This window comes from Nonomuraea sp. NPDC050733, assembly GCF_040654215.1.
Lineage (GTDB): Bacteria > Actinomycetota > Actinomycetes > Streptosporangiales > Streptosporangiaceae > Nonomuraea.
In genome coordinates this window covers 1-56,585 of record NZ_JBFAHO010000036.1, presented here as the reverse complement: position 1 = coordinate 56,585, position 56,585 = coordinate 1, and the positions used below count along the sequence as shown (strand labels likewise).

The window sequence follows — 56,585 nt, the reverse complement described above, 5'->3', positions numbered from 1 at the left end:
GCCCGTCTTCTCCACCACGATGCCGCGCCGCTCCAGGTAGGCGGCCACGACGCGGGCCGGGATGCCCCATTCGAGCGTGCCCGTGGCGGCGTCGGCGCCCGGGCAGGTGATCGTGACCTTGACCGGGTCGAGCAGGCAGTAGCCCTCCGACATCCCGTCGAACCCGTGCCATGCGGCGCCCGCCTCCAGGGTCCAGCACCGGGGCTCCGAGCACAGCAGCGCCGGGTCGGCGTCGGCGAAGGAGACGGTCCGGCCGGTGCTCGGGTCGGTGACCGCCGGGGGCTGCCAGACGCCGAAGAACCAGTCGGGCCGCAGCTCGTCCTCGCGGATGCGGGCGGCCAGTCGTTCCATCGCCTGCCGGAACCGGACCGCCTCGACGATCGCCTCCCCGGTGAGGAACGGCCCCGACGGGCCGTCCATCATCGCCGCCGCGACGTCCAGCGAGGCGATCATCGGGTAGAGCGGGGACGTGGAGGCGTGCATGAGGTAGGTCTCGTTGAACGCGTCGTAGTGGACCGGCGCCCGCTCGGCGGGGCGGACGTGCAGCATCGCCGCCTGCGACAGCGCCGCCAGCAGCTTGTGCGTCGACTGGGTGGCGAACACGGTGGGGCGGTCCGGGCCCGGCAGGGTGCGCTCGTCGATCGCCATGCCGTACCGGCCGGCGTAGAGGGGGTTGAACCGGGCGTAGGCGAACCACGCCTCGTCGAAGTGCAGCCGCGGCACGCTGGCGCCGAGCAGCTCGCCGACCCGCACCGCGTCGTAGCACACCCCGTCGTAGGTGGAGTTCGTGATCACCGCGTACGACGGCTCGGCGGCGGCGAGGGGGTGGGCGGCCAGCCGCTCGCGGACCGCGCCCGCCTCCAGCGCGGCGGGCGGGATCGGGCCCGCCAGGCCGAGCCCGTTGCGCTCGGGCACGAGATAGACCGGCCGGGCGCCGCTGATCGCCAGCGCGTGCTGGACCGACTTGTGGCAGTTGCGGTCCACCAGGACGGTGTCGTCGCGGGCGATCGCGTGGTGACCGACGATGCGGTTGGCCGTGGAGTTGCCGTTGACGACGAAGAAGGTGCGGTCGGCGCCGAAGATGCGGGCGGCGTTGCGCTCGGCCTCGCCGATGGGGCCGGTGTGGTCGAGGGGCGATCCCAGCTCGGTGACGGAGATGGACAGGTCGGTGCGCAGCAGCCGCTCGCCGTAGAAGTCGAAGAACGCCCGCCCGACCGGGGACTTGAGGAAGGCCACGCCGCCGGCGTGCGCCGGGGTGTGCCAGGAGTAGCGGTGGTGGTCCTGGAGGCGGCGCAGGGCGCCGAAGAACGGCGGGAGGATCTTCTCGGCGTACTGGTCGGCGGCGTGGGCGATGCGCCCGGCGATGAACTGCGGGGTGTCCTCCAGCGGGAAGACGTAGCCCTGGATGACCTCGTACACCCACAGCGGGAGCTCCTGCTGCTGGGTCATCAGGAAGACGGGCAGGCCGCGGAACCGGCGGCCCACCGCGCCCAGCAGCTCCTCGGCCCCCGGCGCGTCCCACGCCGCCAGCACCGCCGTCAGTGACGCGTCGGACCCGACCACCGCCAGGGCGTCGCCGGGCCGGTGCGTCCAGCGCACCTGGAGCCCAAGCTCGTCCATCGCCGCGCACACGCGGCGGATCTGCTCGGCGAGCGCCGAGTCGGCGTCGGGACGTTCGGTGACGGCGGCCAGAACCGTTCGCTCCATGCGGCGCTCCATGATCGGGGGGAAGGGGCGGTAAGGCGAACCCCAAGCCATGGTAACGCCATGCTGTCGAATGGCAACTTTGTGTCACGACGGCGTGTGCCTGTCTGTGACGTCCTTCGCCCGCACCGTGTGCAGCGGCGCGCCGGGGCTGTGGTACCGGCCGCCGCGGCGGATGGAGGACGACCTGCCGGACGCGGTGGCGGGCGCCGAGATCGCCGACGATCTCGACGGCGTGCGGGAGCATGCGGACAGGGAGATCGCCCTGAGCGCCGGCCGCCCCACGGCGGCCCGAGGGTGAGGTGCGGCCGCGTGGACGGCCGGCCGGCGGATCAGGGCTCGGGGATGAACCCGTACACCCCCAGGCGGGGGAACACCCGCGACGGGACGTTCATCTGCAGAGAGCCCACCAACCGGATGGCGATGATGGCGGGCACGAGGTTGGCCATCACGAGCACCAGCGAGGTCAGCGCGCGGCCGAGCATCTCGGCCACGACCCGCGCCGCGGGGATGAACGACAGCAGGGCGTGGGCGGCGAGCAGGGCAACCGTGGAGGCGGAGATCCAGAACACCGCCTTGTGCAGGGCGTTGAGCTGCTCGATGAGGCCGCCGACGTGCTCGGAGACGTGCTTGGCGTAGTCGGCGAGATCATTGCCGCCGTAGATCACCCCGAGGATGCGCTTGTCGGCGGCGCTCATCGCCGCCCCGTCCCAGACGGCCGTCGCCGCCTCCTTGATGGCGGGGAGGTCGCTGCCGAACAGTTGGCGGCACATGCGGTGGATCTCGTCCCAGGCGTTGGCGACCCGGTCGAGCGCCTCGTCCGACGGGATGACGAGCATCTCCCACACCGCGGCCGCGGTGATCGCCGCCAGCGAGAAGCGTCTGGCCTGCGTCAGCACACTGGTGGTCGAGCGGCTCAGCACCCCCGACTGTGACGGGTAGGCACGCCAGCCCCTGCCGTCGTGGTAGAGGTTCCAGCTCTTCGGGTCGCCCGGGAGCGCGCGCCGTGCGGCCTCGCCGGACTCCTCGGTCGCGTGACTGAGCGTGTAGAGGGCGCTGGACTGCCTGCCGGCTCGGCGCTTCTCGCGGGACAGCGTCCTCCACGCCGGGTTGTTCTTCAGCGCGTAGGCGTCGAATCCCGCACCGACGAGCCCCGCGCCCAGCAGGGCCTTCGGCAGCCACGCTCCGTCCGACGTGGACGAGGAGTCGTAGTGCGCGCGCGCCACCTCCGGCTGCTCGCGAAAGCGGCCCGCGGCGTCGGGAGCCCATCCCATCGCGCGGAGCAGGTCGCGCAGCCGGACGGACTCGGCTCCGGCGTACGTCCGGTCCGTCGCGGCCGCCCGCTCCGCGATGGCCTCGCCCTCCTTGACGCCGTAGTCGATCTCCTCCAGCCAGCTCGTGAGCTGCTCCGCGTACCCGCGCCGCTGCATCTCCGCGGCCCACCCCAGGGCGCCGGTGGGGAGCGCGCAGTCGCTTTCGATGATCCGGCGGATCGCTCTCAGGCACTCGGCGACCTCGTTCATGTCGAACGCGGTGCGGGTCAGCGCTCCATGGGTGTAGGCGTATCCGCTCGGCTGGGACACGGGCATTCTCCTGCCTCTTCGACGGGCGACCGGGATTGGATCTTATCGACAGGGTGACGCGCGTCACGCCGGTCCGGGCGCCAGGCATGGAGCCGGCCCCGGCCGTGGAGCGACCGGGGCCGGCGGAGCCCGATGTCAGTCGGCGCAGATGGCGAAGACGCTGATGCCGACGTCGTTGTAGCCGTCCTGGCGGCCGATGCCGATCCAGCCGCGGCCGTCATCGGTGGGGAACGACCCGACCAGGATCGCCCGGTTGCCGCGCGCCTCGGCGCCGCCGCCGAGGACCTTCTTGGCGCCGGGGCAGTAGAGCGTGCGGCGCTGGAAGTTGGGGACGTTGGCGTTGGGCAGGGTGACGAGCTGGTAGCCGGGAGGCAGAGCCGACTGATGGGCGGCCGCGGCGACCGGAGCGGGTGCCGCGCTGGCGGCGGCGGTCGTCGTGAGGCACGCCACCGCCGCGAGGACGGTGAGGGGGAGGGCCAGGAACCTCTTCGACTGCATCGTTCTCCTTCTGTCCTGTCCCCTGACGGGCACGACTCCGGGCAGCACACGGCACGCCGGCGAATGCGGTGCTGGCGGTGGTGAAGTGATCGCAGGGGGCAAAGGGGCTGACACGTTGAGTATCCAGTCAGTCACGCGCCGTGTCCATAAGCACCTGTGTTCGGATGCCGCCCTGGCTCCGTTGGGTTCAGCGGTCCACGTGCAGCCGGCCGAAGTCGACCAGCGGGGTGCCGCCGGCGAAGTTACGGTCCACCTCGGCCCGCTCGGCCGTGCTCGGGTACGCGTTCGTGCAGCTCACCGGGGCACTGGAGCCGGACATCAGGTCGGAGCAGAGGCCGGTGCGCCGGTCGGGCAGCCCCAGGATGTGACCGATCTCGTGGGCGGCGATGCGCACCGCGTCGTAGCCCTGCGACGTGGCCTGCCGGCCCATCCAGATGGTGCCCCGGCCCAGGCTGGTGGGCAGGGTGCGGGGCCAGCCGTTGTCGGCGACGACGACGAAGCCGGCGGGGGTTCCGGCGATGAGGCGGACATTCGTGACGCTCGAGTTCCAGATCTGGGCGGCCCGGTCCACCGCGCCGCGGAACTCGGCGGCCCCGCTCGCGTCGTACCGGAGGACCCTGACGAGAGCCGCGGCCTGCGCGGGCGAGGTGGCGAGCAGGAACGCGGCGGTGAGGACGAGAGAGCGCGAGACGGAGGGGTCTGGGCATCGTGGCTCCTCGGACTGGGGGTGCTGTCACGGTAGGCGCCACGACGCCGTCCGGGGACAAGCCATCTTGCCCCTATTGCGGTTGTATGGGGCCGGCGAGCCCCGGTCAGCCTTCGGCGGCCTCGTCCTCGGGCGCGTAGGCGTTCACGATGGCGTCCAGGAGGCCGGGGAAGCGGGCGTCGAGGTCGTCCAGGCGCAGTGCGGTCCAGCGGCGGTTGCCGTCCTCGCGCTGGCGGATGAGCCCGGCTTCGCGGAGCACCCGGAAGTGGTGGGTGAGCGTCGACGGCGCCACGTCCACCGGGAAGGTGCCGCAGGCCCGCTCGGGCGCGGCGCGCAGGGTCCGCACGATCGTCATGCGGGTGGGGTCGGCCAGCGCGTGCAGGATGTCGAGCACGTCGAACGCGTCGGCGTCCGGGTGGGCCAGGGCTGGGCGGCGGCTGTTCGATCGGGGCATGTCGTCTCTCTCTTTCGACAAACGTCGTACAAGCATGGTACGACTTTCGTTGTACGACGAACATCGAAAGAGAGTGGGCCGGAATGCGTGCCTTGGTGATGACCGCGCCGTCGGCGGGATCGGACCGCACGGAGGTTCAGGAGATCGGCGAACCACGGCCGGGCGAGGGAGAGGTGAGCATCAACGTCGCCTGGGCCGGGGTCAACTTCATGGACGTGATGGCCCGCCGCGGCGATCCCGGCTACGCGCCGGCCTGGCCGTACGTGCCCGGACTCGAGGTGGCCGGCACCGTCCGGGAGGTCGGCGCGGGCGTCGGCGGCCTGGTGGCGGGGCAGCGGGTGGTCGCGTTCACACCGGGAGGCGGCCTGGCCGAGGTGGCGATCGCGCCGGCGGCGCTGACCGTGCCGGTGCCGGAGGAGATCCCGCTGCCGACGGCGGCGGGCACGCCGATGGTGTTCACCTCCGCGCTGCTGCTGCTGACCGATGCCGCGCGGTTCACCCCCGGAGAGAGCGTGCTGGTGCACTCGGCGGGAGGGGGCGTGGGGGGCGCTCTGGCGCAGCTGGTCCCCGCGCTGGGCGGCGGCACGCTCATCGGCACCGTCGGCCGGCCGGACAAGGTCGATGCCACCCGGCGGAGCGGCTACGACATCGTCCTCCCCCGCGGCGCCGAGCTCGCCGGGGCCGTACGCGCCGCCGTCGGCGGGAACGGCGTGGACGTCGTCCTGGACCCGCTGGGCACCAGCCTGCTCGACGTCGACCTGGCGATCACGTCACCGGGCGGGCGGATCGTCATCTTCGGCAACGCGGGCGGCGGGCAGCCCGCTCCCCTGCCGGCGGCGGGGCGGCTCATCGGCGGCAACGTCGCGATCGGCGGCTTCAGCATCACGAGCCTGAGCCGGTCGGCTCCCGAACGGGTGGCCGCGGGCCTGCGACGCGTTCTGGACCTGGTCGGAGCCGGCCGGCTCGATGTCGCGGTCACGCGGGTCGGCTCGCTGGCCGACGTGCCCGCCGTGCACCAGCTGCTCGCCGACGGCCGCGGCAACGGCAAGTACGTGGTGCGGGTGGCGGCCGTGGACTAGCGCGCGCGGGTCACGTCGCCTGCCGTGCCACCGGGCCCCGCGACGTCTGCCCGCCCGCCCGCCACTCCGGCGCGAGCACCGACCAGACCTCGATGTCCTGCCGCTTCCCCCGGTACAGGAAGCTCTCCCGCAGGACCCCGTCCTTGGTCATCCCCAGCCGCCGGGCCACGGCGATGCTGGCCTCGTTCGCCGCCGAGACGTGCCACTCCACGCGATGGACGCCCCGCGCCTCGACGGCCCAGTCGATGAGCACGCGCGCGGCCCGCGTCACCAGGCCCCTGCCCACGGCCGACGGCTCCAGCCAGCAGCCCACCTCGGCGGTGCCCTGCGCGACGTCCATGGTCCGGAAGAGCACTCCGCCGACCAGCTTCCCGTCCGTCCAGATGCCGTAGATCCGCCCGGCGTCGGCCGCGGCCTTGTCCGCGTACGCCTGGAGGAACCGGCGAGCCGACTCCAGGTCCGTGACCATGTCGCCCAGCGCCACGTGCTGCCCGACGAACTCCCGCCCCCGGTCCATGTGGGCCAGGAACTCCTCGGCCAGCCACGGCTCCAGCGGCCGCAACTCCGCGCCGTCGTCACCCAGCGATGTCGCGAACATCGATCCCCTCCACACTCCGAACCCGTACATATGCGGATGGATCTTCTCACGGCCGGGTCGCCTCCCGACTCAGCCGGGGAAGGCGCCCCGGGCCTCTCGGCGCACCTCGAGATGCGGAGAGCTCCGCAGGTCGCGCTGGAGCTCCTCCCACGGCCCCCTCCCCCGCGCCGGACACGGCCGGCACGGGATCAGGCGCTCTCCCCCATGCTGCGCTCGTTCCAGTTCGCCAGCTCCACCAGCAGCCCGTCCGCGGCGCCGCCGAACATCTCGCCCAGCACCTGGGGCCTGTCGACGATGACGACGCTGTCGAGCAGGGTGGCGCGCAACCTGGCGGCTCGCGGGTCGCCGGCGCCGTCGGGGTCGAACGCGGTCGCGGCGAGGAACAGGCCGCCGACGCCCGTGGAGGCCGCGGCGTCGGCGGCCGCGGTGCCCGTCACGCTGGAGGCGTCGTCGGGGACGGCCGGCAGGGCGGGCCGGCCGTCGCGGGCCAGGAGCGTCAGCGGGCGCGCCGGCGTGGTCTCCGGGACGCGGCCCTCGGGTACGTGTGTCTCCCCTGTGACGAGCCGCACCTGGTCGCGGGGGTAGCCCCATGGCCGGCCCGCGGCCTCGTCGCCCAGGCCGGCGCGGGCGAACAGGCCGCCCTCGGCGTCCAGGACCAGATCACCCGGTTGCCACTGCTCGCCCTCGATCGGGTGGTGCGCGTCGCTCATACGGGCACGTTAACCATCACCACCGACAATTAACGTCAGGAAGACCGTCAGCCGATGAACGAAGATCCGGTGGCCTCGCCCGCCCGGCGGAGAAATGTCGGAGCCGCCCGGCACGATGAGCGCATGATCGACGCTCCCCCCCACACCGAGCTCTCGGACCAGGCCGCCTACGCCGCGTCCGTGCAGCTCGCCGCCGACGCCGCAGCGGCCTACTACGGCCAGGGTGACTCCTCGCTCGACGACGACGCCTACGACCAGCTGGTGCGCGGCATCGCCGCGTACGAGCGCGAGCATCCCGAGCACGTGCTGCCGTCCTCGCCCACGGGCAAGGTGGCCGGCGGCGCGGTCACCGGCGACGTGCCCCACACGGTGCCGATGTTGAGCCTGGACAACGTGTTCGGCCCCGAGGAGCTGGCCGACTGGGCGGCCTCGCTGGAGCGCAGGCTCGGCCGGGAGGTGACCTCCTGGAGCGTGGAGCCCAAGCTCGACGGCCTGGCCATCTCCGCCCGCTACCGCGGCGGCCGGCTGGTCCAGCTGGTCACCCGCGGCGACGGCACCGCCGGTGAGGACGTGTCCCACGCCATCGGCACCGTCGTCGGCCTGCCCGGCCGGCTGGCCGACGCCGTCACGGTGGAGCTGCGCGGCGAAGTCATGATGACCACCGAGCAGTTCGAGCAGGCGTGCGCCAAGCGTCAGGCGCACGACGGCAGCACGTTCGCCAACCCGCGCAGCGCCGCCGCCGGCACCCTGCGCGCCCAGGACCGGCCGTACACGTGCGAGCTCACGTTCTTCGCCTACGGCGCGCTGCCCGATCCCGGCGACGACTCGGAGCAGGCGGTGCGGCTGCGTGAGCTGCCGCACAGCGAGATCATGGCGTGGGTCGCCGGGCAGGGTGTGCGGACCACCGCCGACACACCCGTCGCCGGGGTCGTCGCCGTCACCCTGGACGAGGTTCAGGCGCGCGTGGAGCACATCGCCGCCGAGCGGGCCGAGCTGCCGTTCGGCATCGACGGCATCGTGATCAAGTGCGATCTGGCGGGCGACCAGCGGCAGGCGGGGTTCAGCTCGCGGGCGCCCCGCTGGGCGATCGCCTACAAGCTCCCCGCCGTCGAGAAGATCACCAAGCTGGTGGGCGTGGAGTGGAACACCGGCCGCACCGGAGTCATCGCCCCCCGCGCGGTGCTGGAGCCGGTCGAGCTGGACGGCAGCGTCGTCACCTACGCCACCCTGCACAACGTCGCCGACATCACCCGGCGCGGCCTCATGCTCGGTGACAGCGTCGTCGTCTACAAGGCCGGCGACGTGATCCCCCGGGTCGAGTCCCCGGTCGTGCACCTGCGCACCGGCGCCGAGCGGCCGATCGTCTTCCCCGAGGTGTGCCCGTCCTGCGGTGACGCCATCGACAGGTCCCAGGAGCGGTGGCGATGCGTGCGCGGCCGCGCCTGCCGCGCGATCGCCTCGATCGGCTACGCCGTCGGCCGCGACCAGCTCGACATCGAAGGCCTGGCTGAGAGCCGGATCCAGCAGATGCTCGACGCTGGGCTCATCACCGACTTCGCCGACCTGTTCTTCGTGACCCGTGAGCAGCTGCTCACGCTGGAGCGCATGGGCGAGGTCAGCGCCACCAAGCTGCTGGCCGCGATCGAGACGGCCAGGAGCCGCCCGCTGAGCCGCGTCTTCTGCGCGCTGGGCGTGCGCGGCACTGGCCGCTCGATGAGCCGCCGGATCGCGCGGCACTTCGCCACGATGGAGGCCATCCGGGCGGCCGATACTGAGGCGATCCAGCGAGTGGACGGTCTCGGGCCCGAAAAGGCTCCAGTCATCGTGGCCGAGCTGACCGAACTGGCACCTCTGATCGACAAGCTGGCCAAGGCCGGCGTCAACATGGTCGAGCCGGGAGCCGCTCCCAGCGGAGAGCAGGAGCCGGCGACGGCCAGGGCGCTGCCGCTGACCGGGCAGAGCGTGGTGGTGACCGGGACGATGTCGGGACCGCTGGGTGAGCTGTCGCGCAACCAGATGAACGAGGTGATCGAGCGCGCCGGCGGTAAGGCGTCCTCCAGCGTGTCAGCCAAGACCTCGCTGCTGGTGGCGGGAGCCAAGGCCGGAAGCAAGCTCACCAAGGCCCAGGCGTTGGGGATCCCGGTCCTCACCCCTGAGGAGTTCGCCGCGATGGTGGCCGATGCTTTCTCCGACGGCTCACCGCACGCTGTCGACATCCTCGACGAGTCGCGGCCGATGGAAGACTAGGCCATGACCGTCATCGCCTGCGTGCGCGGGGACGCCACCGCTCCACTTAACCAGCCCACCCCTGCTGTGATCTTGACGTGTTCCTGACCGTCGTTCAAGGACGTCGCCGCTACATTAACCAGCCATGATCACTTTGTGTGTTCGGTTCGTGACCATGTCCGGTGGGGTTGCCCGGTGAACCGGTTGAGGGTCGTGATCGACGACCTGAGGGTTCAAGAGGTGCGTCGGCGGGATGGCCGTTCCGGGTACACGATCGTCGGGTCGGACGGCATCGTCCACGAAGCGGCAGATGGGCTTCTCCGGCTGCTTGAGGTGGGTACGGCGAAGACCTACGCGTATCTATTGGTCGATCACCTTCGGTGGCTTCGACAGGAAGGACTCTCGCCGGAGACGGTGGCGTTCCGGGACGTCTGCCGTTACATGGGCGCGGTGGGCGCGGAGTTTGCGGGTCCGTTCGGCTCGCCGTGGCGGGTGAATAAGAAGCCCTATCGACAGAGCACGCTGGACACGGCAGCCGCCGCTTTGAAGCGGTTCTACCTGTTCCAGGCCTCGACGTTGGGGATAAACAAGGATCTCGGCGCGGTGCTGAGTGGGTCCCGGTTGCCGACGAAGGCCGATCGGCAGAGAGCATTCCTCGGGCACGTGCTCCAGGAGATGCCGGCCAACCCGCTCCGGCCGAAACGCCGCGTGAAGCGTCACCCCAAGATGACTCCGGACGGCGCCCGGCAGGCACTGGTAGAGGAGTTCGACACCGCCCGGGACAGGATGGTGGTGACCTGGCTGGCTGATGGAGGGTTCCGCATCGGAGAGCTGACCAGTCTCCACCTGGTTGATCTGCACCTCCGAGAGGACGCGCTCTGCCGCGAGTGCCGGGCGGCGCACATCCACATCTGCCACCGGGAGGGCAACCCGAACGGTTCGCGCGTCAAGACGAAACACGACTGGTTCTTCGAGGACGGCGCATCCGCGGCGGGACCATCCGCAGAGCGAGCCCGGCGATGGTGAGCACCTACTTCGAGTACATGACGTCGGAATACCCGGAAGACGCCACCCACGGAATGCTCCTGGTCAACCTCACCGGACCGACGGCCGGGCTGCCCTGGACCTGTGATTCGGCCCGGAAGCTGCTGCGGCGCGCGGGCAAGCGTCTGGAGCTGGGGCGGATCACGCCGCACCAGTTCAGGCACGACTTCGGAACCGGTGCGCTGCGGGCCAGCGGTGGCAACTCGCTGGTGGCCCGGGCGGATGGGCCTCGGCGACCACCGTCGAGGAGGTCTACGGACACGCCGACATCGACGACCCGGTGATGACCAGGGCGCTCAACTCGGTCTGGGGCGAGACACCGTGAGCCCGGCAGCCCTCGGCCTCGCCGATCAGCAGGCCGATCGAGTCGGCAGGACCGCCTCGAGATCCTCCAGGCGTTGATCAACGGACCGGCGTTCGATCCCCTCTTCCGCAGCGACGTCATCACCCTTCCGGCGGATCACGCGGTCTATGAATGGGCCTGCAGCGTGCTGGAGTGCGAACGACCGCGGGTCAACCAGCAGATCGATCTCTGCGGAGCCCACCGGGACGAGTGGACGATCTTCTCCTCGGAGAACCCCGGAGACGAGGCCAGAGCGGCCTTCCGACGACTGGCCACGCCGTTGCCCCGCGCTGAGGGCTACGAGCCCCCTCCTTGTAGGGTCTGCCCCGGTCGGCCCGCCTTCGCCAACGAGCATCAGCTCTGCACACGACACATGCGCCGCTGGCGCCACCACCTCCGGTACGGAGGCACAGAGGAGGACTTCGACACCTGGGCCGCGGAACAGGACGCGTTGCCGCCCTACGGCAACTGCGGGACCACAGCCTGCGAACGCATGGCAACGACCCCTCTCGGGCTCTGCCGTTTCCACGACAGGTCGTATCGCGAGCAGGGCCAGCCGGGCGGCGCTCGGCTCCCTGACCTCTGGGAGCGCTACTACGAGAGACAGGGCCAGCCTGTTCCGGTCCTCACCGACGACATACGGGAGTTCCAGCGATGGTGCGCCCAGCAGGGACCTCCCCCGAACCCGAACCAGATCAACCTGGTCGGGCTTCGCCCGTTGGTCAAAGCCGAGCTCCAGTGGGGCTTGGAGGCACACACCCGGATAGCCGAACCCCCAGGCCGCCGCCCGGCATCTGCTATCGGTCACCGAACCATGAAGGTGGTCAAGCTCGATGCCATGGACGCCATCGAACTCAGCGAGATGCTCGAGTTCATCAAGGACTGGCTCACCACCGACGACCAAGCCAAGGCCAGATTCGCACAGTTCGTCGGGTGCCCCGGTTATGACGCCGCCGACCTCTGCGCAGACGCCGACCGCTTCGTCTTTCTGCTCGGCGGCAACGACGGCGAGTACCTCTTCAGCCAGGACTAACGTCACCGACCCTGAAGCACCGCTCGAAGCTTCTCGATCTCCGAAAGCCACTCTGCCGAGCTGCCGCTTTCATCTTGACATCGGCGCGTTTTTGCAGGCCCGCCCACCACTTCCGCCCGCACACCGGACAGCGCGATCGCGGCCGCGGACGCTGAACCTCCCGGGCGGTCGGTCCCCGGCCGACGCCCTGGGCCACGAGCTCGTCCACCGCCGCGGCATATTCGGCGCTGGAGCGCCGCAGCTCACGCCACTGCTGCGCCCGGCATGCAGGCGAGCAATACCGCCGCGACGACCGCGACTCCTCCGGCAGCAGGAGGCCGCAGTTCGTGCATGCCCGAACCGCCGCGTGCTGGCCCACGTCACCGATTGACGCAAGCTGGCGAGTTGATCGCCGCACCGCATTGAGTATGAACAGCGGTAGATGATCAACTGACGCGAAAATGTTGGTGAGAGCTGACAGCGTCCTCTCCGCCGGATGCTGGTCCAAGATGGGCGCGTGGCTGATCGTCAAGGTGCGATGAGCTTTCAGCCTGCCGGAAGGCTCCATCGAGGAGACTGGGTCAGAGACCAACAATCACGTTACGGCTTCCCTTATGGTGATCTTTCATGAAGGTCCTCGTTGTGCTCCTCTTACTGCTCGTGGGATGTGGTGCCGACGAGCAGATGCCCGCCCCGCAAGTGGAGAATGCAGCGGCCACCTGGCGGCTGACGCATACAGGGCGGGGAGTAGGAGTCTATGGACCGATAGCCGCGACGGGCCCGAACGAAGCTTGGGCGATGGTCCAACGCGAGCCTGCGGCACCCATCTCCCTCCTGCGGTGGGATGGCGCATCCTGGCGACCTGCCGTACTACCCAAGGGCATGAGCAGGAATTTCGGGACGCTTGCCACCTCACCAGCTGGGGATGATCTGTGGCTGTTCGATGCGTTCGATGCGAACGGTCCCTGGCAACTGGTCGAGGGCCGGTGGGTGGCACGACCGTGGCGAAGCGGATACGCGGCGGCCTCGGTCGCCATCACGAGCCGCAATGAGGTGTGGGTCGCCGAGACCGGCGATCCGGATGACTACGCGGGGGCCGCCCTCAGCCGCTGGGATGGTGCCTCGTGGCGGAGAGTGCGCAAGCCGGATTCGTTCGGCGACCTCGACCTGGTGGAGGACGTCGCCGCGGCCGATTACGGCGAGATGTGGGCGCTCATCAGGGACAGCTGGGGCTACGGCGAACTCCGGGTGGTACGCCGGGATGGCTCCCGCTGGGCGCCGTTGCCCTCGCCTTCGCCCCTCCTTTCATTGCCGCAGCGCGGGCCCGGGTGGTGTGCAAACCCGTCGCAACCCGCGCTCAACCTCGAGAAACTGGCTGCCAGCGCCAGGAACGAAGTGTGGGCCCTGGGCAGCGTCGCCCCCTGCGGAGGGGGCCCGAGCGTGCGCAAGGTGGTCCTGCACTGGAACGGCGCAAGCTGGCTGGAAGCGAACCCGCCGTTCGACTCGATGGCACTCTCCGAGATCCGGGCCGACAAGGTGAGCGGCGTGTGGATCGCGGCGAACCCCGATCGCGGCCCATCGTACGTCCTCAACTTCCGAGGAGGCCGTTGGACCAGATCCGCCCTTCCTCGGGGACGCATCGGGCGCATCGTGCCGATACCCGGCACGACCGGATTATTGATCCTGGCCCAGGAGGCCAAGGACACATTTCTGATCTATGAGCTCAGGTAACGGCCGGCATGCGCGCAAGGCGCCAACGAGGAAGGCAGTGCCTACCCTCCGTCTCCCGCACGGGTGGAGACAGGCCGAGTGAGTTGATACCAGCCTGCGGTGGCCATCTCAGCCCGCGAGTCACACCAAGCCCGTCAGCTTGAACATCAGGGCTCAAGGCCCCGGCCAACCCGTTCGACCATCTCCTGACCGTTCCGGGGATGACACGCGAGCGCATCAGAACAGGCATCCACAACCTGGCGACGAGCCGCCCGGCATGACTGTCGCCCACCGAGTGTGCGAACGGCTGCCGAAGGGGTGGGGAGACGCATCGGAGCGAAACGTAACACTAAGGTCAGCCGAGGCGACCGCCTTACGCGTTTTGTGCCGACGCTGGTGACCCCGCAGAGATCCAGAGTTCAGGCGAACCGAAGGTTCCTCAAGATGAACCTGAGAGCCTGCTGACGAAGGATCTGGTCGCTGTGGCCGAGACCAGCCTCGGGATCGAGAACGTCAACAGCTTCCCGAGTGAGCTCTGACCAGGTGGACGGTCGGCTTGGTGACGCCCCGAGGCCGGCTCGCGGGTTCGAGCCCGGTGCCGCGACTGACGAACCTGGCGAAGAGTCGTGTCCTACCGGCTGGAGGCGCGGCCAACCGCCCCCGCTACGTCCTACTCCTCCGGCTCCCAGGCGCGGAGCAGGTCGAGCAGCCCCGCGTCTCCGTCAACGTGCAAGGAGTCGGCCTGGATACGGTCGTACAAGTAGAGGATCAACTCACTGGCCGTGCCATGGATGGAGGCGCCGGCTGCGTCCGAGTCCTCGCCGGTCGCGGCAGTGGGCGCGGGGATGCGGGTGGAGCGTGCGCCGTCGCCGTCGACCGTGAGGCGCCAGGAGCGGCCCTCGGCGGTGTGGAAGTCGAAGGCCGTGGGCTTGTGCGGCCAGGCGCTGGGCGTCGCGACGCAGGTGAACAGGAACTCCTCGACACCGTCGAGGGCGACCTCGGTCGGCAGCGGCTGCGCGGCGCCCGCAGCGAGCTGGGCGTCGTAGGTGTGCACCGCGCTCTCCTGGACCCGGTGCCGGGCGACTCCGCCAGAGGTCCGCGGCGTCTGCAGGGCACTCCACCACGCCCAGCAGCCGGCGTCCGGGCCCGCCGCCCGCAGGGCGCTCAGCAGAAGCTGCGTCGACGCGGCCAGCCAGGCCAGCAGGGCCTCACGCTCCCGCGGCACTTCCAGAGCGGCGCGCGCAGCGGTGGCCTCGGCCGGGGGAGCGTCGGCAGGCCCCGCGCCGACGATGGCGGCCCAGAAACGGTCTCCCCCACCCAGGTGCTTCACCAGATCGAACAGCGTCCACTCGGGGCAGGTCGGCACCTGTGCGTCGAGACTGGGCGCGGCGGCGACCGCGGCGCGGAAGGCGGTCGACCGTTCATCGATCAGTCGCAGCAGGTCAGGGAACTCAAGATGCTTTTCCACGGTGAATGTCTATCACCGTGCTCCGGTGATCGGACAGCGATTTTGACAGTCGCCGCCGGTTGGCCATTGCGGAGGTCGTCCTCGCCTCCCACCGCTCGGGTGACAAGCTGCGCACTGCTGCGAGGACGCTGGTGGTGGCGGTACGCCCGGCGTCGTGCCTGTGACCGAGCCCGGCGCCGCGGCCGCCGCTCCTGGCACGGCTCCGGCGGACGGCCCCGAGCTGCCGCTGGCCGGGATGTCGGTCGTGGTCACCGGCGCGATGACCGGCCCGATGGAGGCCCAGTCGCGCAATGAGGTCAACGAGCTGGTCGAACGCGCCGGCGGCAAGGCGTCGTCGAGTGTGTCGGCCAGGACGTCGCTGCTGGTGGCGGGCGAGAAGGCCGGCTCCAAGCGAGGCAAGGCCGAGAGCCTGGGCGTGCCCGTCGTGACCCCCGAGGAGTTCGCCCGGACGGTCGAGCGGTTCCTGTAGGGGGGCGTGGACCGGGAGACGAGGTCCACGCCCGTACGACTCAGCAGCCGCTGGTCACGTAGCAGCCCTTCACGTACCACTTGCCGCTGTAGTAGGCACCGCTGGTGGCCTTGCTCGTACTGCCCACGTATACCAGGCTGCCCGGCACGTACGAGCAGGAGGAGGTGGAGCAGAAGTAGCCGTAGACCCGGAAGTAGGTCTCAAGCCCGCTGTTGCACCTGACGCTCACGGAGTGGTCGCTGCTCGCGGTCTTGGAGCAGCTGCTCACCGCGGCCGCGGGGGAAGCGGTGCTGCCGATGAGGGCGGCGGCCCCGAGAGCGATGCCGGCGACACTCGAAAGGATCTTTTTCGTCATGAGTGTTCATGATCACCGGCAGGGCCGTCCTTGGCAACCGGAAAAGGAGATTTCCAGGGCTGAGTGGTTCGCTCCGGCCGGGCTACGATGAGGACGATCCCCGCTGATGTCGTCGTATGCGGCAACGGCATCCGACACAGGCAGAGGAGCGTGCCGGCATCGTCACCCCCTTGGTCATCAGCGTGCGACGACATTCCGGCGTGGACGTGGTCCGGCTGGTGGGAGAGCTCGACGGGCACACCCTCGGCCGGCTCACCGCGGCCCTGGGGCCGCTGCTGGCGGCTGCACGGCCCAGGGTGGTGCTGGACGTGGCCGGGCTCGGCTTCTGCGACTCCGGCGCCCTGCGCGAACTGCTCCGCCTCCAGCTTCAGGCCGAGAGCGCCGGCGGCGCGCTGCGCCTGATCGGTGTGCACGGCAGCCTCGCCCGGCTGCTCACCGTCGCCCAGCTGGTCGACCGGTTCCCGCCGTACGACAGCCTGGAGCACGCCTGCAGCTGGCCGGCCACCGCCTGAGAGCCTCGTCCCGGCACCCGCTCGGCGCCGGGATGCCCCTGGGCCGCTACACCCTCACCTCTTCCGCCCATCGGCGCCCACCGCTTGTCGCCTCCGCCGCCTCCACCGGCCGAGTCGGCGACGACGTCGGCGGCGGCCTGGGCCAGGGCACGGACCAGAGAGGTCTCGCCGGCGGTGCGCCACACGAGGGCCCATCGGCAGGGGGCGGCGTCGCGGATGGGCACGAAGGCGAGGCTGGGCCACGGGTAGAACTGAACCGCCTCGGCCGCGACCCCGGCGGTGGCCTGGCCGGAGGAGACGGCCGTGAGCGCCTCCTGCCAGGTGGACACCTTGGGAGCGTGGCGGATGGGGCGGCCCGACGGCGTGTGGAAGGGGGCGAGGGTCTCCTCCATGTACGGGGGAATGGACGTGCCCCCCACCACGACGCAGTCGGCGAGGTCTTCCAGGCAGATCGAGTCGCGCCCGGCGTACAGGTGGGTGGCGGGGACCATCAGCATCACCTGAGAGGTGTGGGTGATCCGGCCGACGGTCAGGTCGGGCTCGCGGATCGGCAGCCACAGCAACGCGACATCGACCCCGCCGGAGCGGAGCCGCTCCAGCGGGGAGGGCGGCTGGACTTCGCGGTGTTGCAGCCGGGCACCTGGGTGGCGGGCCTTGAACAGGTCGAGGATGCCGCCGATCTCCAGGGACAGCGGGCCCATCGTGCCCAGGGTCAGCGTTCCCACGGTGCCGCGGACGGCGCTCCTGGCGGCCTCGATCCCGTCCATGATCTGCCGGTCATGCACCAGCTGCTCGCCGAGCGGGGTGAGGCGGACCGTGCGCGAGGTGCGGTCGAACAGCGTCGCGCCGATGCGCCTCTCCTGCTTGCTGATCACCTGGCTGACCCGGGACGGGGTGATGTGCAGCCGCTCGGCCGTCCGGCCGAAGTGCAGCTCCTCAACCAGCGTCAGGAGGATCTCGATGTCCCGGAGCTCCATCACCCGTCCCGATCGTTAACCTGAGACTCAACGGATCGTTGAGCAAGAGCTCAACGATGGTGAAACTACCGCTGAACGGACGCGATCAGCCGCTCCGGTCGAGATGTTCGACGACCTTGGCGGTCAGGAGGGCCGGGTTCTGGGGGCGCCCGCACGGCGGGCCGCTCTCCTGGACGTCATCGCGGTCACCCTGAGCCACGAAGCACCCAAAGGGTGATACAAGAGACCATCGGCCAGGAGACGCAGCGAGGGAGGGAGCCCGGCCATGGAAGTGCCAGCTCAGGACGCCGGGCGCTCCTGGACCATGACGGACGGAGGTCCCTGGCGGCTGCGGGATCTCTGCGACGCGGGGGCGTACGTGGTGGACGACCGGGGCCACATCATCGAGGTCACTCCTCAGGCCGAGCGCCTGCTGCGCCGTACCGCCGAGGAGCTGCTCGGCCGGGACGCCCACGACCTGCTGCACCGGGGACGGTACGGCGAGCCCCTGCCGCGGAGCCGGTGCAGGATGAGGCAGCCGCTCATCACCGGCGGCACCGCGCAGGGAGAGCAGCAGTGGTTCGAGCGCGGGGACGGCGTACTGATGCCGGTCTCGTGGTTGGTCACCACTTGCCGGCTCGGCGAGGGCAGGCGGGGAGCGCTGGTGCTCTTCCATGAGAGCGCCCCCTCCTCATCCGACGCGCGGGAGCCGGCCGGCATGGCGGCCTCGATGTCCGAGCTCGACCGGCTGGCCCTGCTGGCGGAGACCACCACGACGCTCACCGCGAGCCTCGATGTGGAAGAGACCCTGCGTCAGCTGATGCGCCTGGTCGTGCCGCTGCTGGCCGACTGGACGGTGGTGGACCTGCTCACCGAGGAGGGCGGGGTGTCACGGGCCGCCGTGGTGCACTACGAGGACGGCGCTCTGGTGCACCATGAGGACCTGGAGGGGCCGATGCCCCCCGTACCCCAGGAGTCCCCCATGCCCTTGTCGCGGGCGCTGCGCGGAGTCACCGCGACGCTGGCCGGCCCGGAGACCTACCAGGGGCCTCCCGACTCCGGCATAGCGGTCGCCCAGCAGGAGCTGTTCCAGGCGACCGGCATGCACTCCGCGTGCATCGCGCCGATCCGCGGCGTGCGGGAGGTGGTCGGGGCCCTGACGCTGGGGCGCGCCGATCGGCCCGGGGCGTTCACCACCGCCGACCTCCTGCTGGTCGAGGACATCGCCCGCCGGGCGGGGCTCGCGCTGGACAACGCGCGCCTGTACGAGCGGCAACGGCGGGTGGCCGAGACCATGCAGCGCCACCTGCTGCCGCAGCTGCCGACGGTGCCCGGCCTGGAGATGAGCGCGTCCTACCGGCCCGCGCCCCACGCCTCGCAGGTCGGCGGCGACTGGTACGACGCCTTCGTCCTGCCCGACGGCGCGACCGCCCTCGTGATCGGCGACGTGGTCGGCCACGACCTGGACGCCGCGGCCGGCATGGCGCAGGTCTGCAACATGCTGCGCGCGTACGCGGGCGGGCAGCAGGACCGGCCGAGCGTGATCGTGGACCGGCTCGACCAGGCGGTGGCGCGCATGGCCGAGACCACGATGGCCACCGTCGTGTTCGCCGGGCTGGAGCCGCGGGAGGACGGCGGATGGCGGCTGCGCTGGACCAACGCGGGCCATCCGCCGCCGCTCCTGGTGGAGCAGGACGGGCGCACCCGCTTCCTGGAGTCCGGGCACGGCCTGCTGCTGGGCACCGGCATAAGCATTCCCCGTGTCGACGCCACCATCGAGCTGCCGCCCCGGTCGACCCTGGTGTTCTACACCGATGGCCTGATCGAGTCGCCCGCCCACTCCATCGACGACGGGATGGCCCGGCTGAGGCGGCACGCCGCCTCGCTGGCCCAGCGCCCCGTCACCTCCCTCGGCGACGCGCTCCTCGACCGCGTCCGCCCGGCGGACAACGACGACGACGTCGCCCTGCTCATCGTGCGCGTTCCCGGCTGACACCCTCGGGGCGTCGCCGGCCGCTCCACTCCGTGACACGGCGGAGCAGGCCGGTCACGCGGGCAGGCCGGCGGCGTCCAGCAGGACGCTCGCCGTCGCGACGGCGAGGCCGTCGAGGCCGCACGCCTGCACGACCGCCCGCGCGCTCGACCCGTCGAACACGATGGTCAGCTGCCGGGCCAGCAAGGCGGGATTCTCGGCTCCGCCGCGCTCGGCCTCCTGCTGGAAGAACGCGGTCAGCGCGTCCTTGCCCCGGCGGGCCACCACGCTGGCCGGGTGCTCGGGCGACTTGACCTCCACCGCCGCCGCCACGAGCGGGCAGCCGCGGAAGTCCGGTGCCGCCGCGGCCTCCTCCAGGCGTTCGAACACGTGCATGATCCGCGCGCGCGGCGGCCGGCCGTCGCCGGCGGGGGGCAGCAGATAGGCCTCGTAGGCGGGCGCGGCGCGCTCCAGGCTCGCCGCCACCACCTCGTCCTTGCTGGCGAACAGCTGGTACATCGAGCGCTTGGACACCCCCGCCGTACGGCACAACGCCTCGATGCCCACGCCGACGCCCTCCCGGTAGAAGAGCTCCGCCGCGGCGTCGAGCAGACGATCACGGGTGGAGGCGCGCGTCGATGCGCGAGTTTCCGGCGTGGTCGCAGCCGGGGACGGCGTGGTGGTCGGGGCCGGCGTCGCGTCGGTCATAGGTCAAGGCTACATCCCGGCTTGCCTATCGGAAACCGAACGGTTTACAGTGCGAGGAAACCGATCGGTTTCCAAGCGAGGAGTACACCATGACCAGCATCAAGGGCTCAGTGGCCATCGTCACCGGCGGCAGCCGCGGCATCGGCAAGGCACTGGTGGAGACGCTCTACCAGCGCGGCGCCGCGAAGGTCTACGCGACGGCCCGCGACCCCCGCACCGTCACCCACCCGGACGCGGTCCCGCTGGCCCTGGAGGTCACCGACCCCGCCGCCGTGGACGCGGTCGCCGCCCAGACTCCGGACGTGAACATCCTGATCAACAACGCCGGGATCTCGTCCGGGGCCTCGTTCCTCGACTCCCCCGTCGACGACGTCCGCCGCGAGTTCGAGGTCAACTTCTACGGGCCGCTGCTCGCCGCCCGCGCCTTCGTCCCGGTCCTCGAGCGCAACGGCGGGGGCCACATCCTCAACATCCACTCGGCGCTGTCCTGGATCACGAGTCCCGGGGTGGAGGCCTACAGCGCGTCCAAGTCCGCGCTGTGGTCGCAGACCAACGCGCTGCGCCTGGCGCTGCGGCCCCGCGGCATCAACGTCAGCGGGCTGCACGTCGGCTATGTCGACACCGACATGACCGCCGGCATCGACGCTCCCAAGGCCACCGTGCAGAGCGTCGCGGAGCAGGCGCTGGACGGCATCGAGGCCGACGCCCCCGAGATCCTCGCCGACGACCTGAGCCGCCAGGTCAAGGCGGGCCTCTCCGCCGACCTCGCCGTCCTGTACTCCCAGCTCAACGGCTGAGAGCAGCGGGCGGCCCCGGGGTCAGGCGGCCGGCTCCAAGAGCACGCAGCAGTTGTCCGGGCAGGGCCGCAGCCGGGCGGTGAACTGCCCGGTCGCGCCGAGGCCGTCGAGGTAGCCCTGGGCCAGCGCGGCGTTGACCGAGCAGACCAGGTCCGTGTTCACCGCGCGCATCCGCTGGAACGGGCAGTTGGTCAGCAGCACGGTGCCGCCGTCGGCGGCGGGCTCGTAGCCGAGGCCGCGGAGCAGCGGCCACAGGCCGTCGGGGGCGGGATGCCCGGCGGCCAGCTCACGGCCGCGCCGGACCGCCACCCGGGTGGCCGCCTGGGCGAAGGGTTCGGGCGGCCGGTGTTCCTGCGCCGCCTGCAGCAGGATCTCGGCGAGCAGCTCGTAACGGCGCGGCGGCACGGAGGCGCTCAGCTCGCGCGCGGTGGCCCGGTAGCGCTGGGCGGGGCGGCCCCGGCGGCCGGTACCGGCCGCCTCGGCGACCACCTCGACGAGGCCGGTCTGTTCGAGCTTGTCCAGGTGGAAGGCCACCAGGGTCCGCCCCATGTCCAGGGCCTGGCAGATCTCCTGCCGGGTGCACGCATGGGCGGCGCCGGCCAGGAACGCGTAGATGCGCGCCCGCTGCGGCTCGGACAGCAGGCCCAGCGCTTCGAGATCTCCCGGCATGGCCCCCATGAGATCCACCGTAGCCGACCGGAGCATTTTTGCCAATGATGGTTGACTAAAATAGAGCCGGACGGAATATTGAGCATGAGCGTTGGCGAAAATGCCGGCGCACCGGACCTCCCACCGTCCGAGCAGAGCAAGGAGAGAGCCATGACCGTGCTGGCCTGGGACGGCAGCGACACCACGACCGAGCGATCCCCCCTGGACCACCCCACCGGGGACGCACCGGAGGTCGACCTCCTGGCGGCGCAGCGGGCGGTCGGCGACCTGCTGCGCGCCATGGGCCGCGACCCGCACTCGCCCCATCTGCGCGACACCCCGCGGCGCGTGGCCACCGCCTTCGCCGAGATGCTCACCCCGGCTCCGTTCACGCTGACGACGTTCCCCAACGACGAGCACTACGACGAGCTGGTGCTCGTCACGCGGATCCCCTTCTCCTCCCTGTGCGAGCATCACCTGCTGCCCTTCTCCGGCCTGGCCCATGTCGGCTACCTGCCCGGCGACCGCATCGTCGGCCTGTCCAAGCTCGCCCGCGTGGTCCAGCACTTCTCCGGCGACCTGCAGGTCCAGGAGCGCCTCACCGTCCAGATCGCCGACTTCCTCGACCAGAGCCTGCGGCCCAAGGGCGTCGGCGTGATCCTCGAAGCGGAGCACCTGTGCATGTCCCTGCGGGGCGTCCAGGCCGTCGGCTCGCGCACCGTCACCTCTCGCCTGGTGGGGACCCTGCGTGACGATCCCCGCTCGCGCCAGGAGTTCATGGCCCTGACCGGGGCGAGGACGCCGGGCGACTGACGGGGCACCCGCGTTCGAGCGGCAGTGGCGGGCGCGACTCCGCCCCAGGTTCACCGGGGCCGTTCCCCGGAGGGTCGTCAGCGGCGGCTGTCGTAGGCGTGACGCGCCGCGGTGATGACCGGCCCGGCGTGGCGGGCCCAGGTCGCCAGCGCCTCCAGGGGGGCGCGAATCTCCTCGGCCAGGGACGTGGTGGCGTACTCCACGCGCGGCGGGGCGTCGGGATAGACGGTGCGGGTGACGAGTCCGTTGCGTTCCAGGTTGCGCAGGCTCACGGTCAGCATCCGGCGGCTGATGCCCTCGATCGCCCGCTCCAACTGGGTGAACCGGCGCGGTCCCTCGCCGAGCTCGACCAGCACCTGGGCACTCCACTTGTCCCCGATCAGGGCCAGGACCTCGGGCAGCGGGCACTCCTCGGGCGGGGGCGCGCCGGTGGGCGTCGTGAGCTGGTGTGTTACCGCGGTGTTCCGTTGCGACAAGAAAGTGCCTCCTTCCGGACCGTTCGATCATGCTCCAGGATGAAGCCCGTTACAACTCGTAACGATCCTGCTCATGAACCACGGAAAGGGGCAGCAGGTGCCCATCGCCCGCAGCAACGGTTTCAAGATCTCGTACGGGGTGACCGGGGACGGCCCGCCGGTCGTGCTGCACCCGGGCATGTTCCAGGACGGCGGGCACTGGGCCCACAGCGGCTACACCCAGGTCCTGGCCGCCACCCACACGGTGATCGCCATCGACCCGCTGGGGCTGGGAGCGAGCGACGCCCCGCGCGAGATCGGCGCCTACGCCCTGCGGCGCCGGGTCGAGCACGTCACCGCCGTGCTCGACGACGTCGGCGCCGGCCGGGCCGCGTTCTGGGGGTACTCGCTGGGGGCCATGACCGGCTACGCCGTCGCCGCGCACGCCCCCGAGCGCCTGACGTGCCTGGTCGCCGGCGCCTACGATCCCGTCGGCGGCTTCCGCTCCGCGGTGGACCAGGCCATCCGGCAGCTCGGCCTGCCCGCCGACGTCGACGCGTACGAGATCGTCAAGCAGGGGGCTCGCACCGACCCCTACCAGGCCGCGCTGATCGACGCCGGGGACCTCGGCGCCTTCCGCGCCAACTACGACGCCTTCTCCCGCGAGCCCGGTCTGGCCGCCGAGCTGGCGGCCTCCGGGGTGCCGACCCTGATGTACGCGGGGACGGCCGACCCCTGGCACGAGCCGATGCGCATGTTCGCCGAACGCGCGGGCGCGGGCTTCTTCTCCCTGCCGGACGCCGACCACAAGGGCGGCTGGGACAGGTCCGCCGACGTGCTCGCCCGGGTGCTGCCGTTCCTCGCCGGAGACGTCCGCCGCTGACCGGCCGGAACCCCCGGCCGGCGGGAGGTGCGCGATACTGAGCCGGTGACCACCGACGCCCAGCGGCAGGAATGGGCCGGCCCAGACGGCCTCACCGTCGGCCGGACGGCCGCGCTCGTCGGCGTCAGCGTGAAGACCCTGCACCACTGGGACACCATCGGCCTCGTGTGCCCGAGCGGACGCACCTGGGCGGGATACCGGGTGTACTCGGACGACGACGTCGCCCGGATCCACCGGGTCCTGGTCTACCGGGAGCTCGGGTTCCCCCTCGCCGAGATCGGCCGGATCCTCGACGACCCGGAGGCCGACGCGCGCGAGCACCTGCGCCGGCAACGGTCACAGCTCGTGGAGCGCATCTCCCGCCTGCAGCAGATGCTCGGCGCGGTCGATCGCATGATCGAGGCGTCGGACACCGGGATACGGCTGACGCCGCGGCAGCAGGCCGAGATCTTCGGCGACGACTGGCAGCCCGGCTGGGCCGAGGAGGCCGGGGCCCGTTGGGGCGACACCGCGCAGTGGGCGCAGTACGCCGAGCGGGCCGCCACGATGACGCCGGACGACTGGAGGGAGGTCGTGGCCTCGGGCAACGCCCTGCACGCCGACCTCGCCGCCGCCGCCCGCGCCGGTGTCGCACCCGGGTCCGGCGAGGCCTACGCCCTCGCGGAGCGGCACCGCGCCTTGATCGCGCGGTACTTCGACTGCACCCACGCGATGCACGTGTGCCTGGGGCGGAGGTACACCGCCGATCCCGGGTTCACCGCGTTCTACGACGCGTTCACGCCCGGCCTGACCGTCTGGCTGCGCGACGTGATCTTCGCCAACGCCGAGGCCCACGGCGTCGACCCCGAGTCGGCCACCTGGGAGTGACACCCGTCGTCCCCTTGCCACGATCGGATTCCCATGACCGATGACACGTTTCTCGACCACGTCGCGGACCGGCTCGCCGCCCTGCCCGCCGTCCGCGCCGTGTCTCTCGGCGGCTCGCGCGCCGAAGGCACCCACACCCCCGACAGCGACTGGGACCTGGCCGTCTACTACCGGGGCGGGTTCGACCCGGCCGGCCTGCGCGCCGTCGGCTGGGAGGGCGAGGTCTCCGAGATCGGCGGCTGGGGCGGCGGCGTCTTCAACGGCGGCGCCTGGCTCACGATCGAGGGCCGGCGCGTCGACGTCCACTACCGTGACCTCGACGTCGTCGAGCGCGAACTCGCCGAGGCCCGGCGGGGCCGCTTCCACTGGGAGCCGCTGATGTTCCACCTCGCGGGCATCCCCAGCTACCTGGTGGCCGCCGAACTCGCCGTCAACCGGGTCCTGCGCGGCACGCTGCCGCGCCCGGACTATCCGCGGGCGCTGCGCGCGGCCGCGCCGCCGGTGTGGCGGGGCCGGGCGGCCATGACCCTCCGGTACGCCGGAGCCGCGTACGCGCCGCGTGGCCAGGTCACCGAGGTGGCGGGCGCGCTGGCCACCGCCGCCATGCAGGAGGCCCACGCGGTGCTGGCTGAGCGCGGCGAGTGGGTCACCAACGAGAAGCGGCTCCTGCTGAGGGCCGGTCTGCGCGGCGTCGACGCGATCGTGGCCGGGCTGCGACCGGAGCCCGAAGCCCTCACGCGGGCGGTCGCCGAGGCGGAGGCCTTGTTCGCGGCCGCCGCCCGGCGATGACCGGGGGCCGCGCGCCCGGTCTCAGCGCAGCGCCTGCTGCAACGCGGTGACGATCCGGCGCACGTCGGCGTCCGTCGTGCGCCAGTTGCTGAACGCGGCCCGCAGCGCCGGCACCCCGTCGTACACCGTGGGCGTGACGAAGACGTCGCGCGCCAGCCGTCCGGCCAGGTCCGCGAGCCGCTCGGCGGTGGGGTCGGCGGCCAGGGTGAAGCAGACGACGTTCAGCCGGACGGGCGCCAGCAGGCGCAGGCCGGGCAGGTCGCCGACGGCCTCGCCGAGCGCGCGGGCGCAGGCCACGCAGCGCTCGACGATCTCCCGATGGCCGTCCCTCCCGTAGGCGTTGAGCGTGAACCAGGCGGCCAGGGCGCGCAGGCGGTGGGAGTTCTCCGGGGTGAGGTGGACCGTGTCCGGCTCGTCGCCGAGCGGCCCCAGGTAGGCCGCCGCGTTCTGGAACACGGCCGCCTGCAGGTCGCGGCGGCGGGTGAACTGCACGGCGCTGTCGTAGGGGACGTTCAGCCACTTGTGCAGGTCCACGCAGACGGAGTCGGCCAGGTCCAGCCCGTCCACCAGGTGCGCGTGCTCCGGCGACAGGGCGGCGAAGCCCCCGAAGGCGGCGTCCACGTGCAGCCAGAAGCCGTAGCGCTCACGGAGCGCGGCGAGGGCGCGCAGGTCGTCGAAGTCGACGGTGTTGACGGTCCCGGCGTTGGCGACCACGACGCACGGCCCGTCGCTCTCCCGCAGCGCCTCCTCCAGCGCGGCCGGGTCCACCGCCTCCCGGCCGGGCAGCACCGGCACCCGCACCAGCGCCCGCCGGCCCAGCCCCAGGATGGACAGCCCCTTGGCGACGCTGGAGTGCGGGCTGCCGGACAGCACCCGCACCGGCCCCAGGGCGGCCGCCCCCTCCTCGGCGGGTGAGACGCCGCGCCGCTCCCCCAGCCACTCACGGGCGATGGCCAGGCCGACGGCGTTCGACATGGTGGCGCCGCTGACGAACGTGCCGTGGTGCGCGCCGGACAGCCCGAACAGCTCTCGCAGCCAGCCGAGCGTCTCACGTTCGAGAGCCTGGCCGGTGTCGTCCAGGGAGGAGTTGGCGTTCTGGTCCCAGGTGGCGGTCAGCCAGTCGCCGGCCAGCGCCGCGGGGGTCACGCCGCCCGTCACGAACCCGAGGTAGCGCGGGCCCGCGCTGCTCGACAGGCCGGGCTCCCAGCGGCGGGCGAACTCCTCCAGCGCCGCCCGCGTCCCCGCCCCGCGGGCCGGCAGCTTCACCGCGCCGGGAGCGGGTGCCGCGGGGACGACCTCCCGCTCGTCGAGGGCGCCCAGCAGCGCCTCGGCGTGCCGCCGGACGCGCTCCAGCAGGGCGGGCAGCTCGTCCCGGTCGGCGGCAAGTCCCGTGAACACGTCGATCTCCGTTCTGTCCCAGTACGTCTTTCTGCCCGCGCGTCGTACGCGGTCGCCGTGCGGACAGGCACGACGGTACGCCGGGGGCGACGGCGAGCGCCTGGTCCAATACCGGCAAACTGGACCAGTGCGAATGAGTGACGAGCAGCTGGTACGCGCCCTGGGCCCCTGGCGGCGGCCGGACGCCACGCTCAGCGGCGCGCTGGCGAGCGCGCTGCGGGACGCGGTGCTCGACGGCCGGGTACGGCCGGGAGGCGAGCTGCCCGCCGAACGCCGGCTCGCCACCGCCCTCGGCGTGAGCCGGGGCACCGTGACGGCCGCGCTGGAACGACTGCGTGAGGGCGGCTGGGTCGGCACGCGGCACGGCAGCGCCAGCACCATGCGGCTGCCCGCCTCCGCCGTGGAGCGCATCGCGCCACTGTCCGCGACGGGCGAGACCGGCTCCGGCGTCGATCTGCGCCGAGCCGTGCCCGCCGCGCCGCGGGAGGCGTACCTGGCAGCGACCCGGCGAGCGCTCGACCGGGCAGCCCCGACCCTCGCCGGACACGGCGAACCAGGCCCGGGCCTGCCCGAACTGCGCGCCCTGATCGCCGAGCGGTACACCCGCGAGGGGCTGGCCACCCGGCCCGAGCAGGTGCTCGTCACCAGCGGCGCACGCGCCGCGCTCACCCTGCTCGCCGCGCACCTGCGGCCCAGGGTGGCCGCCGTGGAGGTGCCCACGTACTTCGACGCGCTCACCGTGCTACGCGGCGCCGGGGCGCGGCTGGCCGGTTGCCGGGTCACCACCGGCGGCTGGGACCTCGACCAGCTCGAAGCGGCCTTCACCGCCGCGCGTGGCGGCCTGGCCTATCTGGTGCCCGACTTCCAGAATCCGACCGGCGCGCTCATGCCCCCTGAGGTCCGGCTGGCGGTGGCCGAGCTGGCCACGCGCCACCGGGTGACGGTCATCGCCGACGAGACCATGCGCGACCTGGACCTGCGCCACCCGGACCTTGGCGTCCCCGGCACGTGCGACGCGGACCTGCGCGGCCCGGACCTTCGCGGTCCCGGACGCCCCGGTGCGCCACGCATCCGGGGCTCGGTCCTGCTGGGGTCGGCAAGCAAGGCGTTGTGGGGCGGCCTGCGCATCGGCTGGATCCGCGCCTCCACCGCGCTCGTCGGCGAGCTGCTCGGCCACCACCTGTGCGGCCCGCTGACCCCCGCGCCCATGCAGCAGCTGACCGCCGTCGAGCTGCTGGACGACATGGAGCCCGTGCTCGATGCCCGCCGCGCCGAGCTGCGCAGGCAACGTGACCATCTCAGCGGCCTGCTGGCCGGCTCCGACCGATGGTCGTTCGCGGTGCCGCCCGGCGGGCTCGCCCTGTGGCTCCGCCTCACCTCCGCGCGGGCGGACACCGTCGTCGAACGAGCCCGTGAGCGCGGGGTCGAGCTCGCCCCCGGCCCGCGCTTCGCCGCCGACGCCGGTCTCACCCGTCACCTGCGGGTGCCGTACACGCCTCCGGTGCATGTCCTGGATGAGGTTGCCGGGGTCTTGACCTCAGCGGCCGCCTTTACAATGTAGATTTCGCGTTCAGGAGGCAAGAGACTCGAAGCCGTTCAGCATCGCGATGGGCCCCGCCACGAAATGGTCGCCCGGGGTGGCGGCATCGGCGACATCACCGGTCCCATGCCGGCTTGCATGGCGGGCCTTTATCGGCGGACAGGTCCGCGTAACACTCTGGTCATGTCAGCCGCCTGCCCCGCCACTCCCCCATCCGCCTCTCCGCCACCCGCCTCCCCGCAACCCGCCGCCCTGCGCGGACGCGCCGCGGAGGAGGACGCCGTACGAAGGCTCCTGGGCAGGGCGCGTCACGGTGACGGCGGCGCGCTGGCGTTGCTCGGCCCGCCGGGAATCGGCAAGACCGCCGTGCTGGACCTCGCCGTCACGCTGGCGGACGGCTTCACCGTGCTGCGCGCGTCCGGGATCCGCCAGGAGACGCGGCTGTCGCTGGCCGGCCTGCACGCGCTGCTGAGCCCGGTCGCGGACCTGGTGGAGTCGCGTGTGCTGACCCGGGCGCTCAGGCTGGGGGTGGACGACGGCGGGATGGCGGTGCCGGCCGCGTTCCTGGAGTTCCTGCGCGGGCTGGCCGCGACGGAGCCGGTGCTGGTCCGCGTCGACGACGTGCACCTGCTCGACGAGGCCAGCCTCGGGGTGCTGGGATTCGCGGCCAGGAGGCTCACGGGCGAGCGGATCGCGATGCTGTTCGCGGCACCGTCCGGGGGGCCGTGCGGGGCGCCGTTGGGGAGGTGGGGGGACGCCGGCCTGCCCGACGACGTTCCCGCGCTTGTCCTGGGCCCCCTGGACCGGGCGGCGAGCCGCGCGCTGGCCGACGAGCTGCTGCCCGGCAGGGTCTCGGACGACCTGTTCGCCGGGCTGGACCGGGTCGCCCGCGGCAACCCGCTCGCCCTGCGCGAGCTCGCCGAGTCGCTGACCGCCGACCAGGTGGCGGGCCTGGCCGCGCCGCCCGACGGGGTGCCGGCCGGGGGACGGCTGCACCGCGCTCACGCCGACCGCCTGGTGGACCTGCCGGACGGCACCCGGTTCCTGCTCCTGCTGCTCGCCGCGCACCCGCCGCTCGACACGGCGACGCTGATCCGGGCCGCCGGGCCCGCGGACGCGCCGGCCGTGCTCGCGCCCGCCGAGCGGGCCGGCGTGGTGCGCACCGAAGGCGATCGGTACGTCTTCGCCGACGACCTGCTGCGTGCCGTCACGTACGCCGAAGCGCCTCTCGCCCGAAGGCGGGACGCCCACCGCCTCCTCGCGGACCTGCTCGGCCGGGAGCACGACCGGCTGGCCCGGGCGTGGCACCGCGCCGCCGCGCTCGACGGTCCGCCCGAACGGCTGGCCGCCGAGCTGGCGGCCGCCGCCACCGCCGTCCCGCACCACGGCCACCCCGGAGACCGTCTCGGGAGCCACCCCGGGCCCTCGCTCGCGTTGGAGCGGGCCGCCGAGCTCAGCGGGCAGGTGGAGCGCAGGGCGGAGTGGCTCGCCGCGGCGGCCCACCACGCGTGGACGGCCGGCGAACCGCGGCGGGCCGCGTCTCTGCTGGCCCGGCTGCGCGGCCCCGTCGTGCCGGAGACGTCACACGCCCGGGCCGAGGTGATGCGCGGACGGCTGGAGCTGGTCAGCGGGCAGGCGGGCAGCGCCTGCGGCAAGCTGCTGGCCGCGGCCGCGCACCTGCTGGAAGGCGACCGGGTCGCCGGGGTCAAGACGCTGGTCCACGCCGCGGAGGCGAGCTACCGGGCCGGCGACATCCGGACGTTCCTGGCCATCGCCGAGCAGGCCGCGGTGCTGCGGCGCGCGGACGACTGCCCGGCGGCGCAGCTCATGTTCGAGTACCTGGACGGGATGGCGGCGACGTTCAGCGGCCGGCACGAGGACGCCGCCGCGCCGCTGCGCAGGGTCGTGGAGCTGGCGCCGGCCGTGCGGAGCCCGGCGAAGCTCGCCTGGGCGTGCGTCGCCAGCCTGCTGCTCGGTGAGGACGCCGCGGCGCTCGAACTGTCGAGCCGGGCCGTCGACACGGCCCGGCAGCGCGGCGCGGTCTCCGTCATGCCCCGGCTGCTGGAGTCGATGATCCAGGCGCACTTCTCGCTGGGCCACTACTCCTCCGTCGCCGCCCACGCCGCGGAGGGGCTGCGGCTGGCCCGGGCCGCGGGTCAGCTCAACACCGCCGCCCAGCACCTGGCCTGGCTGGCGCTGACGGCGGCGGTCCAGGGCGACGCGCAGAGCTGCCGCGACCACGCCCACGCCGCCATCGACCTGGCCGACGCCCACGGCCTGGGCATCACCACGACGCTCGGCAACTGGGCGCTGGCCCACCTCGACCTGGCCGCGGGACGCCCCGCCGACGCGGCGGCCAGGCTCCGCGGCCATCGCGGCAACGACCACGTCGTCATCCGCGTCATGGCCAGCCCCCAGTTCGTCGAGGCGGCGGCCCGTACGGGCGACAGGAAGCGGGCGGCGGCCGCGCTGCGGGTCCTGGACCGCTGGGCCGGCAGCACCCGCAGCCCCGACCGGCTCGCACTCGTGGCGCGCTGCCGCGCCCTGCTGGCCGCGCACACCGACGCCGACCAGCTGTTCCAGGAGGCTCTGGAGCTGCACCGGCAGGGTCTGTGCAGGTTCGAGACGGCCCGCACCCAGTTGCTGTACGGCGGAGCCCTGCGCAGGCAGCGCCGGCCCGGCGCGGCCAGGGAGCACCTGCACGGCGCGCTGGAGACGTTCGAGCGGTTCGGCGCGCGGCTGTGGTCGGAGCGGGCGCGTGAGGAGCTGCGCGCCTCCGGCGAGACCGTCACCCCCGCCCCCGTCGCAGGGGCTCCTGAGCAGGTGCTCACCGCGCAGCAGTTGCAGATCGCCCGGCTGGTCGCGGAGGGCGCGACCAACCGGGAGGTCGCCGCGCGGCTGTTCCTCAGCCCGCGCACCATCGACCACCACCTGAGGAACGTCTTCGTCAAGCTGGGGGTGCGCTCCCGCGTCGAGCTCGTACGCCTGCTCGGGTGAGCCCGAGACCGGCGATTCCACCGATGCGGCGTTGACCGGTGGCCCTGACAATGTCGACGGAACGCGGTTACCCCCCAGCGAACGGAGTCCCCGACGTGTCCGTGCTCCTCTCTCTCCCCGCTGTGAGAACCCTCACCAAGCTCACCCTGGCCACGGCCCTCGCCCTGTCAGGCGGCGCCCTCACCATCGCACCGGCCGCCCACTCCGCCGTCCACTCCGCCGCTCAGGCCGCCGGCCCCTACGAGCGCGGGCCCAACCCCACCGACGCCGTCCTCGAAGCGAGCCGCGGCCCGTTCACGACCTCCGAGCAGGCGGTCTCGCCGCTGAGCGTGAGCGGCTTCGGCGGGGGGCGGATCTACTATCCCAACGACACCAGCCAGGGAACGTTCGGCGCGGTCGCCATCTCCCCCGGATACTCCGCCTCGTGGTCCAGCATCTCCTGGCTCGGCCCGCGGATCGCCTCCCACGGGTTCGTGGTGATCGGCATCGACACCATCACCCGCACCGACCAGCCCGCCAGCCGGGGCCGCCAGCTCCTGGCCGCGCTGGACTACCTGGTGCAGGACAGCCCGGCGGCGGTCCGCAGCCGCGTCGACGCCTCCCGGCTCGCCGTCGCGGGCCACTCGATGGGCGGCGGAGGGTCGCTGGAGGCGGCCGAGGACCGTCCGCAGCTCCAGGCGGCGATCCCGCTGGCGCCGTGGAACCTGACCAAGAACTGGTCGGGCGTACGGGTGCCGACCCTGATCATCGGAGCCGAGAACGACTCGGTCGCCCCGGTCGCGACCCACTCCCAGCCGTTCTACGAGAGCATCCCGGCCGCGTCGGAGAAGGCGTACCTGGAGCTCAACGGCGCCAGTCACCTGTTCCCGCTGACGGCCAACACCACGACCGGGAAGTACATGGTCGCCTGGCTGAAGCGGTTCGTGGACGACGACACGCGTTATGAGCCGTTCCTCTGCCCGGCGCCCCGGAGCAGCGCCATCGAGGAGTACCGCGACACCTGCCCGCACACCTGACAACCCCGCGCCGCCGCCCCGGTCCCGGCTGACTGTCGGTGCGGCCTGCCAGCATGGCCCGCATGACGGCAACCGATCCCTTGGCCCCGTTCCAGTGGCTCAACGTGTCCGAGGACGACGGCGGCGGCCCGCTGGGCGTGATCTTCAGCGTGGCCTTCTTCCGCGGGCTCGACCCGGCGGAGGTGGTGCGCCGCTTCAGCCGCGGCGAGGACTCCGGCGAGGAGTCGGACTTCGACGGACTCGACGAGAAGTCGTACGAGTTCGTCGACGAGACGGAAGGCGGGGACGGCGGTGGCTACATCGGCGTCTTCCAGGCCGGAGAGTGGTGCGTGGCCATCGAGCCCAACGGCTGGATGGTCACGCTCCACGAGGTGGTGACGGAGCTGTCGCGGGGCTGCGAGGTGCTGGCGGTCACCCGGCACGACTACGCCGCCGAGCACAGTTTCGAGTACGCGATCGACGGCACGATCGTCACCGGCTACCGGCTGCGGCACCCGTACGAGCGTTACGGCTCCGACCCTGACCGGCTCAACGGCTTCATGCGGGAGCTGGGCATGGGGCTGGACGAGCCGGAGGGCGAGGCCGCCTGGCACACCGCCTGGGATGCCAACTGCGGCACCGCCGTGCCCAGAGGCTTCGCCCTGGCGGCCAAGGTGACCGGGGTGCCGTTCACGCCGGGCATGCTCGGCCGCCCGCTGCTCGTGGGGCGCATCGTGGAAGGATGATCCCCGCCGGGGCGGCCGGCCGGGTCAGCGGAAGTCGCTGATGCGGAACACCGCCAGCATGTCCGCGGCCCTGGAGCTGCCGGTCGAGAAGGACGCTTCGGCGCCGACCCACCCGCGGAAGGCGCCCTTGTCGTCGATGATCTGCATGAGCGGTTTGACGTGGGAGTTGCCGGTGTAGCAGAACTCGCCGCGCTCCATCGCCAGACAGGTGCACCAGTGCCACAACGTGTCACGACGATCGGTGTTGGAGATCTTGGTGAGGTAGTACTGGATGGAGCTGACGTTCGCCTTCGTGCCGCCCCCGTAGTTGGGGCAGCCGCCCGACTTCTGGCAGGCGCCCGCGGACGACGGCTGCAGGTAGGTCAGGCACCAGGTGGTGGTGGCGCAGGCGCGGAAGGAGGAATGGGCGAACTTCTGACCGGTGGAGGTGACGATCTTGCCGCCCGCCGAGCTCGCCAGGTCCTGCCTGAGCGCGCCGGGGAACGCCTTCACCGAGCTCATCGCGCGCCGGGTGCCGAGCGCCGCGTTGCTGCCGTACCCGTAACCGTGGGTGGCCAGCGTGCTGTGCTTGAGGTCCAGACGAGCGAGCCTGCCGTCGGGCGAGGACCGCACGGACCACTGCTCGGTCCACGTCTGCCCGATGTTCCACCGGATGCTCACCACGTCACCGGACACGGTGTACGTGCCGGTGCGGTTCTCGTCGGGGGCGCCGGTGAAGCCTCCGGCGGTGAGCACCTCGCAGGTACGCGGGCGCGACTGGGAACCGCCGGCCTTGGTGGTGCAGCCGGAGTCGGGGGTGGTGCCGGTGCGCTGCCTGGCCTCGGGATGGCGCTGCCACCACAGATACAGGGCCGCGGTCACCGTGCCGTCGGGGGCGAAGCGGTAGCTGCCGAGTCGTACCCAGTTCTGGCTGGACCCGGCCTCCAGATGTCCTTGCGAGACGACATAGGTCGCCTTGCCGCCCGGCAGGGCGGCCGTGGAGGCCGTGGAGCCGGTGGCCGTGGAGGCGGTGGCCGGCCAGGGGGCGGCCGCACAGGTGAGAAGGAGGGTAAGGGCCGCTGCCGCGATGGAACGAACCGCGCGCATGAAGTCTCCCGATCGTCCACGGACTTGCCGATGTGCGCGAGCGACGATATCTGATCCGCACCGGAAAAGGGCCGGATCATACTGTCGGCCAAGAATCATCGGAAGGTCGCGGCGTGGGAGGGCGGATGGCCGTGCTCGCGTGCGCGCACTGTGTGACCTCGCGGTTGTCGCGGGTCGTCACGCTCCCTGACCATGCGCACCACGGGTACGGTCACGAGTTGCTCCCCGCCCTCCTGGAGCCCCAGACCTGCGCGGAGCACCCCCGGGCCAAGCGGCTTCCGGACGACACGGGCAGACGCGTGCCCGAGATCCTGCCCTGGCCGGTCGCGTCCCTCTCCTCCGGCCGCCGCTACGCCGCGGTCCGCCCTGCTCGCCTGGCCGGCCGCCCTGGCCGCCGCCGCGTACCCGACCTGGGAGGCCCGGCAGCCCAAGCAACTCGGCTACCAGAATTGTCGGCAGTCCTCCGGGCTTCAGCCCGGGAGTGAAGCCGACCGTCCCGCGTAGCGGGGCGAGAGCAGCCGATTCGCCTCCGGGCGGACCGAAGCGACGCTGAGCTGTCGCGCCAGGTCATCACTGAGGCGAAGAAACGCCCCGGTCGGGCGTGGCTGGGCGAGGTGTCAGCCGTGGTGTTGCAGCAGGCGCTCGCCGACTGCACGACGGCGTTCGGCAACTTTTGGTCAGCGCGGGCGACATCACGCAGACAGTGGTTTCCGGAACTCTGCGTTGATCTTGTGCGTATAACGGCGCGTCGAGTAACGTCGCAGCGTTGAAGCGCTTTCCGCCGACGTAACGCGGTTCATCGTCACGGTGTTTTCGTCTAGGTAATCTCCGTACCGCACCGGCCGCTTGTGCGAGCACGGCCGCCGGCCTCCGCATCACTTCCTCCGTCATGCTGTTCCGCGCTGCCCGAAAAGAATCGGAGTGGATACATGGCATCGTCCGACATGCGCGCCAGGAGCGCGAAAGGGAAAGCATCGCGACTGCTGGCCGTGGCTCTTGCCGGGGTCCTCTGCGTGAGCGTCGGCGCGACCCCCGCGTACGCGCACTGGAACGGGACCGGCCAGCTCATCGCCCGCATCGGCATCTACCCCTACAACTACAACAGCACCTGGCAGAAGCCGATGAACAAGGCGCTGGCCAACTGGAACGCCACCTCCTCCCCCGCCGATCTCTACAAGAACCGGAACTCCGGCTCCACGATCACCGTGAAGTCGTACCGGAACACCTGGTACGGGCACTACACCAGGTGCGGCGACAGCTGCCTGTACATCAAACTGAACACGCGCACCATCAACCGGGACGCGAACAACTTCTCCAACTACGTGACGGGTGTCCTCGTTCACGAGTTCGGCCACGCGCTGAATCTCGCGCACAACAGCACCACCTCCATCATGAACAGAGGCAGAAACCGCGACTCGATGACCAAACCGCAGGCGCACGACGTCGCGGACGTCAACGCCTATTACTGATCGGGCTTCGATCGACGATATCCACGAGAAGAACGGAGTCGAAGCCGATGAAGGCTGCAATACGGCGGCTCGGCGTGGTCGCCCTGGCCGCGCTGTTCCTGTCCGCGTGCTCGGCGGAGGACAAGACGGTCCTGTACGAGGCCGACTACCCGGCCTACGACAGCGCCGACGCGCTGTTCGCCGGCTCGAAGCTGGTGATCGAGGGCCGGCTGACCGGGCTCAAACGGGTCATGACCGAGGTCGAACCTGAGGACGACGGCACCGAGACCGACCCTCAGCTGAACCCGAACGCCGGAGCCACGCCCGACGGCGCGACCCCGCCCGCGGGCCCGCCCACCGTCATGACGGTCAGTTCGGTCGAGATCCTCAAGGTGCACAAGGGGCTCGCCCGGGTCGGCCAGGTCATCCAGGTGAAGGAGCTCGGCGGCACCCTCGACGGCGTGACCTACGAGGAGGCGGACACGACGCCGTTGAAGTCGGGCGTCACCTACATGCTCTTCCTGGAGACCTATCCCGACTCGCCGGCCTCGCTGCTCAACCCGGAGCAGGCCAAGTACGTCGTCACCTCGGCGGGCACCTATTCGGCCATGCCGGAGAACACCGTCAAGCTCGACGACACCGACGTCCAGCGGCTGTCGATCAAGGAGTAGGAGCGCGGGCTGTCGTCGATCCGGGCCCGCACCGCGCCTCCCGAGGGTTCGGGGCGGGTCATGGATCGACAACGAGACTACACGTGGGGCCTCCGGCGGGTGGTCGGCCCTGGCCACGCCGCCCCTGCCGCGCCTGGCTCCTCTGGCCACACCCGATTCCGTGAAATTTCCGGGAAAACGGTGGATTTCGCAAACGCCCCAACCGTTCACCCCCGCTCGGACGTCTTGTTTATATGACGGATTCCGAGGCGTTCGAGGCTTTCGTCGCCGCCTGGCACCCGCGGCTGCTGCGTGCCGCCATCCTCATCAGCGGTGACAGGCATCTGGCCGAGGACGTGCTCCAGGATGCCCTGATCAAACTGGCGCGCCGCTGGTCGAAAGTGCACACCGACCCGGCCGGCTACGTGCGTGCCATCCTGTACAGGGACGTGGCGTCCAGGTGGCGGAGACGACGGGAGTTCGCCTACGGGGAGCCACCCGACCAGGCGGATCACGACACCTCGGGAGCATCGGACCTGAAGGTGACGTTCGCCCGCGCGCTGGCCAGGCTGCCGGTGAAGCAGCGGACGGTGCTGGTGCTGCGCTTCTACGAGGACCTGCCCGTCGGGGAGGTCGCCGCGATCCTCCGGGTCTCGTCCGGAACGGTGAAGAGCCAGACGCACGCGGCGCTGAAGCGGTTGCGCGAGGTCGCTCCCGAGCTGGAAGAGGTGCTGATATGACGGACCAGAGGCTGCGGGAGCTCTTCGATGATCTCGCCGAGACTCTGCCTGAGGGGTCGTCCCGCGCGGGCGAGCTGTGGCGGCAGGGCACGCTGAGCCGTATCCGCCGCCGGTGGACGGTGGCCGCGGCGGCCGCGGCGGTCACCGCGCTCGTCGTGGCGGGGATCGTCGTGTCCCCGGAGCCGGTCGAGCCCGGCATCGCCGCGCATCCCAGCGTCACACCCACGCCGGCGATCCCGCCGGCCCCCGCCATGGACACAGCGCCGCCGCCCAGCGGTGAGGCGCGGTTGCCCACGCTGGCGACCGCGCTGCCGGAGAGATGGGCCGACCTCCCCGTCGTGACCGCGGTCTCCGGACCGGTCCTGGCGCTGGCCGAGTTCGGCGACGGGCGGATCTACGTCATGAAATCCGGCGGCCGCATCCCTCTCGATGTGAAGCTGGATGATGCCGTGGACTCGGCCGGCAACGGCGGGACGCCGCTGAATCCCAATTCGCTCGCCGCCGACGGGACGATGGCCGCCTTCCCGCAGAAGGACGAGGTGGTGGTCGTCGACCTCGTGATCGGCCAGGCCAGACGCTACCCGGTGCCGGGGTACAACGAGGTGGTGCTCTGGCGCGGCGAGCAGCTCCTCGTCGAGCAGGAGAAGGCGAGCTACCTGCTCGACCTGGCCACAGGGAAGGTGCGGCGGCACCCGTACAAGGGCTTCACGGGTGTCGCGGGCTCCCGCGACCTCAGGATCGTCTCGCCCGACGAAGGGGGCTGGACGGTCATCCAGGAGGGCGGGTCGGAGGTGAGGCTGGACGTCCAGGACATCACCGACGAGGGCAGCATGCCCGTGGGCGTGCTGGGCAACCACGGATGGCAGCGCGGCGGCCTCGTCGCCAGGTCCGCGTTCGCCCGCTACGAGAAGGGAGAGGGCGCCGACGTGGTCGTCGTGGCCGACACCGCCACGGGACGGGTGGTCAGGACGCTGCTCCTGCCCTGGGGCCACGCCCCTGACATGAGGTGCGGGAAGGGCGGCTGCCCCGTGCGCGGCTGGATCGGCCAGGACACGGTGATCATCGAGAGCGAGGACAGGCTGCTCGGCTGGAACATCGACACCGGCGCGCTGTCACGCGTGGCCGACCTGCCCGAGGGTGTGACCGCCTACTCCCTGCGCGGTTGGTGAGCGGCCGCTCCCCGGCGGCCCGGCGAACGCCTGCGCGGTGCGCGTCCACGGCTTCATCACACGATGAGATCACCGAATGCCGGACAGCGGGTCATTTTCATATGAGCCATCAAGGAGTGCGCGCTCCTGTGCGGCCATAGGGATGGCACATGTCCCACCAGGGGCTTCGTTGCATTAAGAGTTCCCACCCAGCCGGCTCGGCCATGCCATCGACGTGGAATTCTTGTCACGGAACGCACGCAAACAATTACATACCTTCCTTAACTCCCATGCGGTGATTAAACTCACGTCGATGACGACACTTCCAGCCCGTTACCTCACACCGATGGAGGACAGTTCCCGGTGGGAGGGATTCGAATTCCGGCCTGGCGATATTGTCATCAATTCGCCGGCGAAATGCGGAACCACCTGGACCCAGACGATCTGCGCGCTCCTGATCTTCCAGACGCCCCGCCTGCCCGCTCCGCTGTCGAGCCTCTCACCGTGGATCGACATGCTCGTGCGTCCGAAGCAGGAAGTCTGGGATCACCTGGCCGCGCAGCAGCACCGCCGTTTCATCAAGACCCACATTCCGCTCGACGGCATCCCGGCTGACCCGCGGGTCACCTACATCACGGTGGGGCGGGACCCGCGCGACGTCGCCATCTCCCTGCGCAGCCACGGCAAGAACCTCAAGCGTGACGTGATTCGCCGATTGATCCACCAGGCCGCCCACCCCGGCGACGGGGCGGCTGAAGCCCCGATCGACGATCACGACGAGAGGGACCTCCTCGACGAACGGACGTACTTGTTACGTTGGGCGGACAACGACGACTCGCCGTACGTCAACCTCGACTCGCTGCGTGCGCTGATCTGGACACAGAGCCGCGCCTGGATGCGCCGCGCGGACCCGAACGTCATCCTGCTGCACTACGCCGACCTGTCCGACGACCTCGCCGGCCAGATGCGACGGCTCGCCGAACGGCTCGACATCGAGATCGACGAGAGAAAGTGGCCGGAACTGGTCGAGGCCGCCACGTTCCAGCAGATGCGCAATCGCGCGACCGAACTCGCACCCGACGAGCAACTGGGCTACATCCGCGATCACAAACGCTTTTTCCGCAGCGGTAAGTCGGGCCAATGGCAGCAGTTCCTCACCGCCGAGGACCGAGCACACTACGACCGTCGGGTAGCCGAGCTCGCGGAGCCGGACTTGCTCGAATGGCTCCATCACGGGGGCCGGCTGACCGCGTGAATGCCGTGTGCCGATGACGCATCAGAGAATTCCGGACAGGACACCAGAAGTGCCGGAGCTCGTGACTGTCGAGCGCGTGCCCTCGCTGGGCGACGTCGCCGGGCGTGTGTGGAATGACGTCGCCGACCCGCGGGACATGTTCCAGAGCCGTGCGTGGCTGCAGGCTCTCGAGCGATCCGGTGACGGGCCCGTCACGTACCTGATCGCCCGGCAACTCGGGCACCCTCGAATCCTCGGCGCCCTTCCCCTCTATGACTCACTCCCCAGCCGTGGTGACTACCTGTACTGGCCGGAACTCCACTTCCAGGACCTTCCGCACGCCGCGGGTTCGCTCGGGGGCCGGCTGGGCCTACTGGCCGGCTCCTGTGCGGGATTCAGTACGCGGCTCATCGTGGACCGCACCCTGCCGGGTTCGACCAGGACAGTGGTCCTGCGCGCACTTCGGGAGGCCGCCTGCGCCGTCGCCGTCGAGCGCGGGCTCCCGTACACCTTTTTCCTGTTCCTCGACGCCTCCGCGTGGAGCGACCTCGCTGCGGTCAGCGGCGACGGAGATCACCACCGATTGGCGAGCGTCGCGCAGACCGAACTGGAGCTCCCCGGTGCGGACTTCGACGACTACCTGGCGACGCTGCCCCGGAACACACGCACCAGCGTCCGCAGGGAGGTGGGGCACTTCGCCAGGACCTGTGCGACCGAGACCGTCCCCCTCCGTGAAGCCATCACGACCATCGCGCCGATGATCGTGAACGTGAGGGCCAAGCACGGGATGGCGTACAGCGTGGACGCGGTCACGCGACGCCTCTCGGCGTACTCGTCCGCACTGGGAGATGCCTCGTCGTTGGCCGTGCTGTGCCGTGTGCGGGGTCGTGTCGTCGGCACCGGAGTCATGTGCCGCTGGCATGACCGGCTGTACGTGACGGACTTCGGGCGCCTCGACGACGAGGCGCCGGATCCGTTCGTGTACTTCAACGCGGCGATCTACGAACCCGTCAGGTACGCCTATTCGGCGGGGTTGTCGAGAGTCGTCACCGGCGCCGGGGCGGAGCTGGGCAAGGCCCGGCGCGGTTCGGCCGTGCTCCCGCTGGTGCACCTGGCGTGGGCGGCGGCCGGAGATCGCCCGAGCCGCCGGATCGGCACCGCGCCGGCGGAGCACCGAAAGCAGCACTGGCGCGAGCTACGCAGCGCTCACCCCAGGTACTTCCACCCGGTGTGGGATGAGCTGTTGTGACGCGACATCGATCCGATGGGCTGGACGTCATGCCCGTGAGGGAGGCCAGCGTGAGCCGAGAGGACGAGCCGACGGGCCCGGTCCGTGACACAACCAGCACTGCCGCGCCGGGACTTCTCGGACGGGTGCCTCATGACCTGAGCAGGGTTGCCCTGGTCCACGAGGATCGTGACATCACCTTCGGCGACATCGCCGCACTCAGCGAGGACGTCAGCGGCGTCGTGCGGGCTCACCACCTGAAGCGCCGCGTGGTGGGCGTGCCGGCGGACCGGAGCCCTGAGTTCGTCGCGCGGATCGTGGGGCTCTGGAACGCGGGCGCCGTCCCGGCCATCCTGGGCGACTGGGGTCCTGAGCGGGTGCGCAGCGCATTGACGGCCACGGGCGCCGTGGCGACCTTCGGACCATCGTCCGCCCCGGCCGGTCTGGAGCTGCTGGACACCGTCGGGAACGATGGTGTGCCGCCGCCCTCGCGGCTCCGCAGCGAGGACAGCCCCCATGGCCAGGACGGCCTCCATGGCGAGGACATGGGAGGAGTCAGTCATATCCTCTTCACGTCCGGCACGACGGGAAGGCCCAAGGGAATCGTCGTCGGGCAGGCGGCCTTCGAGGCCGCCAGCTGGGCGTTCTTCAAGGAACTGCCCATGGACGAATCCGATCGGGTCGCCTTTCTCAGCAGACCCGGGCACGACCCAAGCCTGCGGGAGCTGATCGCGCCCTGGCTCACCGGTGCGACGTTGTTCATTCCCGACAGTCGCACGGCCTCGGATCCCCGGCTGACGGCGGCCTGGCTCTCGAAGCATTCCATCACCGTGCTCCAGGGCTCGCCGGTCCTCCTCCAGCTCATGGCGGGCTCGGCGAGGCTTCCCGTCGACAGCCTGCGGCTGGTCTGCTCGGTGGGGGCACGACTGACGGCGGCGGCGCTGCGGTCAACGGCACGGTTCGCCCCACGGGCCACCATCGCCAACTGCTACGGCGCGTCGGAGACCCCGCAGGTCGTGTGCATGCACCAGGTGCCGCCCGGTCAGGGGATCGCGAGCGAGGACCCGATTCCCATCGGACGCGCACTCGGCCACGCCGTCGTCAGGATCGTTCCCACCGACGTGTCCGGCGGTGAAAGCACGGAAGGGCGACTGCACGTGGAAGCCGCTGCCTGCGCGCTCGGCTACACGGACGGAACCCCGCTGTCGGCTCCCGACCACGACGGCCGACGCTGGTACGACACCGGCGACATCGTCCGTCGACTACCGGATGGCTCGATGTGCTTCGTGCGGCGAGCGGACCGGCAGGTCCAGGTCAACGGCACCCGTGTGGAGCTGAACGAGATCGAGGGCGCGGCCGCCCGGGTCGCCGGCGTCATCGACTCGGTGGCGACGTTCGTCGAAGACAGCAGGGGGGTCGGGTCCGTGCGCCTGACCGTCGTACGGAGCCCCATGACGGTGGTCGACAGCGACGAGCTTCGTGCGGTGCTCCGCGACTGTCTGGACCCCGCGGTCATGCCCTCGAGCATCGAGGTGCGTGACTCGTTGCCGGAGAGCCACGGGTGGAAGCCGACCCAACCGGCGGTCGTGGACGCTGCGAGGAACGACGCGCGGGGTGAGAACCGGGCGGCGACGCTGTGGGAGGTGCTTGACGAGAGCGCGCGGTCCGCTCTCGGCCGAGACCGGATCGACCCTGACGGCGGCTTCTTCGAGGCCGGCTTCACCTCGATGTCCCTCATGCGCTTCGTGTCGGAGGTCTCCGTTCGTCTCGGAACGGAGATCTCTCCCGTGCTGGTCTTCCAGTATCCCAGCCTGAAGGCCTTCGCCGATCACCTGCGGGAGAACCTGGACGAGCTCGGAGACGGAGTGGCGGCAGGCGAATCGGAAGGCGGACGACATGGGTGACCTCGTTGAGCCGATCGCGATCATCGGGATGGCCGGTCGTTTCCCGGCAGCGGTCGACACCCGGCAGCTCTGGCGAAACCTGGTGGCCGGGGAGGAGGCAGTGCGCTTCCCGTCCGAGGACGAGCTCCGGTCGAGCGGCGTGCCGCGTGAAGCGCTGGACGACCGGGCCTACGTGCGGGCGGTGGCGGAACCCGAGGGCATCGACATGTTCGACGCCGGGTTCTTCGGCCTGACCCGGCGTGAGGCCGAGGTGTGCGACCCGCAGCTACGGCTGTACCTGGAGACCGCGCACGCCGCCGTCGAGAACGCGGGCTATGACGCCTCGAGACTCGGCAGAGCGGGCGTGTTCTCGTCGGTCGCGGCGAACCGTTACGGGATCGGCCGCGTCCTCGGAGACCTGGAGGCACTCCGGAGCGCCACCGGCATGGCGGCCGGCATGTGGAACAACCCCGACAGCGCGTCGACGCTGGTCTCGTACAAGCTGAACCTGCACGGCCCCAGCATGACCGTGCAGACCGCGTGCTCCAGCTCGCTCGTGGCCGTGCATCTCGCCGTGAACGCGCTTCGACTCCACGATTGCGACGTCGCTCTGGCCGGCGGTGCCGACGTCGAGTTCCCCGTCGGTCACGGGTACTGGTGGGCCCAGGACGGCCCGCTGAGCCGGGACGGACACTGTCGCCCCTTCGACGCGGCGGCCAGCGGCACGATCTTCGGCAGTGGCGTCGGCGTCGTGGTGCTCAAGCGGCTCGCCGACGCGATGGCCGACGGCGACCGGATCTCCGCCGTGATCCGGGCTGTGGCCGTCAACAACGACGGCGCGAACAAGGTCGGCTTCACCGCTCCCAGTGCCGACCGGCAGGCGGAGGTCGTGCTGAGAGCCATGGAGCTCGCCGACGTGGGTCCCGAGGACATCGGGTACGTGGAGGCACACGCCACCGCGACCCGGCTGGGGGACGCCATCGAGATCTCAGCGCTGAGGAAGGCGTTCGGTGCTCGGGCGACGGCGGGAGCTGAGCGGTGTCCCATCGGATCGATCAAGGGAAATGTGGGTCACCTGGGTCACGCGGCGGGGATCACGTCGCTGATCAAGGCCGCGCTGTCACTGGGCCATGAGCAGATCCCCGCGAGCATCAACCTCGAGAAGGTGAATCCGCTCCTCGAGCTCGAGCGCTCGCCGTTCTTCGTCAACGACACGCTGCGGCCCTGGCCTCGATCGGCCGGCCACCGACGCCTGGCGGGGGTCAGCTCCTTCGGAATCGGTGGCACGAACGCGCACGCGATCCTCGAAGAGGCGCCGGCCCACGCGGTCGACCCGGCTCCGCAGCCCGCGCAACTGATCGTGTGGTCCGGACGGACGCCGGCCGCGGCCGAGGCCTACCCGGAGCAGCTTGCCCGATTCTTCAAGGAGAGCGCGGACCCGCTCTCCCATGTCTCGTTCACGCTGCAGAAGGGGCGCACGCCGCATCCGATCCGGGGCGCTGTGGTGGTCGAGAGCATGTCCGATGCGGCCGCTGCCGTGCGTGACCACGGAAGGCGAGTCATCACCCCGGAGGAACCGGCAGACCGAAGCACCGTGTTCCTGTTCCCGGGAGAAGGGGCTCAGCACGCCCACATGGCGGCGGAGCTCCATCGCACCGAACCCGCGTTCAGCGAGGCACTCGACGAGTGCTTCCGTCTCTTCGATGCCCACGGCCTGCCCCTGCGACGGATCTGGGATGAGGCGTCGGAAGGCCTGGAGGACACCACCGTCGCGCAGCCGCTGCTCTTCGGCGTCGAGTACGCGCTGGGGCGGCTGTGGCTGGCGCTGGGCGTCGAGCCCGGCGCGCTGCTCGGCCACGGCATCGGGGAGCTCGCGGCCGCCACGCTCGCCGAGGTGTTCACCCTCCCGGATGCGGTACGGCTGGTGAGCGCCCGAGCCCGAGCGATGGACGGGTCACCCCAAGGCGCGACGGTGACCCCGGCCACGATGAGCGCCGCCGAGCGGTTCCGCTTGGCCTTCGACGGCGTCGAGCCACGTAGTCCTCGTTGGAAGGTCTACTCCGCGTCCACAGGTGGCCTGGTGGAGGCGGCCCAGGTGAGCAGCGTGGACTTCTGGGTCCAGCAGCTCACCCGACCCGTCCTGGTCGAGCAGGCGCTCGAGGCCGTGCTGTCCGACGGTGACCGAGTGCTGGTGGAGGTGGGACCCGGGCGGACGCTCACCACCCTGGCACGCTCACATCCCGAGGTGCGCGCCAAGCGGCACCTGACGGTGCCGACGCTCCCGGGCGGGCCGTCGAAGGGCGCCACCGAACGCGCCTCGTTCCTTCATGCGCTGGCGCGGATGTGGACCCTCGGCACGGATGTGAACTGGTCGTCGCCGGCCGCGACAGGTTCTCGTGAACGCGTGCCTCTGCCGGGCTACCCGTATCAACGGGAGCGGTACTGGATCGAGCGGGAGTCCCCGAGCAGCCCCGTCACCGACGCGCCCGCCCACGAGCCGAGGGAGCCGGAGGGCCGTGCGGTGTTCCGTCTGCCCACCTGGGTGGAGTCCGCACCGGCCCGGCACCACGACACCCACGTCGGGGACCGGTCACGCCCACTGGTGTTCCTGCCCGGCGATTCGCGACGAGCCGACGAGCTGGTCGCCCTGCTCGGCAGAGCCGGGTGGGACGCGTTACTGGTGCGGCACGGTTCCTCCTATGCGGGAGCGGCGGACCGCAGCTCGGAGTTCGTGATCCGCCCCCGGCACTCGGCGGACGTCGTTCGGCTCCTGGACGAGCTGAGAGATGCCCGGCGATACCCGGAGCTCATCATCGACGCGACGCAGCTCGGAGGCCTGACCGAGCCTGACCTGAGCAGCATCGACGACCAGCTCGACGCCGGTTTCCACCGAATCGTCGAGCTTCTGCAGGAAGCGGCCCGACGGGCACCCGACCAGCGCGGTCGCGACGTCGTGGTCGTCACCGAGCTGTCCGCGGACGTGACGGGCGGCGAGACCGTGCACCCGGTGAGGGCCATGCTGCTCGGGCTCATGCGGAGCTACATGCTCGAGAACCCTCGCGCCATGTGCAAGCTCGTCGACGTCCAGGGCGGCGTGACCGACGATCGGCTGCTGGCGGAGCTGTGCGGCCCAGAGGGATCGGAGATCGTCGCCCTGCGGGGGGATCGGCGTTGGGTCCCCGGCGAGCGGGAGCTCGTCCCCGACGGTGTGGGCCCTGTCGGCCTGCGTCGCGGGGGTGCCTACGTCATCACCGGCGGACTCGGTGGCCTCGGCCTGGCCGTGGCGCGTGGCCTGGCGGACACCGGCCTGCGCCCACGGTTGCTGCTGCTGGGCCGCCATGCGGCAGGCGGGCGTGACGCCGAGCCCGCCGAGCTGCGCGACATCCGGGCCCTCGGAGCCGAGTGCCGCATCGAGGCCTGCGACGTGACCGACGTGGACGCGCTGCGGCGCGTGATCGACCAGGCGTCGGACTCCTTCGGGGGCGTCAACGGGGTGTTCCACCTCGCCGGCGTGGCGGGAGACGGCATGCTCCAGTTCCGGACGCGGGAGCAGGTGTCGCGAACACTCGCGCCGAAGGTCCACGGTACGTTGGCTCTGGTCGAGGTGCTGCGGGGTCGGGCGGACCTCGACTTCTTCGTGGCCTTCTCCAGCCGCGCGGCGCTCAGGGGCTTGGTGGGCGGTGCCGACTACGCCGCGGCGAACGCCTTCCTCGACGCGGTGGTGCGCCGGCAGCCCTTGGCGGGCTGCGCCTCGACGACCGTCAACTGGCCGTCCTGGGCCGAGGTCGGTATGGCTGCGCGCCAAGGGCGGCAACCGCAAGCCGGGCGCTCCGGACCGGTGACGGATGTGCGTCGGTGGTCGACCCCGCTGTCGGTCGAGGACTATCCGATCCTGGACGAACACCGTCTGGACGGCGTGCCGGTACTGCCGGGCACGGCCCAGGTCGACTTCGTCCTGCGCGCGTTCCACGAGGTGATCGATCAGGCGAACGGGCGGCCCGCGCAGCTGCGGCACATGGTCTTCCGGAAGCCCATCACCACCCCGGAGCCTGTGTCACTCGAGGTCGGCTTCGAACCGCACGAGGACCTGTGGCGATTCACCGTTCGCACCGCGCCGCTCGCGTCGTCCCCCGGCTCATCCGGCGACTACCGCGTCCACACGACGGGTGAGATCCGGCTGGTGGACGCCAGGGCGGACACGGTGGACCTGGACGGGCTGCGCGCGTCGCTGCCCGAGCGGCGGATACCCGCCAACGACCCTGACAACCGGCTGTTCACCATCGGTCCACGATGGCCGGGAGAGGAGATCTGGGTCTCCGAGAAGGACATCAGCACGAAGCTCGCCGTGCTCACCTTCCCCGAGGCGTTCGACCATGAGCTCGACGAGCATGCCCTGCATCCCACCCTCCTGGACGCGGCGGTGTCACTGGCGCGGGATCCTGACCATGAACCTCCGCACGCACCCTTCGCCTACCAGTCGATCGTGATGCACCGGTCGATACCGAGTCTGGCGTACAGCCACATCCGCCGGCGCCCGAGCGGTCCGGACACGATCGTGGCTGACATCGACGTGCTGACGGCCGGCGGCGACGTCGCCGTCGAAGTCAGGGGCTTCACCATGCGCCGCGTCGACGAGTCCATGGTCGCCCCCGAGACCTCTCGTGAGGAGCGAGGCGCCGACGCCTGGCAGGACCCGTCGTCGCCCGGCGACGGGATCACGCCCGCGACCGGGGTCAGCATGTTGCTGCGCATCCTGGGCCGGCCCGGCCACAGACAAGTGGCGGTCACCGTGTCGGGGGAGGACGCGGTCCTGAAGAACTCCGAGGACATGCCGCACGACGCCGACGCCGAGCAGCCGGGCACGTCAGGCACGTCAGGCACGTCGGGCACGTCGGCCACGTCGGCCACGTCGGCCACGGCACATGCGCGGCCCGGTTCATCCGGGCGAGTCTCGGGTGCGGAGTCATCGGAGGAGGCGTCGCTCGAGGCTCGGCTGACGGAGATGTGGTGCGCCGAATTCGGTGTGGAGTCGGTCCGCCCTGACGAGAACTTCTTCGATCTGGGCGGCGACTCCTTCACCGCCGTGGGTCTGGTCGAGGAGATCCGCAGGGCTTTCGGCGTGGACATCGGCATCGCCGCGATCTTCGACCATCCGACGGTGGCCGAGCTGGTCGCCGAGCTGCGACGGCTGACCGAGTGACGTGAGGGTCACTCGCCGGTCGGGCGGTGTTCAGCCACGAACCTCCCTGACCCATGCGCGAAGAGTCTCGGGGGGCAGCCGCTCGACGACCTGGTGGCCGCCGTCGATCATGTGGACCGACAGCCGCTCCGTCGTGTAGTGGCTCCAGTCATTGAGGCACTCTGTGTTCCAGGAGCTCGCATCGTCCGTGGCGCCGACCGCGATCATCGGCGCGTCGAGCCTCGGGCGCGGATCCGACTCCAGATAGCGGTTGAGCAGGTGGTACTCGGACCGCCAGAGACGTGCGTACTCGGGAAGAGCCGTCGTGTCCATGATGTGGGGCGGCGCCTCGAGCTCCTCGGCCAACGCCCGGTCCGGGAGCTCCGCCAGAGCCGAGACGGGCGTGCGGTGCGGCGGGTACTGGCACATGATGACGGCACCGCGAAGCTGTCGCTCCAGGTGCTTGGCCGCCTCCAGGCAGACCAGACCACCCATGCTGTGGCCCACGAGCACGACATCCGTGGCACCGGAGTGCGCGATGAGGGACGTGAGCGCCCTACCGCGCTCCTCGATGGAGGGCACGCTCATCGGCTCGCTCCAGTTGGCCCGGTGGATCACAGGCTCCTGCCCCGGCTCGTTCCACCGGTCCACGAACTTCGTCCGGCCTCCCAGGCCGGGAACGAAGATGACGGCCTGGTCACCGTCGAGTGCCGGGCTGACGAGGTAACTCGCAGGCTCCTGACCACCCATGTCATCCGCTCCTATTGACACCCATTGACAAAGTGCGAGGACACGTCTCACCAATTCTTTGCTGAAGTCCGAGAATAGTGGATCATTTCCGTAGATATGTGGCAAAGTGTGGCGAGTGACGCCGCTGATTGCCGCCGCCGTGATTATCCTGATCGCTTCAACGGTGCACGCGGTGACCGGATTCGGATACGCCCTTGTCGCCACGCCACTGCTGGCCCTCACGGTCGATCCTCATACAGCAGTGGTCGCCACCACGCTGTCCGCCCTGGCCATGACCGTCACGATCGCCGTGCGTCAGCGTCACCACGCCGAGTGGAAGGTGGCCATGATCGCGATGGCCGGCATCGTGCTCGGCATGCCACTCGGCCTCTGGGTGTACGGAGTGACGTCTGAGCAAGTGCTCACGGCGCTGATCGGGGTCGGAGTCCTGGGTTGCACAGTGATGGTGTGGCGGCGCGTGAAGGTGAACGGGAGTGCCCCCATGCTGGTGGGAGTCGGCCTCATCTCCGGCGCGCTCTCCACCTCCACCGGCACCAACGGGCCGCCGATGGTCGCCGCCTTCCAGGGCATGGGTTATGACCCCAACAAGTTCCGCGCCACCCTCTCGGCGGTGTTCGCCGGCACCAGCGTGCTCAGCCTGATCGGGTTCGCCGTGGCCGGCAAGGTGAACGCCCAGTCGGTCTGGATCGGATTGGTGGGCCTGCCGATCGTGCAGTTGGGGTGGTTCGCCGGCAATGCGATCTTCAGCCGTATCGACCCGGAGCGCTTCCGCAAGGTGCTGCTGGTGGCTCTCCTTGTCAGTGCGGCAGTGACCCTCTTCAGCGCGCTCAACGGCTGACTCGGGATCACGTACGGTCAGGCGAGAGAACCCCGCGGCACGGGAACTCGCGCGCGGAAGATCGCGTCAAAGCATGAATGAGATCCTTACGCATGCTCCTGGCGGCTGCCCTCATCGTCCTGGGCGCAGGGTGCGGCGGCGACGTGGCGGCCTCCGCGGCGCTGCTCCTGCCGGAGCGGCCAGGAGACCTCCATCTGGAGCAGCTGGTCGCGTCGGACGCCGAGCAGGATCCGGTCACGGCGTACGCGGAGGGTGACACACCCGGCGACAGGACGCTGGCCGTCCTGGTGACAGAGTCGGAGGGCTGGGAGCAGCCGTACGGGATCAGCCGTACCGTGGAAAGCCGGTCAAGCTGGACAAGCACGAGGCGACCATGGGCGGATCGGGACAGCACCGCTGGATCACCTGGCCGGCCAAGACGAGCCAGGACTTCGAGTCGTTCGCGGTGCTGGGCCACGGGTTGTCGGACGCCGAGCTGACCAGGGCGGCCAACGGACCTGCCCAGCGACACATCCTCATCGGCTTCGCAGGGACCGGAGTGAGGAAGGTGCGCATCAGCTACTCGGACGGCACCTCGGCAGAGCTTCCACTCGGACCGGCGGGCGGTCCGGGCGGCGTCCGCTGGTTCTCTGCCGAGGTGAAGTCCCGTTCGTTCAAGCTCTCCGCCGAGATGAAGGACGGCAAGGTCAGCAACACCGTACGGCGCATCCCCTGAGAAGTTCAGCAACACCCTCCACGGAATCCCGTGCGAGGAATCGTCACGGCGTTGCTCGCGGTCCTGACGGGAACGGGTGTCCGGGCGGTTCACGGCCGGGGCGGAGCGGCCGCGAGGACCTTGGCGAACGCCTCGGCGACGTCCGTGGCGCGGGCCGGGTCGTCCATGAGCATCGCCTGGCGCACCCACACCACGTTCCCGGCGGCCGCCGTCGCGGCCGGGCACGGCTCGGCGCGGGCCCCGGCCCGGGTCAGGGCCTCCATCGTGCCCAGCGGAGGGTAGCCGGCGTCGAGCGGCACCCCTTCGGCGGCCATGGCGGCGAGCAGGAAATCACGGTCGACGGAGGCGTCGACACGGAGCATGAGCAGGTGCCGGGAGTCGCGGGTGGTGCCGGGCGGCCGCGGCGCCACGGTCACCGGCCGGGCCGGGCCGTCCGCCGGGACGAGGCGGTCCAGCTCGCGTTCGAGGGCCGCGCAGAAGGCCTCGCGGCGGGCGATCTCGTCGTCCAGCCGGTCCAGCCAGGGCAGCAGCAGCGCGGCCTGCAGGTCGGTGAGCCGCAGGTTCCAGCCGACGGACGGGTGGCCGTACCACTGGCCGCCGGGCCTGCGGCCGAGGTTGCAGACCGACCAGATCGCCTCGTACGCCGCCTCGTCCCGGCAGACGATCAGGCCGCCCTCGCCGGCGGTCATCGCCTTGCTCGCCTGGAAGCTGTAGACGCCCGCGTCGCCGAGGCCGCCGACCGGCCGGCCGCGGTACTCGGCGCCGTGGGCCTGCGCGGCGTCCTCGACGACGGCCAGGCCGTGCCCGGCCGCCAGGGCGTTCAGCGGGTCCATGTCGGCGGGGCTGCCGGCCAGGTGGACGGGCATGACGGCCGCGGTCCTGTCGGTCAGGGCGGCCCGTACGGCGTCGGGCGACAGGTGCAGGTCGGCCGGGTCCACGTCGGCGATCACGGGGACGGCTCCGGCGAGCAGCACGGAGGTGGCCGAGGCGACGAAGGTGCAGGCGGGCACGATCACCTCGTCGCCCGGCCCGACCCCCAGGCCGCGGAGCGCGGCGAACAGGCCGAGCGTGGCGTTGCCCACGGCCACCCCGTACGGCACCGCCGATCCGCGGGCGAAGGCGGCGGCCAGGTCGTCGGCCACGCCGCCACCCTGGGTGGCCCCCCACCGGCCGCTGTCGAGGACCCCGCCGACCAGCGCGCGCTGGGCGTCGTCGAGGGGAGGCGGCCAGGACGGCCACGGGGCGGTGCGGACGGGCGGGCCGCCGTGCAGGGCGAGGGTCACGGGAGTTCCCTTCCGGTACGGGATTCAGGCGAGGCGGGAGCCGAGGAGGCGGGCCAGGTTGCCGCCCTGGACGAGCGCCCGGTCGGCGTCGGTGAGCGGGGCGAGGGCGACGCGGCCGTACCCGGTCCTCAGGTCGAGGAAGCAGGCGTCGGAGCCGAGCACCACGCGCTCGGCCCCGATGCCGGCGGCCAGCCGGGCGATCCAGCGGCCGGTCATCCGGGAGCCGCACACCTCGAGGTGGAGGTTCGGGTGGCCCTCGGCGAGGCGGGCCGCGCGGGCGAACCCGTACGGCCAGAGCCCGGTGTGGCCCATGAGGAGGGGGACGTCCGGGTGGCGGGCGGCGACGGCGGCGAAGCGGGCGGGGTCGCTCCACGGCGAGTCGGTCTGGCCGTGGGCGAGCACCGGCAGGCCGAGCCGCCAGACGGGCTCGTAGAGGGGGTCGTCGAGGGGGCACTGGTGGACGTCGGGATGCAGCTTGACGCCCCACACGCCGCCGGTGACCAGGGGGGTGCGGTGGTGCGGGTTGTAGACCTGCCAGACGCCGAACCGGCCGGGGAACCGCGCGGCGACGTCCAGGGCCAGCCGGTTGCCGCGCTCGGCGTCGGGGCCCACGGCCAGCAGGTGGCTGATGCCCATCGCGGTGACGCCGATCCGGTCCATGGTCGCGACCAGGCCCTCGGCGGTCGGGTCGGGGATGAGGAAGTCGGGCCACGCGCCGACGTGCCCGTGCGCGTCGAGCACCGGGATGCCGGTCACAGCAGGCCCTCCAGCGAGCCGGCGGCGATCAGCTCGACCTCCGCCGGCTCCAGGTCGAGGTGGTCGAGCAGGAAGCGGGGGCCGCAGTCGTCGGCCACCGGCGCCCCGGTGCCGAACACGAGCCGCCCGGCGCCGAAGCGCCGGGCCAGCCACTCGACGCCGCCCTGGGTGTTGACGGTGCCGATCTCCACCCACACGCGCGGCGCCGCGGCCATGAGCTCCGCGAGGGCGCGCAGCCCTCGGTAGCCCGGGTTGAGGACCAGCATCCGCAGGCCGGGCAGCCGCTCGGCGAGGACGCGGAGCCGCGCGGGCGGGGCCTCGTCCAGGTCGATCGCGACAGGCAGGCCGGACTCGGCCAGCTCGGCCAGCCAGCGCAGCGCGACCGGCCCGGTGAGGTCGAAGCGGTGCCGCTCCGGGCAGAGCCTGACCATCCGCGCGCCCCACTCCAGCACCTCGGCGGGGGCCGAGGGCGCGGACGCCCCCGGCACGCCGGGCACCACGACGGGCACCGGGACGAGCCGGGGGTCGTCCAGCCGCAGGAGGGCGTCGTTGCCCGCCTGCGGGTCGGAGTAGAGGCTGAGCGTGTGGGTCACGCAGGCCCGGTCGATGCCCAGCCGGTCCATCTCGGCCCGCGGGTCGGCGGGCAGATCGTCGAACGGCACGGGGCCGACCAGCCGATGGGCATCGAAGACATATTTCGGCACCGACCGAAACCTAGCTACCGGCCGGCGGGATGGTCAGGGGCGGGCAGGCCGGGTCGAGCCGGACCTTGGCCAGCTCCCGGCCGACGAGCGCCCAGGCGTTCCAGGTGCCGGGCTCGAAGTGCAGCTGAGGGTTGGTGTACCACTCGTCGCCGAGGCCGGTGGCCAGCGGCTTCGCCTCGGCGCCCAGCTCGTAGGCGTTGCCGCCGCCGCGGAAGACGGAGGCGAAGACCCTGCCCCGGTGCACGGTCAGCTCGCCGTAGCCGGCGATCGTCCCCTGGCGCACCACCTGGCGCGTGGCCAGGTCGAGGGCGATCCAGGTGCCGGACTCCCGCTTGTAGACGCCGTACAGCAGGCCGTCGTGCACCTTGACGTCCTGGAACGTGCGGTGGCCGGGCACCGGGTCCACCGACCAGAGCACCTTGCGGGCGCGCAGGTCGAAGGCGGCGACCGAGGCCGTCGTCCGCGTGGGCGGGGTGCCGCCGCCGCCGAGCACGTCGCCGCCCAGGTACACCACGCCCCGCCGCGGGTCGAGCGACAGGCTCATGAGGCTCTGGTCGGGGATGACGTCCACGTACGAGTCCACCCGGCCGGTGTCGGGGTCGACCACGGACAGCGCGCCCTTGAGGTTCGCTCCGAGCGGGGCGCTGGCCACCAGCAGCTTGTCGGTCACGGGGTCGTACTCGATGTCCCACGGCCGCTGCTGGCCATGGCCCAGCAAGGCGACACCGCGCACCTTGTCGGTGCGCAGGTCGATGGAGATGACCTGGCCGCTGGGGTAGACGGCGGCGTAGATCTTGTCGCCGCGCCGCACCAGGTCCTTGGGCTCGCCGGGCACCCGGAAGCGGCGCTTGTCCCCGGTACGCAGGTCGCGGACCTCCATCACGAAGTGACCGCCGACGTAGAGGGCGCGGTTGGGCACGAGCAGCATGCTCTGCACCCGCTCGGTGCCCGGCGGCAGCCCCGCCTCCAGCAGGTCGACGAACTGCGACGTGCCGGTGCTCAGGTCCAGCCACCACAGGCCGCCGCTGCCCGCGAAGCCGAGCAGGGTGTCCGCGTCCAGCAGCCGGAGCAACCGGCTCTCGTCGCCGGGCGCGGGAGCGTCGGCGACCTTGGTGAACGCCGTGTCGCCGGTCCGGTAGCGGTAGACGGTGCCGTCCGGGCGGGAGGTGGCGTACACGGTGCCGTCGTCCGTCGCGGACGGGACGTCGAGGGAGCCCTCCTCCAGCCTCACCCGCCGCAGGTCGGAGCCGTCCTTGCGCACGTCGATGAGCTCGCCGCCGGCGGCCGCGAGGACGCGGTCGCCGTGCAGGGTGATGGCGCCGACGCCGGTGGGGGCGGTCGCCAGCTCCTGCACCTTGCCGGTGGCCCGCTCGATGCGCACCAGCTTCGCCTTGTCGAGCAGGCCCGCGTAGACGTGGGCGTCGTCGGCGGCGACCGCGCGCACGTACCGCTCGCCCTGGGCCAGGACGCCGAAGTCGCGGACGGCGCCCGTGGCGGGCACGTACTCGAAGACGCGGCCGCCCGGGTAGGTGCCCGCGTAGAGGGTGCCGTCGGGGGCGGCGGCCAGGCTCCAGACGAAGCCGCCGTTGCGGCCGAAGGAGCGCAGGTGCTTCACCTCGCCGGTCGCGATGTCGAAGCTGTAGAGATCGGGCACCGGGTAGGTGCCGACGTACACCTTGCCGCCGGTGACGGCGGTGGCCCATCCGCCCTCGGGCGCGCCCTCGGCCGGGCCGTCGGGCAGCGTGGCGGTCCTGACCACCTTGCGCGTGCTCAGGTCGATGTCGGCGAGCACCGGCGGCTTGGGGCCGCGGGTGACGACGTAGGCGTGGCCGTCGTGGACGGCGGCGCCCACGATCGCGCCGGTGATCGTGGCCGGGCCGTACGTGCGCACGGCCGGATCGGCGCACACCGTCGTGGAGGCCGTCAGGGTGGCGCTCGCCGGCGCGGGGGCGACCGTGGCGGCGGCTGTGGCGGCGGGGACGGACAGGGTGGCGGGGAGCAACAGGCCGGCCACGGCGGCCAGGAGACGTCGGAGCACGCCGAGCACCTCACGTTCATTGTTGTTCGATTTTGGTCCAGACCGTAACTATCTACGCGCAGTACGTCAATGGCATGATGGCGCGCATGACGATTAAGGATGGGGCCGGTACGGCTTTCGACGCGTGGAGGCTGATCGGCGGCCTGGAGGTGACACTCGACGCCGACGTGCTGGTGGGCGCCTACCCGGACCGGGACGGTCCGCCCGGCGCGCCCGGCGAGGTGCTCCGGTCATTGGCCCGGCACCGGATCCGGGCGGGGGTGGTGGCGAGCCTGCGCGCCGCGCTGTTCGACGTCCACTCCGGCAACGACGAGGCGCTGGCACTGCGTGAGCTGCGGGAGGAGGAGTCGTCGTTCGTACCGGTGGGCACGGTGGACCTGCGCGACCCGGTCGGTGCGGCCCGCGAGCTGGAGCGCCTGGCCGCCGGCGGGGTCCGCGCCGTGCGACTCTTCCCCGACGAGCAGGGCGTGGAGGCCGGCTTCCCGTCGGTCGGGCACGTCGCGCGCCGCGCGACCGCCCTGGGGCTGACCGTCCTCACCGGAGGCGACGTGCGGAGGTTCTGGCGGCCGTTCGCCGGGATCGGCGCCCGCGTGGTCTTCCTGGACACGCACTTCTACCACCTGGGCGACTTCCTGGTGGTGGCGGCCGACGAGCCGGGCTTCCACACCTCCACCCGCCTGCTCAACTCCCCCGACGCGCTGGAGACCGCCGCGGCGGAGGTCGGCGCGGACCGCCTGCTGTACGGCTCGCGGACCCCGCACGCCGAAGCACTCGTCCCCCTGCTGCGTCTGGCGACCGGCGGGCTCTCGCCCGCCGAGGTCGCCGCGGTGGCCGGCGGCAACGCCCGGAGGCTGCTCTCATGATCATCGACGTGCACGCCCACTGGGGGCCGTGGTTCTTCACCATGGACGTGGCCGGGACGAGCCTGGCCACCATGGACCGCTACGGCATCGACCGGGCCGTCGTCTCGGCCACCGAGGCGGTCATCTACGACGCGCCGGCCGGCAACCGCGCCCTGGCCCGGGTGCTGGAGGAGCACGACCGCCTGCTCGGCTACGTCACGGTCAACCCGCGCCGGCTCCGCGAGGCCGCCCGCGACCTGGACGCCTACCTGCCCACCGGCAGGTTCGTCGGTGTCAAGATCCACACCGACTACACGGGCTCGCCCGCCACCTCGCCGCAGCTGCGCGACGCCCTGGCGCTCGTCGCCGAGGCCGGGTGCCCCGCGCTCGTGCACACCTGGGGCGCCTCCGTGCTCGACCTGGCGCAGGTCTGCCTGGATACCCCGGGCCTGCGCGTGATCGCGGGGCACATGGGCGCCGACGGCTTCCGGTACGCGATCGAGGCGGCCGCGGCCTGCGACCGGCTCTACCTGGAGCCCTGCTGGTCGCACGCCCCCGCGGGCCGCATCGCCGAGGTGGCGGCGGCCGTGGACGAGCGCCGGCTGCTGTTCGGCACGGACTCCACGCTGATCGACCCGGCGTCGGCCTTCGGCGCGGTGGCGGCGGCCGGGCTCGCGCCCGAGCGGGCCGAGCTGGTCGCGTGGCGCAACGCGGCCGAGCTGTTCGGGATCTAGACATTACGGACCAGCCCGTTATAGCGCGCCATGCCGGCCGCCAGGGAGCCACTCCCTTGGCGGTGTGCACCGTGCAACTCGACTGGTCGCTCGACCAAGGAAGTCGTGGTCAACGACCGTGCACCCCCGCTGTGGCACCGCCGCCGTGCTCGGCTCGCGCGGGGGCCAGATCCGATGAAGACCAGGCGCGGGACTGCGCGAGCTCAAGGAGCCAGCAGCCCGCGCCCGAGCGTGGCCGGCCGGAACCGGGAAACGCCGCAGGCCGCGCTGCGGCGCGGGCCTCCTGCCCACCGC

50 protein-coding genes and 1 pseudogene (1 of these 51 running past the window's edge) are annotated in these 56,585 nt (G+C 71.5%); 31 read left to right on the top strand and 20 right to left on the bottom strand.

Translation table 11 applies throughout. From position 1 onward, the window contains the following. Positions 1–1,707 carry the 5' portion of an Orn/Lys/Arg decarboxylase N-terminal domain-containing protein gene (locus AB0H64_RS35705; protein WP_357633646.1) on the bottom strand. The gene continues 531 nt to the left of window position 1, outside the view, so the window shows 1,707 of its 2,238 coding nt (coding positions 1–1,707); it begins with the start codon at positions 1,705–1,707; its stop codon lies off the left edge, out of view. Positions 1,708–1,813: 106 nt separating this feature from the next. On the opposite strand from AB0H64_RS35705, the gene AB0H64_RS35700 reads away from it, so the two are divergent. Further along, positions 1,814–2,005, top strand: a complete 192-nt coding sequence (locus tag AB0H64_RS35700) for a hypothetical protein (protein ID WP_357633643.1) — start codon at positions 1,814–1,816, stop codon at positions 2,003–2,005. 31 nt (positions 2,006–2,036) lie between these two features. Here the strand turns inward: AB0H64_RS35700 and AB0H64_RS35695 are convergent, their stop codons facing one another. The 4 genes from AB0H64_RS35695 to AB0H64_RS35680 all read right to left on the bottom strand — a co-directional run bounded on the left by AB0H64_RS35695 (position 2,037) and on the right by AB0H64_RS35680 (position 4,945). Further along, positions 2,037–3,287, bottom strand: coding sequence for a hypothetical protein (locus tag AB0H64_RS35695; RefSeq protein ID WP_357633641.1), 1,251 nt, complete (start codon positions 3,285–3,287; stop codon positions 2,037–2,039). A gap of 135 nt (positions 3,288–3,422) precedes the next feature. Continuing rightward, a complete protein-coding gene (locus tag AB0H64_RS35690) occupies positions 3,423–3,785 on the bottom strand; it encodes a hypothetical protein (protein WP_357633639.1) in 363 nt (120 codons plus the stop codon). A gap of 187 nt (positions 3,786–3,972) precedes the next feature. Then, complete coding sequence (locus tag AB0H64_RS35685; RefSeq protein ID WP_357633637.1) at positions 3,973–4,356, bottom strand: snapalysin family zinc-dependent metalloprotease; 384 nt, start codon at positions 4,354–4,356, stop codon at positions 3,973–3,975. A 241-nt stretch (positions 4,357–4,597) separates the two neighbouring features. Continuing rightward, on the bottom strand, positions 4,598–4,945 hold the full coding sequence (locus AB0H64_RS35680) for a metalloregulator ArsR/SmtB family transcription factor (protein WP_357633635.1): 348 nt from the start codon (positions 4,943–4,945) through the stop codon (positions 4,598–4,600). A 173-nt stretch (positions 4,946–5,118) separates the two neighbouring features. Here AB0H64_RS35680 and AB0H64_RS35675 point away from each other — a divergent pair, with 173 nt between their 5' ends. Next, entirely contained in the window at positions 5,119–6,024 is a 906-nt protein-coding gene (locus AB0H64_RS35675; RefSeq protein WP_357633633.1) for a zinc-binding dehydrogenase, read from the top strand. A gap of 10 nt (positions 6,025–6,034) precedes the next feature. Here AB0H64_RS35675 and AB0H64_RS35670 read toward each other — a convergent pair whose 3' ends face one another. After that, entirely contained in the window at positions 6,035–6,622 is a 588-nt protein-coding gene (locus AB0H64_RS35670; protein WP_357633632.1) for a GNAT family protein, read from the bottom strand. Positions 6,623–6,810: 188 nt separating this feature from the next. After that, positions 6,811–7,332, bottom strand: coding sequence for a hypothetical protein (locus AB0H64_RS35665; protein ID WP_357633629.1), 522 nt, complete (start codon positions 7,330–7,332; stop codon positions 6,811–6,813). A gap of 123 nt (positions 7,333–7,455) precedes the next feature. Between AB0H64_RS35665 and ligA the strand changes: the two genes are divergently transcribed. The 5 genes from ligA (at position 7,456) to AB0H64_RS35640 (ending at position 13,688) form a co-directional block, all read left to right on the top strand. Beyond that, on the top strand, positions 7,456–9,579 hold the full coding sequence (gene ligA, locus AB0H64_RS35660; RefSeq protein WP_357633626.1) for an NAD-dependent DNA ligase LigA: 2,124 nt from the start codon (positions 7,456–7,458) through the stop codon (positions 9,577–9,579). A 192-nt stretch (positions 9,580–9,771) separates the two neighbouring features. Beyond that, positions 9,772–10,584: a hypothetical protein gene (locus AB0H64_RS35655; protein WP_357633624.1), complete on the top strand. Its 813-nt coding sequence runs from the start codon at positions 9,772–9,774 to the stop codon at positions 10,582–10,584. Further along, the gene (locus tag AB0H64_RS35650; protein WP_357633621.1) at positions 10,578–10,886 is read left to right on the top strand and encodes a hypothetical protein; all 309 of its coding nucleotides are present in this window, start codon (positions 10,578–10,580) and stop codon (positions 10,884–10,886) included. Before AB0H64_RS35655 ends, AB0H64_RS35650 begins: the two co-directional genes overlap by 7 nt. A 114-nt stretch (positions 10,887–11,000) precedes the next feature. Then, complete coding sequence (locus tag AB0H64_RS35645) at positions 11,001–11,978, top strand: hypothetical protein (RefSeq protein ID WP_357633619.1); 978 nt, start codon at positions 11,001–11,003, stop codon at positions 11,976–11,978. 861 nt (positions 11,979–12,839) lie between these two features. Then, on the top strand, positions 12,840–13,688 hold the full coding sequence (locus tag AB0H64_RS35640) for a hypothetical protein (protein ID WP_357633617.1): 849 nt from the start codon (positions 12,840–12,842) through the stop codon (positions 13,686–13,688). Between the two features lie 649 nt (positions 13,689–14,337). On the opposite strand, the gene AB0H64_RS35635 is transcribed toward AB0H64_RS35640, so the two are convergent. Beyond that, on the bottom strand, positions 14,338–15,135 hold the full coding sequence (locus tag AB0H64_RS35635; protein ID WP_357633614.1) for a maleylpyruvate isomerase family mycothiol-dependent enzyme: 798 nt from the start codon (positions 15,133–15,135) through the stop codon (positions 14,338–14,340). A 154-nt stretch (positions 15,136–15,289) separates the two neighbouring features. On the opposite strand from AB0H64_RS35635, the gene AB0H64_RS35630 reads away from it, so the two are divergent. Next, positions 15,290–15,604 carry a BRCT domain-containing protein gene (locus tag AB0H64_RS35630; protein ID WP_357633611.1) on the top strand — a complete coding sequence of 105 codons (315 nt, stop codon included), beginning with the start codon at positions 15,290–15,292 and terminating at the stop codon, positions 15,602–15,604. 40 nt (positions 15,605–15,644) lie between these two features. On the opposite strand, the gene AB0H64_RS35625 is transcribed toward AB0H64_RS35630, so the two are convergent. After that, entirely contained in the window at positions 15,645–15,959 is a 315-nt protein-coding gene (locus AB0H64_RS35625) for a hypothetical protein (protein WP_357633609.1), read from the bottom strand. Positions 15,960–16,075: 116 nt separating this feature from the next. Here AB0H64_RS35625 and AB0H64_RS35620 point away from each other — a divergent pair, with 116 nt between their 5' ends. Then, complete coding sequence (locus AB0H64_RS35620) at positions 16,076–16,471, top strand: STAS domain-containing protein (RefSeq protein WP_357633607.1); 396 nt, start codon at positions 16,076–16,078, stop codon at positions 16,469–16,471. A gap of 134 nt (positions 16,472–16,605) precedes the next feature. Here AB0H64_RS35620 and AB0H64_RS35615 read toward each other — a convergent pair. Then, positions 16,606–17,448, bottom strand: a pseudogene (locus AB0H64_RS35615) (LysR family transcriptional regulator); the annotation flags it as partial. Positions 17,449–17,713: 265 nt separating this feature from the next. Between AB0H64_RS35615 and AB0H64_RS35610 the strand changes: the two are divergent. Further along, entirely contained in the window at positions 17,714–19,420 is a 1,707-nt protein-coding gene (locus tag AB0H64_RS35610) for a SpoIIE family protein phosphatase (RefSeq protein WP_357633604.1), read from the top strand. Positions 19,421–19,474: 54 nt separating this feature from the next. Here the strand turns inward: AB0H64_RS35610 and AB0H64_RS35605 are convergent, their stop codons facing one another. Continuing rightward, complete coding sequence (locus AB0H64_RS35605; protein ID WP_357633603.1) at positions 19,475–20,107, bottom strand: TetR/AcrR family transcriptional regulator; 633 nt, start codon at positions 20,105–20,107, stop codon at positions 19,475–19,477. A gap of 89 nt (positions 20,108–20,196) precedes the next feature. On the opposite strand from AB0H64_RS35605, the gene AB0H64_RS35600 reads away from it, so the two are divergent. Beyond that, positions 20,197–20,904, top strand: coding sequence for an SDR family oxidoreductase (locus AB0H64_RS35600; RefSeq protein ID WP_357633600.1), 708 nt, complete (start codon positions 20,197–20,199; stop codon positions 20,902–20,904). A 21-nt stretch (positions 20,905–20,925) separates the two neighbouring features. Here the strand turns inward: AB0H64_RS35600 and AB0H64_RS35595 are convergent, their stop codons facing one another. Further along, a complete protein-coding gene (locus tag AB0H64_RS35595) occupies positions 20,926–21,582 on the bottom strand; it encodes a helix-turn-helix domain-containing protein (RefSeq protein ID WP_357633599.1) in 657 nt (218 codons plus the stop codon). Between the two features lie 141 nt (positions 21,583–21,723). Here AB0H64_RS35595 and folE point away from each other — a divergent pair, with 141 nt between their 5' ends. After that, positions 21,724–22,365: a GTP cyclohydrolase I gene (folE, locus tag AB0H64_RS35590; protein ID WP_357633596.1), complete on the top strand. Its 642-nt coding sequence runs from the start codon at positions 21,724–21,726 to the stop codon at positions 22,363–22,365. Between the two features lie 77 nt (positions 22,366–22,442). Here folE and AB0H64_RS35585 read toward each other — a convergent pair whose 3' ends face one another. After that, positions 22,443–22,841 carry a helix-turn-helix domain-containing protein gene (locus AB0H64_RS35585; protein WP_357633594.1) on the bottom strand — a complete coding sequence of 133 codons (399 nt, stop codon included), beginning with the start codon at positions 22,839–22,841 and terminating at the stop codon, positions 22,443–22,445. Between the two features lie 73 nt (positions 22,842–22,914). Here AB0H64_RS35585 and AB0H64_RS35580 point away from each other — a divergent pair, with 73 nt between their 5' ends. The 3 genes from AB0H64_RS35580 to AB0H64_RS35570 are packed head-to-tail and all read left to right on the top strand — an operon-like array spanning position 22,915 to position 25,359. Further along, on the top strand, positions 22,915–23,703 hold the full coding sequence (locus AB0H64_RS35580; protein WP_357633591.1) for an alpha/beta hydrolase: 789 nt from the start codon (positions 22,915–22,917) through the stop codon (positions 23,701–23,703). Positions 23,704–23,748: 45 nt separating this feature from the next. Then, complete coding sequence (locus AB0H64_RS35575; protein ID WP_357633589.1) at positions 23,749–24,570, top strand: MerR family transcriptional regulator; 822 nt, start codon at positions 23,749–23,751, stop codon at positions 24,568–24,570. Between the two features lie 33 nt (positions 24,571–24,603). Further along, entirely contained in the window at positions 24,604–25,359 is a 756-nt protein-coding gene (locus tag AB0H64_RS35570) for a nucleotidyltransferase domain-containing protein (RefSeq protein WP_357633586.1), read from the top strand. Between the two features lie 21 nt (positions 25,360–25,380). Here AB0H64_RS35570 and AB0H64_RS35565 read toward each other — a convergent pair whose 3' ends face one another. Continuing rightward, complete coding sequence (locus tag AB0H64_RS35565; protein ID WP_357633583.1) at positions 25,381–26,757, bottom strand: pyridoxal-dependent decarboxylase; 1,377 nt, start codon at positions 26,755–26,757, stop codon at positions 25,381–25,383. 133 nt (positions 26,758–26,890) lie between these two features. On the opposite strand from AB0H64_RS35565, the gene AB0H64_RS35560 reads away from it, so the two are divergent. The 4 genes from AB0H64_RS35560 (at position 26,891) to AB0H64_RS35545 (ending at position 33,035) form a co-directional block, all read left to right on the top strand. Further along, positions 26,891–28,318 (top strand): PLP-dependent aminotransferase family protein, encoded by a 1,428-nt coding sequence (locus AB0H64_RS35560; protein ID WP_357633580.1) that lies wholly within the window; start codon positions 26,891–26,893, stop codon positions 28,316–28,318. 162 nt (positions 28,319–28,480) lie between these two features. Next, positions 28,481–31,294: a LuxR C-terminal-related transcriptional regulator gene (locus AB0H64_RS35555; protein ID WP_357633577.1), complete on the top strand. Its 2,814-nt coding sequence runs from the start codon at positions 28,481–28,483 to the stop codon at positions 31,292–31,294. A 185-nt stretch (positions 31,295–31,479) separates the two neighbouring features. Then, positions 31,480–32,310: an alpha/beta hydrolase gene (locus AB0H64_RS35550; protein WP_357633696.1), complete on the top strand. Its 831-nt coding sequence runs from the start codon at positions 31,480–31,482 to the stop codon at positions 32,308–32,310. A gap of 62 nt (positions 32,311–32,372) precedes the next feature. Beyond that, positions 32,373–33,035 carry a DUF6461 domain-containing protein gene (locus AB0H64_RS35545; protein ID WP_357633575.1) on the top strand — a complete coding sequence of 221 codons (663 nt, stop codon included), beginning with the start codon at positions 32,373–32,375 and terminating at the stop codon, positions 33,033–33,035. 24 nt (positions 33,036–33,059) lie between these two features. Here the strand turns inward: AB0H64_RS35545 and AB0H64_RS35540 are convergent, their stop codons facing one another. Next, positions 33,060–34,121 carry a hypothetical protein gene (locus AB0H64_RS35540; RefSeq protein ID WP_357633572.1) on the bottom strand — a complete coding sequence of 354 codons (1,062 nt, stop codon included), beginning with the start codon at positions 34,119–34,121 and terminating at the stop codon, positions 33,060–33,062. Between the two features lie 1,013 nt (positions 34,122–35,134). Here AB0H64_RS35540 and AB0H64_RS35535 point away from each other — a divergent pair. The 8 genes from AB0H64_RS35535 (at position 35,135) to AB0H64_RS35500 (ending at position 47,652) form a co-directional block, all read left to right on the top strand. Continuing rightward, entirely contained in the window at positions 35,135–35,590 is a 456-nt protein-coding gene (locus AB0H64_RS35535) for a hypothetical protein (protein ID WP_357633570.1), read from the top strand. 47 nt (positions 35,591–35,637) lie between these two features. After that, positions 35,638–36,240 (top strand): hypothetical protein, encoded by a 603-nt coding sequence (locus AB0H64_RS35530; protein ID WP_357633567.1) that lies wholly within the window; start codon positions 35,638–35,640, stop codon positions 36,238–36,240. Between the two features lie 233 nt (positions 36,241–36,473). Then, on the top strand, positions 36,474–36,959 hold the full coding sequence (locus AB0H64_RS35525; RefSeq protein WP_357633565.1) for a SigE family RNA polymerase sigma factor: 486 nt from the start codon (positions 36,474–36,476) through the stop codon (positions 36,957–36,959). Next, entirely contained in the window at positions 36,956–38,128 is a 1,173-nt protein-coding gene (locus tag AB0H64_RS35520) for a hypothetical protein (RefSeq protein WP_357633562.1), read from the top strand. Before AB0H64_RS35525 ends, AB0H64_RS35520 begins: the two co-directional genes overlap by 4 nt. A gap of 292 nt (positions 38,129–38,420) precedes the next feature. Beyond that, positions 38,421–39,362: a sulfotransferase domain-containing protein gene (locus AB0H64_RS35515; protein WP_357633560.1), complete on the top strand. Its 942-nt coding sequence runs from the start codon at positions 38,421–38,423 to the stop codon at positions 39,360–39,362. Between the two features lie 49 nt (positions 39,363–39,411). Continuing rightward, positions 39,412–40,590: a peptidogalycan biosysnthesis protein gene (locus tag AB0H64_RS35510; protein WP_357633557.1), complete on the top strand. Its 1,179-nt coding sequence runs from the start codon at positions 39,412–39,414 to the stop codon at positions 40,588–40,590. Positions 40,591–40,640: 50 nt separating this feature from the next. Then, positions 40,641–42,473, top strand: a complete 1,833-nt coding sequence (locus AB0H64_RS35505) for an AMP-binding protein (protein WP_357633554.1) — start codon at positions 40,641–40,643, stop codon at positions 42,471–42,473. Beyond that, a complete protein-coding gene (locus tag AB0H64_RS35500) occupies positions 42,466–47,652 on the top strand; it encodes an SDR family NAD(P)-dependent oxidoreductase (protein ID WP_357633551.1) in 5,187 nt (1,728 codons plus the stop codon). Before AB0H64_RS35505 ends, AB0H64_RS35500 begins: the two co-directional genes overlap by 8 nt. Positions 47,653–47,682: 30 nt before the next feature. Here the strand turns inward: AB0H64_RS35500 and AB0H64_RS35495 are convergent, their stop codons facing one another. Further along, positions 47,683–48,381 carry an alpha/beta fold hydrolase gene (locus AB0H64_RS35495; RefSeq protein WP_357633548.1) on the bottom strand — a complete coding sequence of 233 codons (699 nt, stop codon included), beginning with the start codon at positions 48,379–48,381 and terminating at the stop codon, positions 47,683–47,685. A 115-nt stretch (positions 48,382–48,496) separates the two neighbouring features. Here AB0H64_RS35495 and AB0H64_RS35490 point away from each other — a divergent pair, with 115 nt between their 5' ends. After that, positions 48,497–49,219 (top strand): sulfite exporter TauE/SafE family protein, encoded by a 723-nt coding sequence (locus AB0H64_RS35490; RefSeq protein WP_357633545.1) that lies wholly within the window; start codon positions 48,497–48,499, stop codon positions 49,217–49,219. Positions 49,220–49,592: 373 nt separating this feature from the next. Then, on the top strand, positions 49,593–49,934 hold the full coding sequence (locus AB0H64_RS35485; RefSeq protein WP_357633543.1) for a hypothetical protein: 342 nt from the start codon (positions 49,593–49,595) through the stop codon (positions 49,932–49,934). Positions 49,935–50,023: 89 nt separating this feature from the next. Here the strand turns inward: AB0H64_RS35485 and AB0H64_RS35480 are convergent, their stop codons facing one another. From AB0H64_RS35480 to AB0H64_RS35465, 4 genes are read right to left on the bottom strand one after another with little or no spacing between them, the layout of a single operon-like run. Continuing rightward, on the bottom strand, positions 50,024–51,217 hold the full coding sequence (locus AB0H64_RS35480; RefSeq protein ID WP_357633539.1) for a DegT/DnrJ/EryC1/StrS family aminotransferase: 1,194 nt from the start codon (positions 51,215–51,217) through the stop codon (positions 50,024–50,026). A gap of 24 nt (positions 51,218–51,241) precedes the next feature. Further along, complete coding sequence (locus tag AB0H64_RS35475) at positions 51,242–51,973, bottom strand: amidohydrolase family protein (protein WP_357633537.1); 732 nt, start codon at positions 51,971–51,973, stop codon at positions 51,242–51,244. Beyond that, positions 51,970–52,677 carry an amidohydrolase family protein gene (locus AB0H64_RS35470; RefSeq protein ID WP_357633534.1) on the bottom strand — a complete coding sequence of 236 codons (708 nt, stop codon included), beginning with the start codon at positions 52,675–52,677 and terminating at the stop codon, positions 51,970–51,972. Before AB0H64_RS35470 ends, AB0H64_RS35475 begins: the two co-directional genes overlap by 4 nt. Before the next feature lie 10 nt (positions 52,678–52,687). Beyond that, on the bottom strand, positions 52,688–54,715 hold the full coding sequence (locus AB0H64_RS35465; RefSeq protein WP_357633531.1) for a PQQ-binding-like beta-propeller repeat protein: 2,028 nt from the start codon (positions 54,713–54,715) through the stop codon (positions 52,688–52,690). Between the two features lie 86 nt (positions 54,716–54,801). Here AB0H64_RS35465 and AB0H64_RS35460 point away from each other — a divergent pair, with 86 nt between their 5' ends. Beyond that, positions 54,802–55,578: an amidohydrolase family protein gene (locus AB0H64_RS35460; RefSeq protein ID WP_357633527.1), complete on the top strand. Its 777-nt coding sequence runs from the start codon at positions 54,802–54,804 to the stop codon at positions 55,576–55,578. After that, positions 55,575–56,291 carry an amidohydrolase family protein gene (locus AB0H64_RS35455; RefSeq protein WP_357633525.1) on the top strand — a complete coding sequence of 239 codons (717 nt, stop codon included), beginning with the start codon at positions 55,575–55,577 and terminating at the stop codon, positions 56,289–56,291. The genes AB0H64_RS35460 and AB0H64_RS35455 overlap by 4 nt, the downstream gene beginning before the upstream one ends. Positions 56,292–56,585: the final 294 nt, after the last annotated feature.

Excerpts from the sequence above, each read along its gene's own strand:
- AB0H64_RS35605 (WP_357633603.1), bottom strand. The coding sequence starts at position 20,107 with ATGACCGACGCGACGCCGGCCCCGACCACCACGCCGTCCCCGGCTGCG.
- AB0H64_RS35525 (WP_357633565.1), top strand. The coding sequence starts at position 36,474 with ATGACGGATTCCGAGGCGTTCGAGGCTTTCGTCGCCGCCTGGCACCCG.
- AB0H64_RS35530 (WP_357633567.1), top strand. The coding sequence starts at position 35,638 with ATGAAGGCTGCAATACGGCGGCTCGGCGTGGTCGCCCTGGCCGCGCTG.
- AB0H64_RS35670 (WP_357633632.1), bottom strand. The coding sequence starts at position 6,622 with ATGTTCGCGACATCGCTGGGTGACGACGGCGCGGAGTTGCGGCCGCTG.
- AB0H64_RS35560 (WP_357633580.1), top strand. The coding sequence starts at position 26,891 with ATGAGTGACGAGCAGCTGGTACGCGCCCTGGGCCCCTGGCGGCGGCCG.
- AB0H64_RS35640 (WP_357633617.1), top strand. The coding sequence starts at position 12,840 with ATGAGCAGGAATTTCGGGACGCTTGCCACCTCACCAGCTGGGGATGAT.
- AB0H64_RS35665 (WP_357633629.1), bottom strand. The coding sequence starts at position 7,332 with ATGAGCGACGCGCACCACCCGATCGAGGGCGAGCAGTGGCAACCGGGT.
- AB0H64_RS35680 (WP_357633635.1), bottom strand. The coding sequence starts at position 4,945 with ATGCCCCGATCGAACAGCCGCCGCCCAGCCCTGGCCCACCCGGACGCC.
- AB0H64_RS35515 (WP_357633560.1), top strand. The coding sequence starts at position 38,421 with ATGACGACACTTCCAGCCCGTTACCTCACACCGATGGAGGACAGTTCC.
- AB0H64_RS35595 (WP_357633599.1), bottom strand. The coding sequence starts at position 21,582 with ATGGGGGCCATGCCGGGAGATCTCGAAGCGCTGGGCCTGCTGTCCGAG.
- AB0H64_RS35545 (WP_357633575.1), top strand. The coding sequence starts at position 32,373 with ATGACGGCAACCGATCCCTTGGCCCCGTTCCAGTGGCTCAACGTGTCC.
- AB0H64_RS35555 (WP_357633577.1), top strand. The coding sequence starts at position 28,481 with ATGTCAGCCGCCTGCCCCGCCACTCCCCCATCCGCCTCTCCGCCACCC.
- AB0H64_RS35495 (WP_357633548.1), bottom strand. The coding sequence starts at position 48,381 with ATGGGTGGTCAGGAGCCTGCGAGTTACCTCGTCAGCCCGGCACTCGAC.
- AB0H64_RS35460 (WP_357633527.1), top strand. The coding sequence starts at position 54,802 with ATGACGATTAAGGATGGGGCCGGTACGGCTTTCGACGCGTGGAGGCTG.
- AB0H64_RS35540 (WP_357633572.1), bottom strand. The coding sequence starts at position 34,121 with ATGCGCGCGGTTCGTTCCATCGCGGCAGCGGCCCTTACCCTCCTTCTC.
- AB0H64_RS35610 (WP_357633604.1), top strand. The coding sequence starts at position 17,714 with ATGGAAGTGCCAGCTCAGGACGCCGGGCGCTCCTGGACCATGACGGAC.
- AB0H64_RS35620 (WP_357633607.1), top strand. The coding sequence starts at position 16,076 with ATGCGGCAACGGCATCCGACACAGGCAGAGGAGCGTGCCGGCATCGTC.
- AB0H64_RS35455 (WP_357633525.1), top strand. The coding sequence starts at position 55,575 with ATGATCATCGACGTGCACGCCCACTGGGGGCCGTGGTTCTTCACCATG.
- AB0H64_RS35580 (WP_357633591.1), top strand. The coding sequence starts at position 22,915 with ATGAACCACGGAAAGGGGCAGCAGGTGCCCATCGCCCGCAGCAACGGT.
- AB0H64_RS35485 (WP_357633543.1), top strand. The coding sequence starts at position 49,593 with ATGGGCGGATCGGGACAGCACCGCTGGATCACCTGGCCGGCCAAGACG.
- AB0H64_RS35600 (WP_357633600.1), top strand. The coding sequence starts at position 20,197 with ATGACCAGCATCAAGGGCTCAGTGGCCATCGTCACCGGCGGCAGCCGC.
- ligA (WP_357633626.1), top strand. The coding sequence starts at position 7,456 with ATGATCGACGCTCCCCCCCACACCGAGCTCTCGGACCAGGCCGCCTAC.
- AB0H64_RS35520 (WP_357633562.1), top strand. The coding sequence starts at position 36,956 with ATGACGGACCAGAGGCTGCGGGAGCTCTTCGATGATCTCGCCGAGACT.
- AB0H64_RS35690 (WP_357633639.1), bottom strand. The coding sequence starts at position 3,785 with ATGCAGTCGAAGAGGTTCCTGGCCCTCCCCCTCACCGTCCTCGCGGCG.
- AB0H64_RS35625 (WP_357633609.1), bottom strand. The coding sequence starts at position 15,959 with ATGACGAAAAAGATCCTTTCGAGTGTCGCCGGCATCGCTCTCGGGGCC.
- AB0H64_RS35650 (WP_357633621.1), top strand. The coding sequence starts at position 10,578 with ATGGTGAGCACCTACTTCGAGTACATGACGTCGGAATACCCGGAAGAC.
- AB0H64_RS35500 (WP_357633551.1), top strand. The coding sequence starts at position 42,466 with ATGGGTGACCTCGTTGAGCCGATCGCGATCATCGGGATGGCCGGTCGT.
- folE (WP_357633596.1), top strand. The coding sequence starts at position 21,724 with ATGACCGTGCTGGCCTGGGACGGCAGCGACACCACGACCGAGCGATCC.
- AB0H64_RS35570 (WP_357633586.1), top strand. The coding sequence starts at position 24,604 with ATGACCGATGACACGTTTCTCGACCACGTCGCGGACCGGCTCGCCGCC.